The following is a 56,616-nucleotide window of genomic DNA, read 5'->3' on the forward strand; positions in this document are numbered from 1 at the left end:
TGGGCTCTCACCCGCACTCAAAAGAGTAAATCACTCACAAACTCAATCATCTCTGATTGAGCTGAGCGATCAATCCTTTCGAGGAACTCAAGAGCGCGTCGTCCCGTCGCCGGCAGCGCCGTCGCTCTCGATGAGCTGGGTTATAGGCCTGAGCCCTCCAACCGTCAACCTAAAAACGACAAAAAAACGCAAAAACATAACCAACCTATGTGCAAAACATAACCAACCCGCAGAAATCTGCCAAATCTCCAGCCTGGGGAAAGAACCATGGGCCATAGGATAACTCACAGAGCCTATAGGTAATGTCGATCAAAACGCACAAAATGCGAATGATTTAAGAACCTTACGCAAGGAGAAGCTAAATCCTCCAGCTCAATCAAGTTCCGCAAATACACTTATAGAGTGTAGTTATATTTAGCACACTCCAAAGTAGCTAGTCGCGTTATATCCCCGTCCAAACTTACTTCAACGTGGAAGGTGCACAGATGGATATTACGTCGACCTCAAACTCAGTCAGTGGTGCTTTTGGTGTTCCTCCCCTCACTGATGGCGCAGCCGTACAAGGCGGCATTGCAGATGGGGCATTTCTTAGCGCTGAGAGTGTCAGTCGGTCGGGGAAACCGGCAGATGATCAACTGCGGCCCTCCTCTTCTCATAAACAGAGCTTTGCTCAAGTTGGTGAAACATCCGAACTTCAGAGTGTGAAGAGCCGGGTTGAAGAGCGCCGGGATGCTAAGCGGGAACTCATCAGTGACCTAATTGATCTGATTGAAACCGGACACGGCGGTTCCAGAGCTTGATGGCAGGTGCGTTTGAAAGAACGACTGAGAAACTCAACGTGTTGATGATCAAGATCGAAGAGTCTCCAGCACTCAAAGATATTGTCAAAACCGGAAAGGGCTTCAAATCTGCTCCCGACGGGTTGATCAACGTCCTTTCCCGCCGGGACAATATGCATTCCTTCCTGAAGGCTCACACTGCACGCGATATGTACAGTGAGAACTTTTGCCTTCAGTCGATGGTTTCTGATCTGAAGTCCTGGACCGGAAAAGTCATCGACACACAAAAACACAGCTTTGATCGGGCTACGGCTGCGGATCTCCACCAGCGTCTGGATGCTTCAACGGATGTGGGGGCAGCTGAATATGCCAAGAACCCTGCCAGCCGTGCGCCGGAAACACCGGAGGAAGCGGTTCAATATCTTTTCTTTGCTGTTGGTTTGTTCGGCAACGATAAGGAAGCGTGGACTGACTACGCCAAGGAGCCTTTGCAGGACACCTTCCCTACCATTCAAAACCTGAGCTTTGAGCGGGCCCAAGCTGTGTTTGAGCGTAAGTCAGCAGCTGGTGATTATGCATAGGGCGATGAGAAGGTAAAACGACATGGCAGACCAGTTTAACTCCATGCTGGCCCAACTTGGTGAGAAATGGGGCCTTTCTCTCCGTCTGGATCAGCAAAACGCCGCAAAGCTCACCGACCGACACGGCACTGTTTGGCAGCTTGAGTATTATCCTGAGACAGGTTCCTTCACTTTTTCCGGTGTGATTGATTGCCAGATCCATTCTGAAGAGGATTACTCCTTCTGGCTTGGCCTCAACCGGGAGCGGGACCTGATGGGGTACTCTTATATAAGCGTGGAGGATGGGCTAGTGCATCTGGAATGCACTTTGCCAGCTGACGTTCTGGATGCGCAACAGCTTGGGAACTTGCTTGAGAATATGAGTGGGTTGATGGTTGAGCTGGTGGATTATGGGGCGAAGGGTACTTTGGCGAGGTCTGTGCCTTTACAGAAAAGCTCTGGTCATACGGATGGGGCTCTTATGTTTCTTGAGGTTTAAGGCATTGTATTGAGTGAAAGCCATTCTGCTTCTCACAGTTCAAGCAACCTTTGAGACCACTTCCTTTATATAGGATCTGTCGTTTGCGTTGGTTTGCGTTGAACCGCGTTTTTCTGCGTTGTTATGTTGTTCTGAAGCAGATGCAGAGTGGTTTGGTGCGATTTGAGAGCCGCTGTTCGTGCCTTATAGAGAAGAGCCTTTTCTTGCCATCCAACGCGAACTCACTCCCCTTTTATGAATTCTTATCCCCGCGACTGACAAATCTATCCCCGTTTCTGCCTCAGTCTTTGTAGGCCCGGAGTATTTCCGCTGTTCAGAGTCAGGTTTGGAAAGGCGGTTATGGCGCATTGTCATCATTGAGTTTGTGTGCTCCCTTCGCTTCGGGAGATTTTAATCACGGAAAAAAGAATGATTTTCAAAGCTTTGAAAGAAATGAATACCTCTGTTCTGGGGTTTGGTTGCTGGGCTGTGGGCGGCACCTGGAACGATACTGAGGATCAAACCTCCATCCGAACTATGCAGACTGCTGTGGAGCTGGGCATCAACTTCTTTGATGTTGCTCCGGTTTATGGACTTGGCCATGCAGAGACGCTTTTGGGAAAAGCGCTTGAGACCACCGCGCGTGAGCAGGTTTACATTGCCACCAAATGCGGGCTGGTTTGGAATAACCCGGAAAAAGCCGTCAAAAACAACCTGACCAAAGCCTCTATTATTGAAGAGGTGGATCAGTCTCTGGTTCGTTTGCAGACAGATTACATTGACCTTTTGCAGTGCCATTGGCCTGACCCAAACACGCCGCTGGAAGAAACAGCTGAAGGGCTGCGTGCAGTGGTGGAGAGCGGGAAGGTTCGTCATTTAGGCGTCTCCAACTTCTCATTGGAGATGACGCAGGAGCTGATGCAGCATTGTGAGCTGGCGACTTACCAAGGGCTTTACAATCTGCTGGAGCCGAACGCCACGCATTATCATAATATTCCGCTGAGCTACCGCAGCCGCGATGAGATCATTCCACTTTGTGAAAAGCACGATCTTAAATACCTGCCGTATAGCCCGCTGATGCAGGGGTTGCTGACGGGTACATTCAAGCCGAGCGGTAATTTTGATGAGAAAGATGACCGGGCGAACAATCCGAAACTCAACTCACCGCTACTAGAACAATATCTGGGCTGTGCCGATGAGTTGAAAGCTTATGCGGAAACAGCAGGCATGCCGCTGGCGCATCTGGCTATGGGTTGGTTAATGGCACAGGATGCTGTTGGGCCAATCATCACCGGCGCTATCAGGAATGGCAGGTGAAAGAGAACATCGCCGTTACTGAGCGAACCTATGATGCAGCCCTACTGAAGGGTGCAGAAGACATCGTGGCGAAGTGGTCACTGGCATAAAACAGCAAAACCCAGCTCCTGCAGCTGGGTTTTCTTTTTCTGCTCTCTGTAGCAGAAGGCCAGACTCTCTCATTACATCAGAACGTCGCCGACACCGTCAGAAATGCGGTTTTGGAATAATGAAATTGCAACCTGAGAGATGTGGGATAGGAACCTTTTATATCTGGCGTTGCTTTTGCACGATCAGGCAAGGTTGAAAAAGCTATCCCCAGCCATACGTAGTTTTACGCTTGTGTGCAATGCATCTAAATTTGTAGGTTTCGCGCACATCAAGTGGTGTCTATCACTTCACCATCAGCGTCGGCCTTCTGACATGGCCTGATCACTTTCGCTGTTTGGCGCCACTATCCATCTGTGCTTCCGCCATGGGAGCAACCGCGTTGCCAGCTTCGCCCCTTCGTTTGGGCCTTTTATTTCTGGCAGTGATCATGGACTCGCCCTTGAGTTTTCGCGGCAGATGGCAAACAAGCGGATTTTGGCTCTTGGTTGAGCTACTCAATCCATGCAACGCGCGCATTCGGTGCTGCACGTGTGGATGTCTGCCAATAAAACAGGACCAGTATGACTGATCAAACCTGCGCAGATCTCATCCCGGCCCCGGAAGGGCCGTCTAATCTTATTGATACAGACTACGAAGTTGGACAGGACAATATTACACCACGAATCGCTGGTGTTCCGTTTGACGTTCACAACGTGGTTTTCACTATCTCCAGTATTGCGATTGCAATTTTTGTTGCGATTACTCTGCTCTACAAAGACGCTATTGGTCCGGTCTTCACCGATCTTCGTGTGTGGCTGACTTCTAGCTTTGACTGGTTTTTCCTAATTGCCGGCAATATTTTCGTGTTGCTTTGCCTTTTCCTGATTGTCTCTCCACTCGGGAAGGTACGGATCGGCGGCAGAGATGCAAAACCAGATTACAGCTACTCAGAATGGTTCTCCATGCTGTTTGCAGCTGGCATGGGCATTGGCCTTGTGTTCTACGGCGTTGCTGAGCCAATCGGGCATTACTCTTCCATCACCTCTGGCAGCAGCTGGGCGCCTTTGGGCGGTGAAGCGCTGAACGGTGCGGAAGCAGAACGCCTTGCGATGGCTGCAACCATCTTCCACTGGGGTCTGCACCCGTGGGCGACTTACGCTGTGATCGCTCTTGGTCTGGCGCTGTTTGCCTACAACAAGGGCCTGCCACTGACCATCCGCTCCATCTTCTACCCTATTCTGGGTGAGCGCGTTTGGGGCTGGCCGGGTCACGTGATCGACATTCTGGCTGTGTTTGCGACCCTGTTTGGTCTGGCGACGTCTCTGGGTATTGGCGCTGAGCAGGCAAATGCTGGTTTGCAGCATCTGTTTGGCATGGAAAGCACCACAACCTCCAAGGTTCTGTTGATCATCGCGATCTCTGCTATTGCGCTATGTTCCGTTGTTCTGGGTCTGGATAAGGGCATCAAGCACCTTTCCACCTTCAACGTCATCACTGCTGCTTTGCTGCTGGGCTTTGTTCTGCTGGCTGGTCCTACTCTGGATATTCTGCAGAAGCTGTTCTGGAATCTGGAAGCTTATCTGGAATACCTGCCTGCGCTTTCCAACCCGGTTGGCCGCGTGGATGACAACTTCCGCCAGGGTTGGACAACCTTCTACTGGGCCTGGTGGTTCTCCTGGGCACCGTTTGTGGGCATGTTCATTGCGCGCATCAGCCGTGGTCGTTCTGTGCGTGAGTTCATGATCTGCGTGCTGGTTATTCCAAGCGTTGTGACTACCCTCTGGATGACTGCCTTCGGTGGCACCGCGATTGAGCTGGAAGCAACCACGACCCTTGGCAAGATTGCAGGTGCGGCAACTGAAATTCAGCTGTTTGAACTGCTGAGCAACCTGCCGCTGGCTGAGATCACCTCTGTTCTGGGCGTTGTTCTGATCATCACTTTCTTTGTCACCAGCTCCGACTCCGGTTCTCTGGTGATCGACACCATCACTGCAGGTGGCAAGGTGAATGCACCGGTTCAGCAGCGCATTTTCTGGGCGTCTCTGGTTGGTCTTGTGGCGATTGCACTGCTGCTGGGCGGCGGTCTTTCCAGCCTGCAGGCTATGACCGTTTCCACCGGCTTCCCGTTTGCGATTGTCCTGCTGGGCGCATGTTTCGCGATCGTCAAAGGTCTGCGCAGCGAACCGAAGTAAGGCAGAGTTACATAAAGCATTCGAAAAGCGGCGGAGTAATCTCTGCCGCTTTTTTCGTTTGAGCGATCACCTGTGCGGAACGCTCTTAGGCCTCGCTACATCAGTGGATGGTTGCGGCCAGCTTTTTAGCAGCGGCGCGCATGTTGGATGGGAGGGGGATGTAGCCGGAGGAGATGGCGGCGCCTCTTGCTTGTCCACTTAAGACGAACTCGGCGAACTCACGCACTGCAGTGCCGGTTTTCTCGTCAGGGTAGACATCTTCCGTTACCAGCCAGAAGAATGAGATGATAGGGTAGGCACTCGGAGATTCCGGATTGTGGATCTCATCGATGGACAGCGGCTCTCCGCTGCGGCTGATTTCCTCGATGGCGGCTTCACCTGCATTCAGAGAAGGGGCTATAAAATTGCCCTTCTGATTTTCGACCAATGCCATAGGGATGCCGAGTGTGCTGCCAAAGGCGGAAGGTGCGTAACCGATGGAGCCGTTGATCTCCGTGAGCTTGGTCACAACCTCAGAGGAGCTGGGGACGAGGATGGTGTCTTTCGGGAAGGTTTCCAGCGGCCAGATGCCAGCAGTTTTACCGGCCCACGCATTTTCTGCGGAGTAGAGGTGTCTGGAGAGTGCCAAGTTCGCGCCACTGGCATCACTGCGGCCAATGATGGTGATCTTCAGTTTCGGCAGGCGCAGGTCCGGGTTCACCATGCGGATTTCGCGGTGGTTCCAGAACTGGATGGAGCCGTCGAAGATGCCAGACAAGGCATTACGGGTGAGTTTGAGGTGCCCTACCCCTTCGATGTTGTAGAGAATGCCAAGCATGCCTGCTGTGATTGGGATTTCCAGCAGTTTGTCTTCAATGGCGACAGGCTCATCCGCTGCGTCTACATCCAGATCCTGTTCCAGAATAGCTTCCAGAGGTGCACTGGAGACGGCGAAGTCCACCTTGCCCGATTGCAGGGCCAGCACACCGGCGCCACTGCCGATGGGGTCGTATCTGACTTCGATGTCCGGATTGGAGGTTTTGAAGAGCCGCAATGTCTCGTTGAACAGGACGTCCGGATACATGGAGCCGGCGCCGCTGAGCTCTTCGTGGGGTTCTGCCTGAGCGTAGCTGTCCTGCGCGTATGAAGACTTAATCAGAAAACCGGTTGCCAAAAGTGAAAGAAACGATGCAGCTAAAATCTGAACGCACAGTTTTGGAGAGATCCGGTTGAGCATGGCACATCTTTCTCGGAGATTTTCCAATATGTAGACGCTGTCCTGCGTCATTTTTCTGCTGGCAGGGGCAAGTTGATCTGCCAGTCCAATGTTCCTCATAGCTTAGATTTTATAAAGGCTTTCTCTTTGCCAGCTGCGGTATTCTTTGAAAACTTTAGGGATGCTCTCAGCCGATTGGTTTTGCTTGATCTTAGGGAGAGATTTACTTCACTGAGGCATGGTCTGGGCAAGCAGCGAACGTACCCAGACGAAGGTGCGGAGGATGGCCAAGAACAAGAAGCCACTCCAGTGGAGCAGTAAGGCAGATACAGCAGCACATGAGCACAACAAACAGGTGCTGAAGCGGGTGCGCCATCAACTGCGCGCGGACGACACCAGCCCGCTGGTGAAGCGGCTGAAGAAGTGGTCCCCCACAGACCTTCTGCAATTGCTGACCGCCCTGCCCTTGCCTGAAGCGCGTAAGCTGTTTGCGCTGCTGCCCATTCGCCCCTCCACCAAGATTTTGGCTGAGCTTTATCCGGACTTTCGGGCGGAACTGCTTAAGGATGGGACCACGGCGCGGCTGGTGGAGATCCTCAACACCATGAAGGAGAACGATCTGGCGGATACTCTGGATGAATTTCCGCAGAGCCTTTTGGATATTGTGGTGCCGCAGCTGGATGCGCGGGCGGAGATTGAGGAGCGGATACGACATGGAGAGGACACTGCTGGACGCTTGATGAGCCGCAAATTTGTGGCTTTCAATCAAGATTACACAGCCGAGAAGGCCATTGCAGCGATCAAGAGCCAGTATGATCTGGTGGGCCGGTTCCGCACCGTGTTTGTGGTGGATGCCAAGCACCGGCTGGTGGGGCGGCTGGATGTGACACGCCTTTTGACGCTCGAGCCCAAGGCTCGCATTGGTGATGTGATGGATGCCAATGTGCTGGCGGTTTCTGCGGAGATGGATCAGGAGGATGTGCTGCGCAAAGCAGCCAAGCGGCAGATTTCCTCTATGCCGGTGATTGACAGTGATGGCAAGCTGATTGGCCGGATCACCACTGAACAGATGAACCAGATTGTGCGTGAAGAGCTTTCGGAAGACCTGATGCTGATGGGGGGTGTTTCACCAGAAGCACGCCCGACGGACTCTGTGCGCCGGATCATCAAAGGCCGGTTGCCCTGGCTGATGACGGGACTGATCGGCTCTGCTGTGGCCGCGCTGGTGGTTGGGTCTTTTGAGGATGAGTTGGAGAAAGCGGCTATTCTGGCGGCGTTTATTCCCGTGATCATGTCCATGGCGGGCAACTCTGGCCTGCAGGCCTCTGCAGTTGCGGTTCAGGGCATTGCGACGGGGTCTATCTGGACGGGCAGCACGCTGTTCCGGCTCTGGAAGGAGTTCTGCGGGGCGATTTCCAACGGGTTTATTGCGGGTAGCGTACTCACGGTGCTGATCAGCATCGGGGCCATTTTGTTTGAGATCCACGATCCGGTATGGCTCGCACTGACGGCGGCGCTCTCGCTGGTCATCGTCACCACAGTTGCCGCTATGGTGGGGGCAACTGTGCCGGTAATACTGGACAAGATCGGCATTGATCCTGCAGCAGCAACCGGCGTTTTCATCACCACCAGCAATGACGTGCTGGGCGTGCTGGTCTACTTCACCACCGCCAGTTTTCTTTATTTGTAGTCGACTTGTGCCCTGTACAGAATCTCTGCCGTGGGAGCAGGTTCAGTTACCTTCTCGCTGAGGCATTCCTGCGGGAAAATCAGCCGAAAGCGGACATTTGCGCCATTCTGCCTTGGGTTCACAGAAGATCTAGCTGACGAGCACCATGCTGATTGCACAACTTTAAATATATATATAAAAATAACTATCTTATTATTAGGGGTGAGAATCGTTTATGAAACTGAAGCTTATATCAACTCTCTTGGTGGTTGCAGCTGTCACGGGCTGTGCTGGACCTCAGGGAAAACTAATAACACCGACTGCCAATGGTTATGATAAAATAGTTTTCCAAAAAACCGCCCGCTTTAAGGTAGCCCCTGCTATACAATATACTATCATTGCAGGAAGTGAATTCATCCAAGATCGAACTATGAAAGATGTTCCAGTTTATTGCGGTCAGGTGACACGCGGCTCAGTTCTATTAGCTACAGACGCAGGAACTCAAATAGTTGGAGATTGTTTTATTTATGAAGATCACGACGCGATAACAGTCAATCCGATGCGGCTTTATCACGGTACACGAAAACTCCCGCAAGGCACGATTAAGCTCGTAAAGGCCAAACGTTAGCATCTCAAGAGTTATGGCCTCGCATGACGTGTGGGTGGATCTGGATTGAAGAAAGTTCCAACGCCATAATCAGGCTCTGGTTTACTCTCAGTGAACAGCCCGCATAAAGATCGATTTATGAGTAAGAGGGACTTTATGGAACAGGAACAGAGCTTCAGTCATAGTGAGGGGGAGAGTGGTGCGTTTGAGGCGCGGGGGTTGCGGAGTTATTTTGAGTATCGCGACCTTGGCGTGGCGGATGCGACCAAAGGGGCTGTGGTTGCGCATGTGATTAAAGCGCGGGAGGGCACAATGCGACGGGCCAGTGGCATGTGCATGATTGCTCCTTTCAGTTTTATTATGTGCTGAAAGGCTGGGCGCGGTTTGAGTATGAGGGGCATGGCATTCGCACGGTAAGGCCAGGCGATTGTGTGGTGCAACCCGCTGGCATTCGCCACCGGGAGATTGAGCATTCCGAAGATTTTGAGCTGATTGAGGTCGTCTCACCTGCCAACTTTGGCACCCGTGCGGAAGACGAAGAGGTAGAGGCTACCGAGGCCTGACAGCAAAACCGGGGCTAAAGCAGGTCGCGTTTTAGCTGAAACGCGACCTGCTTTAGCTTTTGTTTTTGCGTATCTTTGTCTGAAAACCGGGGAGCACTTTTCAGAGATACACTTTAGAGGCCCCGGCGTTTCTTCATAAACTTAGCGCTGCGCTGCTGCTGGTTTTGCACGGCGTGGTCTGCCGCTCTGAGCGCGGTTTTGGCTGCGGTTCTGGCCGTTTTTCTGGCCCGGACGGCGTTTGCGTTTGGCTTGCCGCGGCCACGACCTGCATTGGGCTTTGCGCCTGCTGGTCTTGCACCATTTTCGCCTGCTTTGCCCTGGGCGGAACGGCCTGCGCCACCGGCTGAGCGGTTTGCGCCGCCACCGCCATTGCGACGGCGATTGTTTTGCGGGCGTTTGTGGCGCTTGAGGCGTTGTGGTTCTGCGGTTGGGTCGAATGTTGACACGTCACCGGATGCGCCGTCCCAATCACTGTCACCAGATGGGATTTTGCGGCCAATCAGGCGCTCGATGTCGCGCAGATATGGCTGTTCGGTTGCATCGCACAGGGAGACGGCAACGCCGCTTTTGCCTGCGCGGGCGGTGCGGCCAATACGGTGCACGTAGGCTTCCGGCACGTTTGGCAGCTCGTAGTTGACCACGTGGCTGACGCCATCAATATCAATGCCGCGGGCCGCGATATCCGTTGCCACGAGGATTTTGATGCGGCCATTCTTGAAGCCATCCAGCGACTTTTCGCGGTTACGCTGGCTCTTGTTGCCGTGGATCGCAGCTGAGCTGAGGCCTGCTTTTTCCAGATGACCGCTGACACGGTCTGCCCCGCGCTTGGTGCGGGTGAAGACAATGGCGCGCTCAATGTCATCTTCAGAGAGGATGTCCAGCAGAGCGGCACGTTTTGAGCTGGAGTTGAGGAAGCGCACGGACTGGTCGATCTTCTCAATCGGACGGGACACCGGCGCGACCGAAATCTCATGCGGGTTGTTCAGGAACTCTTTGGCCAGATTGCGGATCTGGATTGGCATGGTGGCAGAGAGCAGCACTGTCTGGCGTACTTTTGGCAGTTTGCCAAGAATACGGCGGATGGCTGGCGCAAAACCAAGGTCCAGCATCTGGTCGGCTTCGTCCAGAACAACCGTTGTTGTGGCGTCCAGCTTAATGCCGCCGGTGCTCATGTGGTCTTCCAGACGGCCCGGGGTCGCGATCACAATGTCCAGACCTTTGGACAGGGCGCGCAGCTGTGGGCCGGGCTTCACACCACCAAAAATCACGGCAACAGACGGGCCGATGAACTGGCCGTAGGTGCGCACGCTTTCGGCGATCTGGGAGGCCAGCTCGCGGGTGGGTGCCAGAATGAGCGCGCGGCAGGTGTGCGGCGCTGGTTTCTTGCGGTCTTCTGCCAGACGGGTGAGCAGTGGCAGCACGAAGGCGGCGGTTTTGCCGGTGCCTGTTTGTGCGATGCCGAGGATGTCCTCGCCCTCTTTCATCAGCGGGATCACTTCGCGCTGGATTGGGGTTGGAGCCTCGTAGCCCTCTTCTTTTACGGCGCGCAGGATCGGTTCTGCGAGGCCAGCTTCGTCAAAATTCTTCACTCTCGTACTTCCAAGATGTGCGGAGCACGCGCCCTGATTTGGGATCAGGCGCTTGCTCATAATATGAGTGCCAGCATGATCCCCGCAGACAAGCGTCTACGTGGCCAGACCGGCTAAATTTGAGATCCATGGAGTTTGAGAGGTGACTTGGAAAGCGACCTAGAAACGCTGCGGACCACGGTGCATGCCCGTGTTACATCCCACTCGAGCAGGCTGCCCTTCTTGTTCTTCTAAGGCAGCAGGGTAGCGCCCACAGCATTAGCCCGATGAACGCGTTGGCTGAGGAGATATAGGGAAAGCAGCGGGAATGCAAGGGGGGGAACATGCCAAGCGCCCCGCACTGTCGTCATCCCGCACGTGATGCGGGACCCAGAATGGTCATCAACACCCTTGCACCAAATCCAGATACAGATCACGCCATGTTGGATTAAGTGTTTCAATGAGATTCAGTTTCCATGCTCGCCTCCAACGTTTCAGCTTTTTCTCACGAGCAATCGCATCGCCAATGCGCTCAAATTCCTCAAAATAAACCAGCTGAGAAACATCGTAACGAGCCGTAAACGAGGTCGCCGTCTTCTCTTTGTGCTCATGAATTCGGCGTGACAGATTGTTGGTAACACCCGTGTAGAGCGTCCCGTTCCTCTGACTTGCAGTGATGTAAACGTAATAAGGCATGCCGTAGTTTGCAGATACGTATGCGTCCTGCAAACTGCATGATGTGGCTAGGGTTTTATCAATGGTGAGTTCCAGCTGGGTCCCGCATCAAGTGCGGGATGACGGCGTTGGGTGCTTTAAGGCCTGCCCAACCGCCCCTCGCCGTCATGCCGGACGAGCGAAGCGAAGATCCGGTATCCAGGGCAATGCGGCAGACACAAAGTGTCCGTGTTGCGCTTCATTCGAACAAGCCGCCCTGCTGGCGATAATGATGGCAACGGGGTGAAAGTGAGAAAAGCCGAGCTCCCTCCCCGCCGTCATCCCGCGCTCGACGCGGGATCTAGAGAAAGTGCTCTCCCCCATTTCGCTACAAATCATCTGATACATCCCTTAAACCAAGAGTTCGCTCTACCTCTCTTGGGAAATCACGCTCAATAGATCCAATCAATGCATAGACAAGAGGCATCGCAAAGTCGCCTTTATAGGGAGATTGCATTTTCATCCATTGTGATGGGAAGTATCGGACAAGCATACCTAGGATATAGGCCCCCAAATAGAGCTTTAAAAACTCAGATAGCTTGTCACCATTAGGGAAGTTAGAAACAACCTTTGAAGTTGCTGTGTTATAGTGTGAACTCTCAAGGAGTACCTTGGGGAAGTCAACTTCCTCCATTCGACCTTTAATCAGGCACCTTGGTTCTGTTTCATTCCGTTTCAGGTTAATCTCATTCGCGCGAGAAGAGTACCAAGGTGGAATATGAGCGCTTGCAGAATCCATAGCAACCTCACCGCTATTAAGCAGTGTAGCTGTAGTCCAACACCATTGGGCTTCATGACCTTCCATAAGAGCATAATCATCGCAAGTTGCTGAAAGCCGAGCGACTAAATCCCCAAGGGTTATCACACTTTCATCATTTGCAAACTTTACATTGCCAAGTGGACGGTTCAGATATCCAACCCCATGAACATTAAGAGTTTGTACCTTGAACATCTCTTGATGAACAACCGTATCAACACATTCTTTAAACGTGCCACCATGCGCCTTTATCCCAAGATCAAGAATAGACATTTTGCTTTTCTCAGAAAAAACGTCTTTCCAATTAGCTGGTTGTATTCCGTGGGAGGGCTTTAATTGTTCTTCTGTTTTATTGGCATCAAGAGCAAGGATTATGCCTCGCACATAAGACAGGACGCCATAATACAGCAGCAAGGGACTAACAATCTCATCTGCTTGTGAAGCCGCTTTAAAGTATTGTTCACCTTGTTTAATGGCTGAAAGTATTTGATTGATATGCCCGTCGGCAGGCCGTTTAGTGTTATGCTTCTTGCAATACCATTTCTTCAAATAATCAAAGTTCTGGAAGTAAGTAATGTAATGCCCAACCGGTCTGCTCATAACTAAAACCTAACATATGCAAAGGCAATTCAGTTTCTATATCGATAGGCTAGGAAACAAAGCTTGAGATCGATCCTTTACATCGCTAGGTGCATCGTAATCGACTGATTTTGCCCATAAATTCACCCTATGACTATCATATAAAACATGCAACCTGAAGTAGATTATATCTCCTTATTATGGTTATGGATTCCGGCTCGGGGCCGGGATGACGGCGGAGGGGGCTCCATTGCCGTCATCCCGGACGAGCGGAGCGGTGATCCGGGATCTAGTGCGGGGTGAGAGGTTTGTGTTTGGGGCTCTGGGTCCCGCATCAAGTGCGGGATGACGGAGAGAGTGGTGTGTTGGGGCTGCGTATCCTTGGGGCAACACCTCCGCCTACTTCTGCAACTTTTCGTTGACAGGTGGAGCGTTCCATTCCACATTCATATGTGAGGCGTCGAAACCTCTTTGTCAGCGGTAACCGCTCCCGTAACTAGCGGATTTTTTGTGCCTTTTTTCTGGGGCGCAAACCCTTTGCTATGAGCGGGAGGGCGGTGAATACAATACCTCCCTCGGGAGGGAATAAACTCGCCTGTCTGACTCAGGTTTCGAACCTCCCGCTCGCCAGCGGGCCGTCGAAAGCTCAATGTCGTGCGGTTCATTCAACAGCCAAGTCAGAAAGGCTTTGATTATGGACGACACTGCATGCGCCTGTGGCGCCACAAATACTCTTCAAAATGAAATTGACGAAGTGAACGTTGCTGTTTCTGATCTTCAGAACCTTGTTTACGTTCAGCATTTGGTGCTGAGCGAGCGGATGAAGAACAGCAGCGAGCGTGATGCTTTGATCACCTTGCACTATGCACTCTCTGACCGCCTAGAGGCACTTGATAAGACCTGCGGAATTTTGACTGATGCGTTGTTCGGCACCTTCTCCCCTAGAGAGGATTCCGGCAGCGCGACACGCAGCGTCGCCTCTCCAACACCGGTCAACACCAATATTGTGTCTCTTGATTAGATCACTGTGATCGGCACTCCAAGGGCCGGTCTCTACCTACTTGCACAGCCCTTCATGAGTGTCCTGCTGGTCTGCGGCCGGGCGCCTTGTGCCCGCAGGCCAGCGTTTTTGTGTGTTTGATTGGGGGATGGCTTGTGCCTGCGCGCTGGATTTAGGGGGGGTATGGATCCCGGCTCGGGGGCCGGGATGACACCGGAATAGGCGCCTTTGTCGTCATGCCGGACGGAGCGGAGTGGAGATCCGGTATCCAGAAGAGAGGTTATGATTTGAGGCTCTGGGGTCCGCATCGCGCTGTGCTTGTGTGGGATGACGGTGGGGCGAAAGGGGCTTCCAAAAACTTATGCCCCTTCTGCTGCGTGGCTGCATACTGAAAGGCAGGTTCATGCAAACGGGTGGTTTGGGGGAACGTCCCTCAGGCTGGTGTGAGCCGGGCGGGGCTACTGCGAGAGGTAACGTATCTTGCAGCAGGTCCGTGGAGGTTCCCCTTTCACCAACAGTGTTGAGGGATAGCGGATGTCCGGTCAGGCCAGAGGGCACCAGCACTGGTGTCACTTCTCTGCGAGAAGTGTCATTCACAGTGTCTTTTGGAGTTTGGCCTTAGCCTCCTACAAAAACGCCCGAGCAAGGCGACATGCCAATGCCGAAGAAACTTATTTACTCATAGTGCGCAGGCGTTGTCTGCCGCCTTGCCCATCCCGGTTTTCGGGAGATTTCAGCCTCACCACTGCATGGAATGCCATGCGGTGCTGTTCGTGTTTGTGCAGTTTGGTTTTCTCTTCCACGACAAACGAGCCCGATGCGCTTCTGGCTGGCGTTGTGCCTTCCCGCTGGCTTCAGGGGGTATGGATCCCGGCGCGGGGCCGGGATGACACCGGGGGTGATCTGCCCTCAATGCGTGGAAGAGAGGTTCTGGTGTGGGGCTCCGGGTCCCGCATCAAGTGCGGGATGACGGTGGGGGTTAGGCTCAGATCTTGCGAGAGCCCAGAGACTGGCAGAAGCGGAGCAAATATCCGTCAGGGTCTGCGACCACAAACTGGCGATTGCCGACCTTACCATCGTTCTTGCGATACCACTTGTCTTCCGGCTCCAGAAAGAGTGCGATATCGGCCTGCTTTAGCTTACGCACCATTGGCTCGATGGTGTCCACTTCAATCTGAACGTTCAACCCCTTACCGAATGGATAGGATTGCGGAGCATGGCCGTTGTCAAACGTGCGACCTATGCCAATCTGGTCGAGCATGATCTCTGCACCGCCGAGGCTCAGGTAGCAAAAGCCCTCCTCGGGCCGCTCATAGAGGCAGTCAAAGCCAAGCATATCGCAGTAGAAGCGCTTGGATGCGAGCCAGTCGGAGACGGCAAACTCCGGCACCAGTGGGTTACTCATGCTGGCACGAGGCCCAGAAGGTTTGGCAGGGTTGTCATGGATTGGAAGGGGTGGGCGCCGAAGAGGGGTGTTGGGGTTGGCATGTTTTCCGGCGAGTAGACAAAGCTGCGCATGCCTGCGTTGGCGGCGGCTTCGAGGCCGGTGGCGCTGTCCTCAATCACCACGCAGTGCTGCGGGCTGATACCTGCCATTTTCGCACCATGGAGGAACAAGTCTGGTGCGGGTTTGGGCACGCCGACATCCGTTGCGGTGAAGACGTTGTCGCCGAAGAACGGCAGCAGGCCCGTGACTTCCAGTGACAAGCGGACTGTTTTTGGGTGGCCGTTGGAGCCGACGCAGATGGGAATACCGGCGTCAACCAGCTGCTCTACCACTTGCTTCACGCCTTCAACGGGCTGAGCTTCCTGCCCCATCGCAACGTTGGCTTGCTCGTGAAAGTCCTGTGTCCAGGTTTCTGGCGCGGTCAGGCCCTGCTCCGTGAGGTAGTCGTTCACATCACGGCTGGTTTTGCCGACGAACATCTCCCAACACTGCTGAAAGGACAGCGGTGCGCCAAATGACTGCATCATCTGGTGCAGGATGCGGATGTAGATCTTCTCTGAATCCACGAGCACGCCATCACAATCAAAAATCACCAGTTTTGGAGGAGAGGATAACTGAAGCACTAAACTATTCCCAAAGCTAAAACGCGAGGGTAACTGCAGGTTGAACGCGAGGCAAGTGTGGTTTGAGCGAGAGAGGTGTACGTTTGTCACCTCCCCTGCTTTCGTTTGCTCTAGCCCGCCACTTTGCGCATGAGGGCTTCGATGGGGCCGCGTTTGAAAAAGCGGCTCCAGATGAGGGCGTAGATGACGGCTAAGGCGCAGAAGATGCCAGAGGCGAGGAAGGCACTCTGGGTTGTCTGGCCGCCGAGCAAGCCGAGTTCGTCCATCACGCCCATGCCCAGCAGGATGTGGGCGAGATAGAGCGTCAACGTCTGGCGGCCTGCAGGGTTGAGCACGGCCAGCACGCCAATGCTTTTCAGCAGTGGAGCTGCGCGCAGGCACAGGCCGACCACCATGGAGGCGACGGACATTCCGGCGATCAGATAGAACGGCATGGGCGGGATCGGGTTGGTGGTGACCAGATCCACCAGTTCCGGGTCCACCATGCCAAGAGTGGCTGCAGGTAGGCGCTGACAGCGTTCACCAGCAGGAAGGCCATAAGCCCGCCAAGCATGAGGGCGTCCTGCGTTCTGGCGGAGGAAAGAGCCCAGCGGCTGAGCATCACGCCGTAGAGCAGGAATGCAAGCCACGGGATGACAGGGTGCCAGCCGTTGAAGAACAAGTTGCGGACGAAGCCGACCGGGGTCCAGAACTCAGGATAGGAAAGATCCGTCCAGTTCCAGCCTGCCTCGTAGTCCAGCGAGAGAACCATCAGCACAGCCGTGGTTGCCAAGCCAGCAATGACCCAGCCCAGCGCCCGATTGCTCAAGGGCAGCAGCAGCGCACCGAAGAGGAAGTAGAACGCGTAATAATGCAGGATATCCGCATCAAAGATGAGCATGTTGAGCAGACCCAGCACAAGCAGGAAAGCAGCGCGTTTGAACGTGGTGAAGATGGTGAGATTGATCTCTCCCTTCAGCCCCGCAAGGCCAAGCCCGATGCCTGCCAGCACCACAAAGGTGGCCGCGGCCCGGCCTTCCAGCCCGTAGATGATGGCGCCAAGGACGCCCCCAGCCCCTTCCGCCCCCATAACGATGGAGAAGTTGACGATCACCATCCCTACAAAAGCGATGAACCTGGCGAGGTCCAGTCCTTCCAGACGCCCGATTTTTGTATCTGCAGCCATCACGTTTTCACCCTGCCTTACGTGTGTTTATGCTGTCTGCCCTGCGCTTATGCCCCTGCCAGTGCTGTGCCTTTGACCTTCTTTGTTATGCCGCCAAAGAGGGTTTGGATGGCGAGGGCGCTGGCGTCGTTGGTGGCGATGTTGCCTGCCTTTGCGGTACTTGCCGCGGCATACAAAACAGCGTCCAGAGAAGCGATGATCCAGCTGTTTGGGATGAAGGAGAGAATGTCGCCTTCTGCCTTTGCGCGATCAATTAAGTCACAGAGTTCCTGATCGTGGCGCTTGATTTCTCTCGCGATTTCAGGATCATCCCACACGTCGGGATTCTTCCAGAGGAAGTGACAGGAATCTGCATAAGGCACCAGAGCGCCTACAATGGCTTTGAGCTGTTCAAACGCTTTGCGCTTGCCTTTTACGGCTGAGTAGCAGGCTTCATCCATCTGCTCCAAAGCGCGGAGAGCCACGTCACGCAGCAATTCCTCACGGGTGCCAATGACACGGTGGAGAGTAACGCGTTTGACGCCTGCGGCTTCTGCAATATCTGCCAAGGAAGCCCGTGGCTGCATGTTGAGCACGCGCACGGCTGCTTCCAGCAGCTTATCTTTAGTGGTGTTGTTCAATGGTATTGACATGATACGTATATGTATCATTTAATACACAACTGTCAATAAAGGTCCTGTAATTTTTCGCAGGAAATAAGAAGGTTCGAAGCCCATGACTGATATCAATACAATGGATATTTAATGAGTATTATCAAAAGATTGTCCCACGCTTGCGTTGTGGCACTGCCTCTTTTTGCCGGGGCGTTGTTCAGCATGCCTGCCCATGCTGAACATTGGGTTCCCTGGGCGTTTTCGTGGGATCGCAACGAAGCAACACATCAACATGTCAGCCTGAACAGGGGCTGAAGAAGATTAAAACCACATCTCTCTGGAGCCCTGAAGGGGAGCTTCTGGTGGTGCGGCTGGTGAAATCCAAAAGCTTTTTGAAGATGGTAGAGATGTTCGAAAAGGAGATCTCAGAGAAAAGCAATCCGGAGCTCATCTCGCGATATGGCATGCTGCTGACTTATGGTGCTTACATGTCTGATGATGAAGACGACATGGTTGAGCTGGCGACAGCGGCGGATGAGTATTATGATCTGGCGCTGCAAAAGGATAACACCTGCTGGGGTGGATGGCTTGGCAAAGCAACGCTCTACGGCTTTTCCGAGGAGCGGGATCTGGAGGCTTCTTCCATCAAGATCCTGAAGTCTATGATTGAGGCGCAGCAGAAGACCAAGTCCAACTGGCATCATGTGTACCCCTATCTTGTGCTGGGGGCGATTTATGAGCGGAAGCGGGACTTTCTGACAGCCAGAGAAATCTGGACGGAAGGTCTGCGGCACTTCCCGAACAATGAAGCGCTGCATTCCAAGATGGCGGATTAAACCATTTGTGCTGGCGAGGCGTGTTCTTGCCAGCCTTTCTCTATTTCTTCTTCAACGCCTTGATGAAGGAATGCGCTGTTATTCCATGCAGAATGACACTGAGGCCGATGGTGGTGACCGCGGTTGAGGCAATCACAGAACTGCCCGGCAGGTTAGCGTCCAGCACCACGATGGCGAACACAATGCTTGCCAAACCGCGCGGACCGAACCATCCAATGAACAGCTTCTCTTTTGTGCTTAAGGGCTCGCCTCTCAGCACCAGATAGACCGGCAGAATTCTGACCAGCGTCAGACTGAGAATGGAGTAGGCGAGGATTTCCCAGGTGAACTCATGCAGGACAGAGCCAATGATAGCGGCACCGAAGATGAGCCATGTCATGAGGGAGAGCGAGTCCCCTATTCCCTCAGCAGAGTCCAGCAGCTGCTCTTTGTAGGGTTTCTCCAGCCATCCGAAGACGATGCCGCCCACAAAGGCCGCGATGAACCCGCTTCCCCCTGCTAGCTGGGCAACGGAGAAGCAGCAGATGGCGAGGGCCACTACAGTCACCTGCTCCCACGTTTTGGATTGCTCTTTGCTCTGGAAGGAGTAGTCGATAATCTGTCCGGCCAGCGTGGCGATCCCTATCCCGACAAGCACACCTAGTCCAATCTGTTCGGCGAGAAGCTGGGCAGCCATTTTGTTCAGGTGGGTGATCAGGGATGGGTCGGCTGCGATTGGCAGAAGTGAAAACACGATGGGCACACAGATCCCATCATTGAGCCCGCTTTCTGCATTGAGGGTTCCTCTGATCTTTGCAGGCACCGACGGGTCTGTCACGACGGCTTTGCCCAGAGCTGCATCGGTGGGCGCCAGCAGAGCTGCAAGGATGGCGACTTCGATTATCGGCAATTCGGGCAGCAAAGCCATTCCTGTTCCAATGCCGAAGAGGATTGTGAGGGGCAGGCCGATTAATAAGAGGCGACGTGGGAGATCTATATTGGTTGCAAGAACCTTGAGATTGGCTTTGGCAGCATCCGTGAACAGAACGATGGCAAGGGCCAGCTCTGCCAGTGTCTTTATGGACTCATTGGTCAGTTTGACCTGAAACCACTCCAACCCATCGTTGCCAAGCAGAAAGCCGATGATGCAGAACAGCAATGCTCCGTTGACCGGCTTTTGCTCCAGTCGCCGGCTCATGACGCTGTACAAAAAGACCACTGCAAAGATAACAGTCAGATTCTGATAGGACATTGGGCCGTTTCAGTCTTGCGGCTCCCACCTATCATGCTCAGTGGATCGCCCTCAGGTTATGATGCGCCCTCACTCTAAGAAGATAGTCTTTGCATTGGTTTAAGCAGCTTTGGTCGATTTGCCTGAGCTTCTCAATAGTCTCAGCAGCGTCCACTGAAAACCTGTGTCGCATAATCAATCACAACTGGCTCTCCCTCCGCCCAATGATCTTGCAGGATACTGTTGAGCTCTTTCAGGAAGCCCCCATTGCTTGCCTTGATCGCAGCCTGCACCTTTGAGGAGCTCTTGGCCATTTCGACGAACTCATTCTGGGAGAGCGTGCGGGACCAAGGGAAGCTTTGGACCTGCGTGTCTGCAAAGCCTGCCTGTGCCATCTCCTGAGCATAATCAAACTTGCGGTAATCTCTGGAGTACGTGCTGTTGTGGGTCTCGATCAGCGTCTCGTAGGCATTCATGAACGCACTGCCTTCCAGCTGTCGGTTGTTTTCGATGATGACGAGATGTCCGCCTTTGATGAGAAGGCGCTGTACTTCCTGATAAAACCTTGGTCGGTCGAACCATTGAGCGGCTTGGGCGACAGTGATCAGGTGGAAGGCATTGTCCTGAAACGGCAGTTGTTCCGCATGGGATTGATGCCAGGAGATTGCGCAGTCTACATCCTGCTCCTTTGCCTGAGAGAGCATGTCTTCATTCACATCACAGCCCGTAAGCTTGCTTTGAGGCGCGAGTTCCAGAAGCTGGCGGGTTAAGATGCCTGTACCACAGCCAACATCCAGCAGGCTCCCCTGCTCTGCTCCTTTGGAGGCTACCAGCAGATCAACGATCCGATCCAGTGCCTTTTGCGGGTAGCGTGGACGGGCTTGATCATAAATCTTCTGCAAGCCCGAAAATGCGTGTTCGCTGGTAATCGTCATGGGGATACCTTAAAATGGATACATAGGTATACAATGTGAGATACTGCTATGAGATTGAGAAGTCAATGAAGGTGATAGGGTTGGCCTCTGGCCTCACAACAACTATGTGAGCTTTGACGTAAACTCACTTGTTCATCGCGCTGCTGGCGGGATAGGTTTCTTTCATGAAAACAACAAATGATATCATTGATGGTGTACCGGTTATCGAGAAGCTCAGTGTTGATGAGCTTGGGACTGGTAAGCATCGTTTCTTCTTTAAAGCGACAACCGACTCCCTGGGCAATTACCACCGTGTGCCGGTGATCGTGATTAAAGGATCTGAGCCGGGGAAGAAGCTTTTCATTCAGTCGACCCTGCATGGGGATGAGGTTCAGGGTGTTGATGTGATCCACCAGCTGTTGCCGCATCTTGATCCGGCGACGCTAAAGGGAACAGTCGTTATGGTGCCGGGCGCGAACCTCCGGGTATGCAGTTGGCCTCCCGCTATTATCCTTCCCAGAACGAGACGCAGACGTTTACGAACCTCAACCGGATGATGCCGGGCGATGCAACAAGCTCCAATGCAGGCAGCCGTTTTGCGCATGCGCTGTGGCATAATCTTTACATGGACAATGCGGATATCTTTCTAGATCTGCACACGGATTCCACCGGAACGGCCTTTCCGTTCTTCATGTTTGCTGACTTCCGCAGCGCAGATGTTTGCCGTCTGGCAGCGCTTCAGCCAGCGGATCAGATTTTGGAAGATGACGGCATTGACGGTTCGGTTGAAACTGAGCTGGTTCGTGCTGGCATTCCATCGCTCACTGTCGAACTGGGCTGCGCCAATGTGTTTGATCCGGACATGACCCGCCGCGGTGTACAGGGCATCCTGAACACCATGGTGGACTACAAGATGATTGCAGGCAAAGTCGATCTGCTCGGCATTGAGACTTATGTGGGCAATGAAGAGGTGTCTGTCATCGCAGATCAGGGTGGCTTTGCACGTGTGTTGGTTAAACTCAATCAAGATGTGACCAAGGGCCAACCAGTCGCGACCATGACCAATGCCTTCGGTGATGTTGTGGCAGAGTACTCCGCACCTTGTGATGGCCGCGTGCTTTCCGTGTGCACTACGCCTTTGCGCGAGCCAGGCGCGACTATCATGCAGGTTCTACGCCGCATTTAAGATTAGCCGAGAGCAGGCTGTTTGGTTTGGCCTGCTCTCGGCCCTCATTCACACATACTTCTTGGCACCGACAACACATCCTACAACAACCACGGTGGCTGCGATCATCATGGACGAGATGCTTTCCTGAAGCAGGAGAGCGGCGAGCATGAGGCCGAAGAAGGGTTGCAGGAGCATGAGCTGACCGACACCGGCAGCTCCACCAATAGCCAGCCCGCGATACCAGAAGATGAAGCCAACCATCATGGAAAATATGGAGACGTAGGCCAGTCCGACCCATGCTTTGGAGGTTATCGGCGGAAACTCTGCAGGCAGGCTCGTGATGGATGCGATTAGCATCACCGGCAGGGCCAGCACGAGCGCCCAGGAGATGACCTGCCATCCGCCCAGTTTTCTGGAGAGCGTTGCGCCTTCAGCATAGCCTAGTCCGCATACGATGATTGCGCCGAACATGTAGAGCGAGCCAAGCAGGGAACCCTCACCGTTTTGCAAAAGAGCGAAGGTGGCAACGGCAAGGCTGCCCACACCGGAAAACACCCAGAACAGCGGCTTTGGTCGTTCCCCTCCCCGCACCACCGCGAAGATTGCAGTTGAGAGTGGCAGAAGACCCATCAGGACGAGCGACTGTGCTGCTGTCATTTGCTGTAGGGCCAGTGACGACAGCAGCGGGAAACCTATCACGACACCGAGTGCCACAACAGCCAGAGATGTGAGATCCTGCCGTTTTGGGAGTGGTTGGCGCATTAGCCCCAGAAACCCGGCTGCAAGAAGCGCGGCGATGACTGCACGTGTGCTGGTCAGGAAAAATGGCTCAAAACCGCCAACTGCAACGCGTGTTGCAGGCAGCGAACCGCTGAAAATGATAACACCGAGCAGGCCGTTTCCCCACCCGGCAGAGCTACGCTGTGCCAGTGATGCTTGCATGAGATCCCTCCGTTTTTTGCTTTTTTACTGAGGAGGGGCTAGGCACAACAGCCACAAAACAATACAATTACAGCAAACTGTACTGCTACAATCATCGATACAGCAGGTGAGATGTAAAATGAGTTATGGGCAGCAAACACAACGTGTCATGCAGGCGGTGCGCAGCAAGATCAGCAGTCGTGCTCTGGAGCCGGGCGAAAAACTGCCCAGTATTCGTGGCTTCGCCTCGACCATGAATGTCTCGCCTTCGACGGTGGTGGAAGCGTATGACCGGCTTGCTGCGGAAGGCATCATCTTCGCGCGCAAAGGTTCCGGGTTTTATGTTTCGCCCAAAACGCAGCCCTTCTCGGTTGCCGAGATTGGGCCGCTTCTGGACCGTGAGATCGATCCATTCTGGGTTTCCCGGCAGTCACTGGATACCGGCATGGATATGCTCAAGCCCGGATGTGGCTGGATGCCGGCAGACTGGATGCCGAATGCCTCGCTGCGCAAAGCTATCCGTAATCTGAGCAAGGCGGATGATCATCTGCTTTCAGATTATGCCAGCACACGCGGAGCAGCTAATCTGCGCCGCCTGCAAGCCCGCCAGTTTGCTGCTGAAGGTATTGAGGTTGATCCCAACCAGATCTTGCTGACAGGCTCTGCGACTCAATCCATCGATCTGGTGTGTCGCCTGCTGCTACGCCCCGGTGACAAGGTGCTGGTGAGTGATCCGTGTTACTTCAATTTTCAGGCGATCCTGAAGGCACATCAGGCTGATATTGTGAGCATTCCCTGCACCAGAACTGGCGTGGACTTTGACGAGTTTGAGCAAGCGATTATCGAGCATAAGCCGCGGTTTTATATCTCCAATTCCTCCCTGCACAACCCAACGGGCGTTACCCTTTCTCCGCAGTCTGCGCATAAGATTCTGACAATTGCCTCGCGGCATGATCTCATCCTTGTTGAAGATGATGTGTTTGCTGAGTTCCTGCCAGAGACCACACCTCGCCTGACGGCTCTTGGAGGGTTTGATCGTGTCATCCGTCTGGGCAGCTTCTCCAAGACGCTCTCTGCCTCCGTGCGTTGTGGTTACATCGCAGCAAGACCTGACTGGATTGAGGCGCTGATTGATCTGCAGGTCGCAACCAGCTTCGGCGGCCCAAGTCCTATTGCGACTGAACTGATCCATTCCTGCCTGAGTGATGGTTCTTATCGCAAGCACATGGAAGCCCTTCGCCGCCGCCTTGCCAAAACACGGCGCGAAGTTTCCGCCAACCTAGCCGAACTGGGTATCCAGACCTGGCTGATGCCGGAGGGCGGATTTTATCTTTGGTGCTCCCTGCCCGAAGGCATTGATTCAGCTGACCTAGCCCGAGCAGCCCTGCAGGAAAACATGGTGCTCGCCCCCGGCGACGTCTTCAGCCCAACCCAATCCATGGGCCAGTTCATGCGCTTCAACGTCAGCCAAATGGGCAACCCCATCACCTACGAAATCCTCGCAGACGTGATGTGTAATCTTTGATGGTGCTCTCAGCCCTGCGCAAGAGGCTCCAAGGTCCCTTTGTAGGATACGATATGACCGACAAATGGAGCTGAGATCTCGACATCGAACGAAAAACGGCCATCTTTTTCTTCTTCAAAGGTATTTCCACGTGGCAGCAGAAAGCCCGGCATAGGGATTGAGTAGAGTGACCAGCGACGCGGAATAAAGCGCAGTTTTCCCTCTTCCAAGACAAGTGCCAAAGCGACTTTCACGGGTCCAAACTGCTCAACCATCAGGTGACTGTTTTTGCCTGATCCCGCTTTTAGAGATGACTTGAATGTCTTGCCATCAAAAGTTCTAATCCAATCCTGCCCACCTTCTGCTGGCAACTGAGTAACGCTCACTGTTGCTGCTTTTGTGGCTTGAGGAAAACCGAACATCCTCCCAATCAAACTTGCAAAAAATCCCCTGCTCCGACGAACTTCAGCTTGCCCTTGCCAAGTTTGCTCACACTCCACGCTATGAAACGCCTTGAGAGAAGAAGGAAGAAGATCAAACGCAGAGCCAAGGACCTGCCTAAACGGTGTTTTCTCATCTTGCGACTGACGAAAGCCCATGGTTATCGGCCTTTCTTCAAAAAGCCGAGCATAGTCACTCAGCTCCAGCTCTTTGGTAGCTGATCTCGCACCAATCTTGGGTTTATCGCCAGCAAGCACTTTGCGAATAACAGCTTCGATCGCCATGGATGGGATATATGGGCCATCATCTCCCTCTGCGAGCATGTGCCACGACTTTTCTGTAGGTTTCCCATCCGCTGAGCCGTGTACATGGATAAACATGCCGCCACGATGTTCACCGTGTTTGAGCAAGTTCAGAACCCAGTAGAAAAGCGGTGACAGTGGCTCAAATGAAGGAAGTTTCAGAGCTGCCCGCGCATGCGCTATCCAGTTCAACATTCTATGCAAAATCTCTGGGATTGGGCCGGCCCCATCCAAATCGACTGCATTGTTGGATGTTCCGGTGGCAGTACTTGAAGATCAGGTACATCCACGAGCGAAAAATGAGTATTTCTTAAAGGGAGCTTTCCTGGGACGGAGATGGTGTAGCGTAGTGTCTCTGCCAAGCCGATTGCTTGGTGCCGTTTGCCATCACGAAACAGGGTGATGGGAGACCCAGCATACCCGACTACAGCGCGCATGACATTGAGGCCAACACCAGCGTATGGAGAAGGTGCAATGCCACCTGTAACTCTATGGATCTCCATGGACTTTGAAAGCTCCCGGAGAACGCTGGCGGTCAACACGGGAAAGCTGCTCACTCCTGAAATCACAAAGATCCCGGCAGCTTTCGCCTGTTCATCGAACTTAGAAACACCAAAAACAAAGTCTGCGGCATCTGCAAAGTCTAGATAGTTCACTTTCGCCGACAAACAGGCTTCAATCGTCGCATATTTCTCACTTCCATAAGCCTGAAAAGGACCAGAAGCGTCGATAACAACATCGGGCTGGACTATCGGAAGCTGAGCTCCAATTTCAGCGCGGTCCAAACCTAGCGGTGTAAGGGTCGCATTACCGCTGTGTGTTTTGCAAAACTCTTCCGCTTTCTTTTGATTTCGACCGCAAATGACAACTTCAAGATCTTCAATATCCAAGAGCAGCTCAGTTAGGCGGCCACCAAACACGCCGTAGCCACCCAGCAATAAAATTTTCAAAGTAATAGCCTTTTTCTTAGTTCCGGATCTTGCGTGGAACACAAATCAGTCTGCCGAAAAATTTGTAACGATTGCGGGCAACCACGCCATACATCCTGTCTCGCAATGGCTTTGGCAAGATCATCAAGATACGGAGCGCTTTCCATATTCCTCCGAGGCGTTCTCCAACATGCAGCAATGCATCAAGTGATGTGTATGCCGTTCCATTTTCCAGATATAGCCACGACGACGGATTGGCCGGATCAAGACCATAATGAGATGCTAGTGCCTCTCCCAACTTGGACTGTAGCGGAATAATCCGGAACTCCTGATTTCGGTCGTTCCTTACTATCCAGGCAGCACCTTTAGCGCAAAGGCCACAGCTGGCATCCATAACAGATACGGGCCCTTGATCAGGGAAAGGCGGGATACTTGCATCATCCCGGTAAGAAAACTGGCGCTGCTTTATTTCCATAGTGAAAACCTAGCATCATACCGACATCAATGATAATGAAAAACCCCGGAGCTAAGCTCCGGGGTTGGTGGTTTGGTTACTCAACGGGTTCGAGGTTGAACAGGGTGGTGTTGAGTTGGGGTCGCAGGGGGTGGTTGGCTGCGAGGTGGAGGTGGATGGTGGTGGCGTGTTTGGGTGGCCTCTTCAGTTGAAGAGGTGTTCCATTGTCACCCGTGAGATTGTCTTGTTTGGCGAGGGTTTTGAGGGTGTTTCTTGAGATACTGAGTTCCTGGGCGAGCAGTCTGTCCAGACGGAGGCTGACGGGCAGGTCCAGGTTCAGGGTGATTTCAAGGTTTGCCCATTCCCCGGCTTCGCCTTCCACAATATGCTTGTGAATCGCGATTGCTGTTTCTCCTTCACTTGGAGCTGCAACAGCAGGCAAGCCTGTCCGGTCAAATGCGAGTTTGCGGATTTGATGCGGGCAATTGATTTGCAGGGCTTCCATCAGGTCAGGTGCGATTTGCTTGCGGGCGCGGCGTTCAAAGATTGGCCGGTTCCACGTGGCATCGCAGGCTTCACACTTGTAGATGAGCCAGGCATCCAGCTTGGTGCCGTTAGCGTTCAGGCGGAACTTGCCTGATGGCTTGAAAGGCTTGAGGACACCGCAGGTCTTACAAGGAATGACTGGGCGTGGTGGGTTTTCTGGTTGAAGTGTCCAGACGCATTTAAGCGATTTCGACATGCTTTAAGATTTCCACTTGTCAAAAAGCGGATGCGCAGCATGACGCCGTTACAGCACACGGTAAGGCTAAGGATTATATAGAAAGCAGCGCGCAAAAAAGCGCATGGATAGTGCCAGAAATCACGAGGCCAAACCGGTCTCATGCCACCATCCGCGCAACAGAAAGCGCGCCGCAAAAGGATATCTCTTGCGGAACAATGATAGACTAAAAGAGACCGGTGATTACATAGGCAAAATTGATTTCTCGCGTTGTTCAACTAGGCGAACAGCCCTAGCAAAACACACCCATCAGTTGAAGAGGTTTTGAACGCGGCGGAAACTTACTATGACTGCCTGTTGCTTTGCCGCAACTTTTACTCAGGGTTGAGTAAGGGGCCTTCAGAGGCTGACATGCAAAAACCCCGGAGCTCCGCCCCGGGGTCTTTTTTCGAGCCGCAATGTGTGCTTACGGGAATTAAGCTTTGGCTTTAGTCGCCTTCTTTGCTTTTTCCTCTGCAAGAACAACCACATCCTCCGCGCGGCCCTCTACATAGACGCGACCGTAGTAACCATCGAGAAGGAGTTGTTTGATCTCATCGATCAGTGGGTAGCGTGGGTTTGCTCCGGTGCACTGATCATCAAACGCTTCTACTGCGACTTCGTCGAGCTTTGCCATGAACTGCTCTTCAGTGATGCCCAGGTCTTTGAAGCCTGCTGGGATCTCAAGAGCTTTCTTGACGCTTTCTACCCAAGCCACCAGCTTTTCAACCTTTGCATCGCGATCGTCACCAGGAGTGGTCAGACCGAGGTGGTCTGCGATATCACCGTAGCGGCATTTCGCTTGCGGACGGTCGTACTGAGAGAACGCAGTCTGCTTGGTTGGGTTGTCGTTTGCGTTGTAGCGGATCACGTTAGAGATCAGCATCGCATTTGCCAAACCATGCGGCACGTGGAAGGCAGCGCCTACCTTGTGAGCGATAGAGTGGCAGACACCCAGGAAGGAGTTCGCGAAGGCAACACCAGCGATTGTTGCGCCGTTGTGAACTTTCTCACGAGCTACTGGGGATTCTGCGCCCTTCTCGTAGCTTTCAACCAGGTTCTCTTTCAGAAGCTTCAGAGCCTGCAGGGCCTGACCGTCAGAATATTCGTTGGCCAGAACAGAGACGTAAGCTTCTGTAGCGTGGGTGATGGCGTCGATACCACCGAATGCGGTGAGAGACTTCGGCATGTTCATGACAAGGTTCGCATCAACGATTGCCATGTTTGGTGTCAGCTCGTAGTCCGCAATTGGGTATTTCACGCCGGTTTCATCGTCGGTTACCACTGCGAATGGAGTAACTTCAGAACCAGTACCAGAAGTGGTTGGGATCGCGACCATCATGGCCTTTTCACCCATTTTCGGGAACTTGTAGATACGCTTGCGGATGTCCATGAAGCGCAGTGCAAGATCAGCGAAGTCTACTTCAGGATGCTCGTACATGACCCACATGATCTTCGCGGCATCCATTGGAGAACCACCACCCAGAGCGACAATCACGTCTGGCTTGAAGGTCCGGCACAGTTCTGCACCCTTGCGAACGATAGACAGGGTTGGGTCTGCTTCCACTTCGTAGAAGACGTCGGTTTCCATGCCCATGCTCTTCAGGACACGAACGGTTTCATCAGTGTAGCCGTTCTTGAAGAGGAAGCCGTCGGTTACGATCAGCGCACGTTTTTTGCCTTCAAGGTCACCCAGTGCGATTGGCAGACAACCGCGACGGAAGTAGATGGATTCAGGCAGTTTGTGCCACAACATGTTTTCTGCTCGCTTCGCAACGGTCTTCTTATTGATCAGGTGCTTCGGACCAACGTTTTCACTGATGGAGTTACCACCAAGAGCCGCAGCCCAGGGTCAGAGATGGAGCGAGAGAGAAGTTGTAAAGGTCACCAATGCCACCGTGAGATGCTGGGGAGTTGACCAGAATACGCGCGGTTTTCATGCGACGGCCAAACTCTTTGACGCGATCTTCGCAGCGGTCCTGATCTGTATAGAATACAGAGGTGTGACCGATACCGCCCATGGCAACCAGCTTCTCAGCAATGTCACAAGCTGCATCAAAATCTTTGGCTTTGTACATTGCCAGAGTTGGAGACAGCTTCTCGTGAGCGAATGCTTCAGCTTCGCTTGCTTCTGTCACTTCACCAATCAGGATCTTGGTGTCGGCAGGAACTTTCACGCCAGCCATTTCAGCAATTTTTGGAGCAGGCTGACCAACGATTGCTGCGTTGAGCGCACCGTTCTTCAGCAGAACATCCTTCACAGCCTGAAGCTCTTTGCCTTTCAGGATGTAACCTTTGTGGGTTGAGAAGCGTTCTTTCACCTGTTCGTAGATGTCCTCTACAACGATGACAGATTGCTCGGATGCACAGATAACGCCGTTGTCGAAGGTTTTAGACATCAGCACAGATGCGACCATACGTTTTACGTCTGCAAACTCGTCTACGACCACAGGTGTGTTACCCGCACCCACGCCGATTGCCGGCTTACCAGAAGAATAAGCAGCCTTCACCATGCCCGGACCACCGGTCGCGAGGATGAGGTTGATTTCTTCATGGGTCATCAGGCATTGGAGAGTTCAACAGTTGGAACGTCAATCCAGCCGATGATGTCTTTTGGAGCGCCTGCTTTGATTGCAGCCTCAAGGACGATGCGTGCGGCCTCATTGGTTGCAAGCTTGGCGCGTGGGTGCGGGCTAAAGATAATGCCGTTGCGGGTCTTCAAAGAGATGAGTGCTTTAAAGATCGCGGTAGAAGTTGGGTTTGTTGTTGGAACGATACCGCAGATGATGCCTGTCGGTTCTGCAATGGTGATTGTTCCGAAAGTTTCATCTTCAGACAGGATACCGCAGGTCTGCTCATCCTTGTACTTATTATAGATGTACTCAGATGCGAACTGGTTTTTGATAACCTTGTCTTCCATGACGCCCATACCGGTTTCTTCAACCGCCATGCGGGAGAGTGGGATGCGGGCATCGGCAGCAGCCAGTGCTGCTGCGCGGAAGATCTTATCTACCTGTTCCTGAGTGTATGTTGCGTAGATTTGTTGTGCTTTTTTAACCCGAGCAACAAGGGCGTCTAATTCTTCGCGATTAGTGACAGGCATTTTCTTCTCCGTAGGCAAGAACCGAAGCAGAAACGTGACAGACTATCGGTATTTGTCACAAAACAGTTCAGGGGAGGAAGCTGCTCTTCTGTTTCGACACGGATATTATTGGGTCACATTCTACTTTAGGCGCATGACATAAGTCAAAAATCAGAGATATATGAATAGGATGTCATAAAACTCAGCTGCTGGAAGGCCACTTTTACGATTGATTTTGTGATGAGGCGCTAACTTGTCATTTATTGCATAGCATTGCATACAGTTTCAGACACCTTAAACTGTGATATTCTATTTTCATTTCAGATAGTTAAGTAGAGACGCAAAGGCACCTTTGGAGATACATTTCAGCGTCATTGACTTTTAGGACAAGTCAGCTGACCTAAACTGCGACAAAGTCGCATACTGCCAATATTTTACCGGTAATTTCACCTAGTGCTTGTGAATAGTGCGCTCCGGATGCAGAAAACACGAAGATACACGTATGTAATGTGACTCATTTTTACAAATTCAGTGAGTCTGGCGTGTAGTTACGGATTACAGATCCCAGAACGGGCAGGATGCGGTGAAGGTGTTGTACTCACCACCGATGGGATGCCTTAACTCCAGCGTTTGAGCATGAAGATGCAGGCGCTCAGAGAAGGATAGCGCCTCGCCTTCCGCATAGAAGCGATCACCCACGATTGGATGCCCTAACTCCAGCATATGCACACGCAGCTGGTGGGAGCGCCCGGTGACCGGCATGAGCTTGACCAGGGTTGTATGCTCTTCGCGGTTGATGACTTCCCACTTGGTGAGAGCAGAGCGGCCCAGTTCATGATCGACCATCTGCTTAGGACGGTTTGGCCAATCACAGCGAAGAGGTAGGTCAACCTCCCCCTCATCATCCTCAGGTGTCCCCATACACGTGCAATATAGGTTTTGCGTGTCATGCGCTTTTCGAACTGGAGGCCCACATGGCGGTGTGCATCCTTGTTCATAGCCATGACCAGCAAGCCGGAGGTGTCCATGTCCAGTCGGTGGATGGTGGTCGCTGTTGGGTAGATCGACTGCGCGCGGGTTTCCAGACAATCCTTATGCTCTTCCGCACGACCCGGTACACTGAGTAGCCCGCTAGGCTTGTTAAGCACCAGCAGTTGCTCATCCTGATGGACAACATCAAGGAATGGCTCCATGGGCGGCGTGTATATAAAAGGGGCGCTAGGACTGTTCATGAGGCGCTTATAGCGGCTTGCCTGCAAACGTCAACGCATGTCCTTCCGTCTATGTTGCGCTGCCTGAGAGCTGCCCCATATATCGTGCAGTATTCTATATTGATGAGGTTCCTATGATTGGCAATTTTCTTTCTGAGTTTGAGAAGGTCACTGATTACTGGTCACCGCGCGTTGTAGCGCAGGTGAACGATCAGTACGTCAAAGTCGCGAAGATCAAAGGAGATCTCACCTGGCATAAACACGATGATGAGGATGAGCTGTTCTACGTCGTGCAAGGTAGCGTCACTATTGAGTATGAAGGTGAAGCGGTGACACTCAACAAAGGTGACTTCCACGTGGTGCCAAAGGGAAAGATGCATAATCCTGTTGCAGAAGAAGAATGCTGGATTGTGCTGGTAGAACCAGTCGCAACAAAGCACACTGGTGACGTGGTGACAGAGAAGACAAAATCACTGGAAGATCAGTTGGCGTGACGCCCCTACTAAGGCAGCATGGGTAATCTGGAATAAGCGGAATCTGATCTCTTTACATTGAAGGCATGCTGGATTACGCTTACGTTAACAAGATGCCTGATGCGTAATACGTAGCGCGCTATGTAGACACTTTAGGCATCTGCCTGACTTTCGCAAACACTGTAATTTAGCAGATGGAGGGAACAAATATGAGCATGGAAGCAATTTTGAATGACCTGAAAGGCCGCGTTGAGTCCAGCGACTTTGACAGCTCAATCAAGTTTGACTGCGGTGACGAAGGTATTCTTGTGATTGATGGTAACTCCATCTCCACAGACAACCAGGACGTAGATTGCACAATCGGCGTTTCCTTCGAAGACCTGCAGTCCCTGATCGCTGGCGATCTGGACCCAACTGCTGCATTCATGCAGGGCAAGTTCACCATTGATGGTGACATGAGCGTTGCAATGAAACTGAGCCAGCTGATCTAACAGCAGCTGCGACGAGATTGCGCATTCGGGCCGCGTGCCCGGATGCCTCCATAGACGAAAGTCTACAAAGCTTCTTGCACTCTTTGCTCGAAAAGCTGCTGCAGAAACATCGCCCAGTGCTCGATGTAGGCCTGCTTATCTTCCTCTCTCATAAACAGACCATCCGACGTGATCAGACCCGTCATCATCTGACGTGATGCTGTAATGAGCGTGCGCGCTGTTGCCTGACTGATCTGATCACTCTCAAAGATTGCCAGAATTCGATCATCAGTGACTTTTGCGAAGTTGTCGAAGGTGGGTTTGATGCGGCGGCGCAGCGTATCTTCTGTTCGCGCTGCAACAAGAATTTCCATCATGGTGAGGTACTCAGGAGAGTTCGCCTGATTCGTCCACCATTTGATAGTTAGCTCAGAAATTCTGCTTTTATCCTCACCGATTTCGTTCAACCACTCCAAAGTTAGCCGAACTGATTTCGCGAGCAATCTTTCCAGAACGAAGACCATCAGATCTTCTTTAGTCGGGAAATGATGCTGCAGCGCACCCTGCGAAAATCTCGTCTTTTCCGTAATTTTCTTAATAGATGCACGGTGATAGCCAAATTCGTGCAAACAGCTGATAGCGGCAAGGAGGATCTCCTTACGCATACGATCACTCTTCTCTGCCTGAGTAGATTTTCGCGTTTCGCCGGTATCTTGAAAAATATTTTTCATAGTGCCTCACATCAACGCTTGTAAAAAAACCATATGCATGTATTTTTTTCAAGAGATACGACGAAACACGTAGTGCATAGTTTAGGGAGGAGAAATTATGTATCGGGAGCGTCAGTCCACTGTTGGAACCCTAAGGGAGAAGGTTTCCATGCACACTGTTATTATTGGTGATCCACATCCGGCATTTTCCAGAGCACTTGCGAGCATCTACTCAAATGAGTGCCACGGCGTAAATGTACTTGTGACGAAGAGCTTTTCCGAGTTGCAGACTTGGGTAGAACTTCACCCTTCCGCAGTGGTACTTGTGAACCCTCGGATGAAGGGGGCACCTGGTCTCAGCACAGCATCTACGCTTCTGGAGACCTATGAGATTTCCAGCCTTGTTATGTTGCTTGAGCAGGATAACCCGGGCCTTTCCGAATACTTCATCGCTCGCGGCGCAACCGCAGCAGTGCCTAAAACTGCTGACTTCTCAGTGTTCAAGGCTGTTTTGACCGGTGGCACCGTTGAAGTGACAACTGAATCAGAAGACGCGCAGAACGCGTTTGGCATCGACTTCTATGAAGGTCTTGCGAACCTGACACGTCGTCAGGCCACCATTTTGACCTATCTGAAAGAAGGCAAGCTGAACAAGCAGATCGCGCATGAGCTCGGCATCTCCGAAGCGACCGTGAAGCATCACGTTTCTGCGCTGCTGAGCACTCTGGCTTCTATTCCCGCTCTCAGCTGGTGGCCATGATCAACGAGCTTGGCATCAACGTGGATTATCGTGGTGGCAACCGTAAAGCGGCCCGCGCGAAGACCAACTCACGTCGTGTGGCCAATGGCTACAAGATTGCCGGTGCCGGCGCTGGTGTGACACCTGCTTCCGCACTGCAGCCGACATATGTTGCGGCTCCTTAAGCCAAACTGACACACCCTGTGGCGAGAATGTCGCTCCCTCGTCACAGTGTATTCTCCTTCCTTTTGCGGGCGTTACAGCAACGACAAGTCCAACAGTTGATGTTGCTGTAGCGCTCTTGCCACAGCAAGCAGATTGTTTCTTCAGATTGACTGTTTGCGCTCTACACGCACTTGCCGTTACGTCAATTTTTCCTCATTATTGATTTTGCAGGCTCCCAAAGCCGGGCTTCAATCTTTAAGAGGACTAGGAAACTGTGCAGCCAAGCGATTTTGCCAGTTTGAGCGACCTTGAGGTCATTTGGAGCGATCACGGCGGAACCTGTCCGATCCCCACACGCACCCTTGTTGCTTCCGATTTGCTGTTGAGCATCGGCCCTTCACCTGACAGAGAGTTTGATCAGACGTTCCAGCGCATCTCCGGCGCACTTGTGCTTGCTATGGAGATCCGCTGTACAACGGTGGTCTGCGGATTGTTGATGAGGTTGCTGAGCCAGAGCAAAGCCAGTTGAGCCTTGTGTTTTCCTCCAAACACCAGGGGCATTTCAACACGGTCAGCCATGAAGCCTTCTACAACAATGAGAACGCGCTTTATGTGCCGTTCCGCAATCTCAGCGAAGTGCATCCTGAAGATGATATTGAAAGCCTGTTCGGAGACTATTCGCCGGGTATCTTCCTCAGATATGTGGTGAGTGAGCGTACGCGGTCATTCCCGGATATGCTGGCACGGCTTGCGGAGAGAGCGACTGGGCTACAGGTTTGCAGCAAAAACCGGTCTTTGCTTTTCTCCAGCCTGTCAGAGCTTCGGCGTAAGTTGCCGAGTGATCTTATTCTAGTCGATGGAAGTGGGTTTGGCGGACAGCCAGCTTCACGGCAGCAAAAGAAGCCCCTGCTCTACACGACCAACTGGATTTCCCGAGAACTGATTGAACCGTCCGAGCTGCATCATACTGAGAGTGAGGTGCCAAGTTTGTTTGATCTTAGGCGCCGGTTCTCACTCAGCTCCTGAGGAGTCTTCCGACTTTTCCTGACAAGACGCGCAGGTGCCTTTGATCTCGATGGAGGTTGATTTGGCATCAAAGCCGTTTGCGCTGGCCCAGCCGCTCAGGATTTCAGCCACATCATTATCCGCGAATTCCAGAGCTTTGCCGCAGGTTTCACAGATGGCAAAGCCAACCATCTCGACTGCGTGGCAAGCAGGGTGCGCACAGGCAACAAAGGCATTCATACTTTCAAGGCGATGCACCAAGCCAAGGCCGATTAGTTTGTCGAGAGCACGATAGACCTGCAATGGTGCGCGAAGTCCCTCAGTCCGGAGCTGGTCCAGAATAGAATATGCGCTCATCGGTGCATCTGAAGCACACAGCAGATCCAGAACCAGACGCTGATTTTTCGTGAGCTTCACTTCTGCAGTTGCCATTGCCACTTCTTTCACCCTATTGCCCTCGCTCCTTTCCCAATACCCCGTTTAGGAGGCGAGATGCAAACAATGATAGCAGAAATAAACACAGGCTGGCCATGACGATAGACGGACCTGAAGCGCTGTCGAACTGCAATGAGCCTTCCAGCCCCAAAACAACACTTGCAACACCGATGACTGAGGAAGCAACAGCCATCTGCTCTGGCGTTCTCGCGAACCAACGTGCAGTCGCAGCTGGGATGATCAGCAGAGCGGTGATGAGCAGAACACCGACAATCTTCATCGCGATGGCAATGATGGCGGCCATCATGACCATGAAGATGAGCTGCGTCAGGTCTGGATTGAAACCTTCTGCCTCTGCCAGTTCACGGTTGACTGTTGAAGCCAGCAAAGGGCGCCAGAGGAAGTACATCAGGCCAAGGATGACTGCTGCGCATGCGTAAATGGCGATCACATCTTCATTGCCAACAGCGAGAATGTCTCCGAAGAGCAGCGAGAGCAGATCAAACCGCACGTGGCTCATAAAGGCGATCAGCACCATACCGAGCGCCAGAGCGGAGTGGGAAAGCAACCCCAGCAGCGCATCAGTTGAGAGCGAACCTCGCTTTTGCAGGATGAGCAGGCACAAGGAAACCGTGACCGTGACGGCGAGCACACCGAGCATGAGGTTAATGTTCAAAAGGAATGCCAGCGCAACACCCAACAATGCGGAATGGGACATGGTATCGCCAAAGTAGGCCATACGACGCCAAACAACGAAACAACCAAGCGGGCCTGCAACCAAGGCCAGACCAATGCCTGCGAGCATGGCTCTGAGAATAAAGTCATCCATGATTGCAGCAGTCTCCGGAGTTCCCCTTAGACGGAACAATTGTGCCGTCAGCCTTGTGGCTGTGGTCGTGATGATGGTGGTAGATCGCCAAAGACTGGGAGGCCGGATCACCAAACAGCTGCTTGTACGCATCTGAGGCGGCAACTTGTTCCGGCGCGCCGCTACAACATACATGGCCGTTGAGGCAAACCACCGTATCCGTCTGCGCCATAACCACATGCAGATCGTGAGAGATGAGCAGAATACCGCAATTCAGCTCCTCACGGATTTTGAGGATCAGGTTATAAAGTGCGATTTCACCGGAGTAGTCCACGCCCTGCACAGGTTCATCTAGCACCAGAAGGTCTGGTGCGCGTAGGATTGCACGGGCGAGCAACGCTCTTTGGTATTCCCCACCAGACAACTGCTGCACATTGGAATCTATGAGATGAGAGATGCCCGTCTTTTCCAGCACCGCATCGATTTCACCCTTCGACGGTTTGGCTGTCAGGCTCATCAATCGGCGGACGGTGAGCGGCATGGTCCAGTCGATTGCAAGCTTTTGCGGGACGTAACCGACCTTGAGGTTCGGCTTGCGTTTGATTGATCCGGCATCAGCTTTCAGCACGCCCAGTGCCGTTTTTGCAGTTGTGCTTTTGCCAGCACCGTTTGGCCCGATGAGCGTAACGATCTCGCCGGACTTCACATTTAATGAGACGTTCTGAATCAACCAGCGACCTTGCCGTTTGATCCCAACTCCATCCATTTCAATCAATTGCACGATAGGCACCTCAACTCGTCGCGGGCAGCACCACGAAAGGGATGGCATTTATATGTTACGTAATAATATAACACAAATAAAATATTCGTTGATTTCACAATGGCACAAAAAAGCCGGAGCAATGCCCCGGCTTATATGATGTTTGATTGCTGAAAGTTTGCTTATGCTGGCTCGCGCATTGCGCGGACTGCTGTTTCCACGCCGCGCAGTTCGGCCAAGCCACGCAGGCGGCCAACTGCTGGATAGCCCGGTGCGGACTTCATCTGCAGGTCTGACAGCATCGCGTGGCCGTGATCCGGGCGGAATGGGATCAGGTCATCTGAACCTGCTGCTTTTCTGCGCTCTTCTTCATCCACCAAAGCAGAGATCACGCCAACCATGTCAACGTCACCTGTCAGGTGATCAGCCTCATGGAAGGAAAGCGGGTTCTCCTCGCGCTTGGTTGCGCGCAGATGCACGAAGTGGATACGGTCGGCGTAGCGCTTCACGATGCCTACAAGATCATTATCAGCCCGAACACCCAAAGAGCCAGTGCAGAATGTAAAGCCGTTTTCAGGAACATCGACTGCTTTCGAAATATACTCGTAGTCAGATTCAGTGGAACACACGCGTGGCAGGCCAAGCAGTGGACGTGGCGGGTCGTCCGGGTGGATGGCCATAACAGCGCCAGCTTCAGCACATACCGGAATGACTTCCTTGAGGAACAACGCGAGGTGCTCTCTCAGCTTGTCCGCATCGACGCCCTCATAGCGTTCCAGATGAGCGCGGATATCTGCTGTGGTGTAGGATTCTTCCGAACCTGGCAGGCCTGCGAGGATGGTTTTGACAAGACCGTCCTTATCTTCCTGCGTCATTCCTTCATACGCGGCAGTTGCGCGAGCGAGTTCTTCCTTTGAGTACTCATCCTTTGCATTTGGACGCTCAAGGATGAAGATATCGAAGGCAGTAAAGATGTCTGCATCAAAGCGCAGGCATGTGGCACCTGTTTCCAGCTCATACGCCAGATCGGTGCGGGTCCAGTCCAGAACGGGCATGAAGTTGTAGCAGATCTTGGTGATGCCGCAGGTCACCAGATTGCGGATGGATTGCTTATAAGTCTCAATGTACTTTTGAAAGTCACCGGTGCGCGTTTTGATGTGCTCGTGGACCGGGATACTTTCAACAACAGACCAGACGAGACCCGCAGCTTCGATCTCATCTTTGCGCTTTTGAATTTCTTCAACTGGCCATACTTCGCCATTCGGGATGTGATGGAGAGCGGTGACAATGCCCGTTGCCCCTGCTTGCCGAACATCTGCGAGAGTGACCGGATCGTGTGGGCCATACCAGCGCCAAGTCTGTTCCATGTTTAGCTCTTTGCTTTTCAAATTTTGGGGCCGGAGCCCGGTTAACATTTCATGTCGGTTATTTTTTGAGATCGTTCACCGCAGCCAGCGGGTCCGTATCAAACAGGTACGCATCAAATGACGGATCATCGACGTCAGAAAGTTCCAGCAGTGTCATTCGCACATTCTCAAGGTGCTGCCACATGGCTTGCCGGGCCATTTGCGGATCACGGCACTGCAACGCTGTGAGGATTGCCTGGTGATCGTCCAGCCACTTCTTCTGATAGCCTCTGTCAAAAATGCGCTGGTGCAGCTGCTCCCACATGCGGGAGCGTTTGCGAAGCGTCCAGAGGTGCTCAACAGACTCTGTCAGGACCGAGTTCTGGCTCGCCTGAGCAACCAGACGGTGGAACTCTTCATCCGCCTTATGGCTTCCTGAACCGGACTCGATTTCATCCCGTTCTTTGGCCAGTGTTTCACGCATCTGGATGATGTCGCTTTGGTCGCCATTGTTGCGGCAAAGGCTGCGATGTTGCTTTCGAGAAGCTGGCGGGCTTGCAGCAGTTCAAATGGACCGATATCCGTTTCCAACGCGCTGTCCGGAGTGACATCCCCCGGAAGACGGAGAACATAAGTGCCAGACCCTTTGCGCACATCCACGAGCCCCTGCACTTCGAGCATGATCATGGCATCTCTGACCAATGACCGGCTCACGCCCAGATCCTCAGAAATCTTGCGCTCTGTGGGGAGCTTGTCACCAATGGCAAAGGCACCATTCGCCAAATCGCGAACCAGCTCTTCTGCCACATCCTGATAACGTCTTCTGTTCGGGTCTAATGTCATGGTGCAATCCAGATCAGTTTTTCGCTTTCAGCTCTGCATAAAAATCTGCAAGAAGTTTGAAGGCTGTTTTCTTTGTTTTCTTGTCTGAGGCTATCAGGCCTTTGCGGTTCCAGCCCTGCTGGAACATGTTTTGTCGGCGTTCCACACGGAAATCATAGAGAATCCATGGCGAGATGCCCTTCACGAATTCTCGCTGGCGCAAGGTGGCAATCTGCTTGCGATAGACCTCGGCCATGTAACTCTCGCTGAAGAAGCCCTTTTCCAACTTGCCTTCACCGATGTAACCATCTGCGCCAGTTTCGGAGATAACAACGGGCTTACCGGGGTCGGAGTTGTCGAGGAAGTCGATCAAATCGTCAAAGTTCTCTTCATACCAGCCGTAGTACTCGTTGATACCGATCACGTTGATGTGCTGGATCAGGCGATCTTCAATGCGGTTCTTGGTGTGGTTTACGAGGCAAGCGGCTGAGGTCAGGCGCGTAGGTCCATATCTCTCGCGGTATCCACCAGATGCTTCATGAAGGAGAGACGTTCGTCTGTATCCGGGTTTTCGTTCCCAACAGACCAGATGACGACGGAGGCCCTGTTGCGGTCTCGCTTGATCAGCTCCTGAAGCTGGTTGCTGGCGTCTTTAAGGGTATCCGGGTTCTTGAAGTCGATTGCCCAGTAGACCGGAATCTCTTCCCAAAGCAGAATGCCTTCGCGGTCTGCCATTTTGGCGGCACGTTCGTCGTGCGGGTAATGGGCGAAGCGCATGAAATTGCAGTTCAGTTCTTTGGCATGCTGGAAGCGTTGCTCCAGATCTTCATCACGCAGCACTTTGCCGGTGAACTCATCATCTTCATGGACAGAAATACCGCGGAAGAAAATCGGTTTTCCGTTCAGGAGAATATCCGTGCCGATTTGCTCAATCTGGCGGAACCCGATCTGATCTTCAATGCGATCTGCACTGAGTGTTGCAGATACGCTGTAGAGGCGAGGGTTTTCTGGTGACCAGAGTTCTGGCTTTGCTGGAATGGTCAGCTTGCCGAAACCATCCTGATCGATAGGGACTTCGACTTTGATGCCCAGCTCTGCCAGCTCAACAATTACAGGTGTCTTATCTGGCCCATTCACTTGTAACTCAACCGCGATTTTGTCGTAGGAGCTATCGGGAACCAGATAGACGAAGAAATCTGAAATGAGTGTCTTTGGGGTTCTGTAGAGTTCTACATCTCTGTAGATGCCACCGTAATTGAACCAATCGGTGTTGCGCATCGGCACACGGTCGAGTGTGCGGGTGTTGTTGACACACAGCATCAACCAATTACGGCCCTGCTTCGCTTGCTTGGTGAGCTCAACATTGAATGGGGTGGAGCCACCATAGTGGTTGCCGAGGAACTCTCCGTTGAGGAACACCTTACAATCATACTGAGCGGCCCCTACTCTCAGGAACAAGCGCTCATCATCAGGCTGCTCGTCCAGATCCAGCGGGCGCGTGTACCACGCGCTGCCTTCAAAGAAGTACCACTTATCTTTGAGCATGGACCAGCAAGATGGGACCGGAACGGTTTCACCTACATATGGGTCGTAGTCGTACGGTTCTGTTTTTTCTTCTGGAGCTTCTGGAGTGAACGAGAACCACTTTTGGCGCAGGCCTGTGTCCAGAAGGTCGACACAGAAGTTCCATTCTCCGTTCAGCGACTCAGATTTACGACCGCCAGTGAAAATCAAGGTGCTGCTGTTCAGATTCTGCGTGTTGAAGGGGTCGTCATAGTCCTCATCATGCAGGCAAGCCAGGCCGTTGTCGGCACCTTCCATCCGCTCAAGCATCACTGATCCTCATTGACCAATACCGGTTTCGTCGTTCTTGGGACATCAGTCCAAGTTGGTCGACCTATTTATGCATCCTCCAGATGACAGGGAACTTTTGCTTTTGAATTGCAACCCTCACCAACAGGACACCCTTCCACTCATTGAGCTGCGAATGCTCCTTCTGATGGTCAGCAAATCATCTGCCGCTACTCTCAACCTACTGTATTCAATAGATTAAACACCTGACTGAGAGCTTTTTCCCACTTCCTCCGGGTTTGCACTTGCCTTTCAGAAATCTACCAGTGGTTGGTACTTGGGTAACCTCTTCATCTTTCTTAAGAATCAAGAGGCCAGCGCCAAACCGGCGGTTTTGTTGAAAGGTGAAGAAAGGAGATCAACCAAACCTCTCTCCACACATGCCACATTTCTACAAAACTGCGACATTGTCAAACCATTTTATCATATTGGTTGACCAATAATCAAAAATCAGCAATTAATTAGGAGAGAGGTAATTTAATTGGATTCATTGGATATCCGTAGATCTGCAGATCTCCAGCTGAAACCCTCTCACGAATTCAATAGTTCCTGAACAACCCCTCAGGAGAAATTGGTCGCCCACTGCAGATTCTTTCTGCATACTAAGCCCGCGCCCTCACCTAGATTAGGGAATTAAAATGCAAGCGCTGACCAAAATAGTTAACACGATCCTGAAGGCCGTCACCGTGTCGGTTTTTGTGGTGCTCGTGGTGTGTGTGGTTTGGCAGGTTTTCTCGAGATACGTTCTTGGAACTCCAAGCACCGTGACCGATGAACTCGCTCGTTTCATGTTTATGTGGATCGGCCTGATTGGTGCGGCCTATACGCTCGGAATGCGAAGACACCTGGCCATTGATCTGCTGACCGGCTCTTTGACCGGCAAACGGAAACTGCTTTCAGATTACTTCATCGTTCTGGCGATCGCCTTCTTCTCAGGTGTTGTCATGCTTTATGGCGGCGGGCAACTGGTTATGAAGACGCTCGCCAATGGGCAAGTCTCTCCCGCTCTCCGCATTCCAATGGGCTACATCTACGCAGCCATCCCGTTCTCTGGCGGCATCATGCTGTTCTACTGCGTTGAGTTCTTCCTTGGTCTTGTTAACGGCACAGGTACAGGTCCAAACGACCAGATGCCTGACGCTGCTGATACTGCTGCTAAATAAGAGTAAGTCTGATGGAATTTTTAAGTAGTGAGCTTCAAAGCGGTCTTATTCTGTTCGGTGTATTTGGTGTTCTGGTTACCCTTGGGGTGCCGATCTCCTTTGCCATCGGGCTGGCAGCAACGGCGACAATCACCTTTCTGATCTCTTTTGATCAAGCACTCTTTGTTGTTTCGCAGAAGATGGCGAGTGGCCTAGACAGCTTCACGCTGCTGGCGATCCCGTTCTTCATCCTTGCTGGTAACATCATGAACTCCGGCGGCATCGCACGGCGTTTGATTGAGCTGGCAAAGATCGTGGGTGGCCGGTTGCCGGGTGCTCTGGCACACGTCAATGTGCTGGCGAATATGCTGTTTGGCTCCATTTCCGGTTCTGCTGTGGCTTCTGCTGCTGCAATCGGCGGCATCATGTCTCCGCTTCAACGCAAAGAAGGATATGATCCAGCCTTCTCTGCAGCTGTAAACGCGGCTTCCTGCCCAACTGGCATGCTGATCCCACCTTCTTCCACCCTGATCGTTTACTCTCTGATTTCCGGTGGCACCTCGGTCGCAACGCTGTTCGTTGCTGGCTATCTGCCGGGTATTCTGATGGGTCTTGGTGTGATGGTTGTGGCTGGTATCGTTGCGACGAAACGCGGTTATCCATTGATCCCGCTGCCAAGCTTCAAAGAGATCATCTTCAAGATTGCAGATGCATTCCTGCCATTGTTGCTCATCTTCATCATCATGGGCGGCATTATCGGCGGTGTATTCACCGCAACCGAGGCTTCTGCTGTGGCAGTGGTTTACACTCTACTGCTCGCCGTTGGTATCTACCGCGAAGTGAAGATCACTGATCTGCCAACCATCATCCTTGAGAGCGCGATCACCAGTTCCATTGTACTGCTGTTGATTGGTTGTTCCATAGGCATGTCCTGGGCGATGACCTTCTCTGACATTCCGTATGCGATTGGTGAAGCACTGGCGAACGTCTCTGAAAATCCGTTCATTATCATGCTTGTGATCAACATCTGCTTGCTGGTGATTGGGACTTTCATGGACATGACGCCTGCCCTGCTGATCTTCACTCCAATCTTCCTGCCTGTTGCGACTGAGCTTGGAATGGATCCTGTGCACTTTGGCATCATGATGACTTACAACCTGTGCATCGGCATCATCACACCGCCAGTGGGTAGTGCGCTGTTCATCAGCTGCTCCGTGGGCAAGGTGGCTATTCAGGATCTGATCAAACCAATGCTACCGTTCTATGCAGCGGTGATCTCCATCCTGATGCTCGTGACCTTCATTCCTGAAATCAGCCTGTTCCTGCCACGCGTCATTCTTGGCTATGGCGGATAACAGACAGAAACCAAGCAACCATAACAACAACCCAATAACTGGTTGAAGTATAATGAAAACGCTTCGTAAGTGGTCCTATATCGAGACCGAACAGAACCGAATTGATCTACTTGTGGATGACAAGCACCTGCTCTCTCTGTTCGTTCTTGAAGACAAGCTTGTTCGGGTTCTTTTACGCAAGAATGGAGAGTTTAGACAAGGACGGACCTGGTCCATCACACCGGCTGAAACACCAATGCCGTTTGAAGGTCGGTCCCGTCTTTCTGTTGAAGGGTTCTCTCTTCCAGAGTTCAAGCAGGAGCTTACGGAGGATGCATTGGTTCTGGAGACGCGGGCTTTGCGCGTCTCCGTGAAAACACCGCTTCAGATTATCTGGGAGGCGAAGAGCGAGGACGGGTCTTATCAGGTCATTGCCTGCGAGCGTCCAACAGGCGCTTACATGGTGGGTGTGAAGGACAACAAGAACTCACACTTCTTCAATCAACCTGCGGATGATCGGATTTATGGACTGGGCGAAAAAGCTGGCAACCTTTTGCGTAATGGCCGTCGCTATGAAATGCGCAATCTGGATGCAATGGGCTATGATGCAGAGACCACTGATCCGCTTTACAAGCATTTGCCATTTACTTTGACCCGTACCGGCTCTGGTATTTCCTATGGCGTGTTCTACGATAATCTGGCGAGTTGCTGGTTCGATCTGGGAAACGAGATCGACAATTACCATCGGCCTTACAGATCATATCGGGCTGAAGATGGCGATCTGGATTACTATTTCATGCTCGGCCCTTCCCTGCTGGAGGTGACCAAAACGCAAGTCTGGCTGACGGGCAAGCACATCTTCCCACCTAAGTGGAGCCTCGGGTATTCCGGGTCTACCATGTACTACACCGATGCAGACAATGCGCAGGAGCAGTTGGAGGGCTTTGTAGACCTGATCAAGGAACACGCCATTCCATGCGACAGTTTTCAGCTTTCATCCGGTTACACATCCATCGGCACGAAACGTTATGTGTTCAATTGGAACTATGAGAAATGTCCTGATCCCAAGGCTATGACTTCTAAGTTTCTGGATGCGGGCGTACATCTGGCAGCCAACATCAAGCCGTGCCTATTGCAGGACCACCCGATGTATGAGGATGTAGCTGCGAAGGGTCTGTTTATTCGAGACAGTAAAGCCAATCAGCCTGAGAGGTCGTTGTTCTGGGATGATGAAGGCTCTCACCTCGACTTTACTAATCCGGAGACTGTCAGCTGGTGGAAGGCGAATGTCACTCAGCAGTTGCTTGAGCGAGGGATTGGTTCAACCTGGAACGACAACAACGAGTATGAGATCTGGGATTTCTCAGCTCGGTGTCAGGGGTTTGGTGAAGAAATCGAAGTTGGGCTTATCCGACCACTGCATTCCTTCCTCATGATGCGCGCATCCTTTGAGGCGCAGGTTGAGTATGCGCCCGAGGAACGCCCTTACCTCATCTCCCGCAGTGGCTGCCCTGGCTTGCAGCGCTATGTTCAGACCTGGACAGGCGACAACCGGACGGGTTGGAACAACCTGAAATACAACATCCGCATGGGCCTCGGGCTTTCCATGTCTGGCATCTACAATGTTGGTCATGATGTTGGTGGGTTCTCCGGGCCTCGCCCTGATCCAGAGCTGTTTGTTCGTTGGGTTCAGAATGGTGTGATGCATCCGCGCTTTACGATCCATTCTTGGAATGATGATGCCACTGTCAATGAAGCCTGGATGTATCCGGAAGTGACGCCGCTCATTCGCAATGCGATCCAACTGCGTCAGTATCTGATGCCGTATTTCTACACCATGCTACACGACATGCATGTGATGGACGAGCCGCTGCTTCGCCCGACATTCCTTGATCACGAAGGGGATGAGCGCACCTTTGCAGAGACTGATGACTATCTGCTTGGCAGGGATCTGCTGATTGCATCCGTGGTTGAGCAAGGCGCGACAACGCGTGAGGTTTATCTGCCGGATAATGGCGATGGATGGTATGAGTTCGATACAGGCGCGTATCACAAGGGCGGACAGACGATCGTTGTTGATGCTCCCTTGGAACGCCTGCCACTGTTTGTACGGGCTGGCACTGTTCTGCCGCTCGCCAATGCAACGGCAAAGAACACCACAGAGTGTGATCTGAACGCACTGGCGATCTTCCCATTCCAGGGCACAGGAAAGCGTGAGCTGGCTGTATTTGAGGATGATGGCATCAGTCATAAATGGCTGGAAGGTGAGCACAGCACCTTGCACATGGTTCTCTCCAGCACTTCCGATGAGCAAACCTTAACTCTGTGTCGCAGTGGCTCCCTCAAGACTGATGGACGAGACATCTCCGTCTTCATCAAAGGCCGCTCTCCAAATGGGCTGGTTCCGATTGTGGTCGTGAACGGACAGCCGATTTCAAACGACACCCACACTTTCTTCCTCAATGAGCTTTGATAAGGCCCACCTTCTATGACTTTTGAATTTCAAAAACTCGATCTCAATGCACTTCCTAGTGATGTTTCGGTGCCGTCTTATGTCCGCGGATCATTGAAACCACGCGTTGCTCATATTGGTTTTGGCGCCTTCGCCCGTGCGCATGTTGCTATGCATCTGCATGAGACACTTGCTGCCGGTGGTGGTGATTGGGGCATGCGCGTGATCGAACTGTTCGGCACCTCCGATCTGTTTGATAAACTGGAGGAGAACGATCACCTCTACACACTGGTTGAGACCGCTGATGAAGGAACGAACACTCGTCTGCTTGGTGCGGTGTGTGAAACGCAGCATCTGGCGCGTGACGGCGTTGAGGCACTGATCAATGGTTTGGCTGAAGAACAGCTCAAAGTCATTTCACTGACAGTCACTGAAAAGGGTTACTGCGTTAAAAACGGGAAGCTGGATCTGGACAATGCAATGATCCAGCAGGACCTCTCTTCCCCTTCTGCTCCAAAGACTGCGATTGGGTTGATTGTTGCGGGTCTGGCAAAGCGTCGGGCACTTGGAAATGGCCCGATCACCGTCATGTCCTGCGATAACCTGCCTCACAACGGTGTCCTTTGCGGTATTGCTGTTCGCGCGTTTGCTGCGAAGCAGGATGCAGAGCTGGCGGCGTGGATTGAGGAGAATGTCTCCTTCCCTTCCACCATGGTGGACCGCATTGTTCCAGCGCTGACGGACGAGTCCCGCGAGCTGATCCGTGAAAGCCTTGGCGGACAGGTTGATCTGAATGGCATCGTTTGTGAGCCGTTCCGTCAATGGGTTATTGAAGACAACTTCAAAGCAGGTCGGCCTCAATGGGAGCTTGCTGGAGCACAACTGGTTGCTGATGTGGAGCCATTTGAAGAAATGAAGCTTCGCACGCTCAACGGCTCTCACTCCTTCCTCGCCTATCTTGGCTTCCTCGCTGGCAAAGAGACTATCGCGGATTGTGCGGCTGATCCTGTGTTTTACGCTGAAGCGCGCAAGCTGATGGTGGATGAGCAACTGCCAACACTGGACGTGCCGGGAGATGTTGATCTGGTGGCTTATGCGGACTCATTGCTGAAGCGCTATTCCAACTCCAAACTAAAACACCGCACCTGGCAGATTGCAGCCGATGGCACACAGAAAATGCCGCAGCGCTGGCTGAACTCGGTTAAGTTCCATCTGGCCAATGGCGGTGACTATCGTCATCTGGTGCTCGGGATTGGGGGATGGATGAACTACATCCGCGCGGATCGCAATGGCGAAAGCTATGAGGTGATTGATCCGCTTAAAGAGAAGCTTGCCGCAATCGTTGCCAATGATGGTACTGACGAGACAACCTACGTCGATACTCTGCTTGCGTTGGATTCTGTGTTCCCATCTGAACTTGTTGCTAACGATGAGTTCAAGAAGGCAGTTCACAACGCCTATCGTGCAGTGGCAGAAAAAGGTGCCGCGCAGGCCGTAGCAGATTTGGCAGATTAGATTTCCCGGAGTTTTGCCTGGCACTAGCCGGGCGAGCACTCACTTTCAGGGAGAGATCAAAGGGTCGCTCCCACCACTTTCAGGGCAGAAAACGATGCAGCCATTTCTTGGACCCGACTTCCTCCTCGAGACAGAAGCCGCACAACGACTTTACCACGACTACGCAGCAGAGATGCCGATCGTGGACTATCACAACCACCTGTGTCCGCAGACCATTGCTGAAGATCGCCGTTTTGATGATATTGGCCGCGTATGGCTGGAAGGCGATCATTACAAGTGGCGCGCGATGCGGTGGGCCGGTATCAACGAGAGCCTGATTACTGGCAAAGACACCAGCTTCAAAGAAAAATTCCTTGCCTACGCTTCCGTAATGCCGAAGTTCCTTGGGAACCCACTGTACCATTGGACGCATCTGGAGATGTATCGCTACTTCGGGCTGGAAGGCGTGATCCTCTCTGACAAATCGGCTGAAACTGTTTGGGAGGTTTGCAACGCGAAACTGGCGACCAAACAGTTCTCTGCACGCGGTCTGCTGCAAATGCAGAACGTGAAGATGCTGGGCACCACTGATGATCCTTGTGATGATCTGCATTGGCACAAGATGATCGCTCAAGATCCAACCTCAACCATGGTTGTGCGCCCAACCTTCCGTCCAGACCCAGCCTTCAAGATCGATAAGCCGACATTTGGCGACTACATCATGAAGCTCAGCAGGCGCGTTGGTTTCCATATCGACAAGTATGAGCGCCTTCTGGAAGCGCTCAGCATGCGGTTGGATCATTTTGGGCGCCACGGTTGTCGTGCCGCTGACCACGGTCTGGATTCCATGCTGTTTTGCCCAGTTCCACCTGTTGCGGAGTTAGATCGCATCTTTAAGGAAGGGCAAAGCGGCGCGACACTGAGCGTTGATGATGTGACGGCTTTCCAGTCAGCGGTTCAGGTGTTCCTTGGCAAGGAGTATGCGAAGCGCGGTTGGGTGATGCAGATGCACATTGGCGCAACACGAAACAACCGCAGTCGCATGTTTAAAGCACTAGGGCCTGACGTGGGCTGTGACGGTATCGATGACCGCGAGCTTGCAAACCCGTTGAACCAGTTCCTTGATACACTGGATCGTGAAAAAGCACTGCCACGCACCGTGCTTTACTCTCTTGATCCAACGAAGAACGAAGTCGTTGTGACGACTGCTGGGAACTTCCAGGATGGTTCTGTGGGCGGTAAGGTTCAGGCCGGAACAGGCTGGTGGCACAACGATCAGCTGGACGGTATGGAACGCCAAATGACACAATTAGCGCAGATGGGATTGCTTTCTCAGTTCCTCGGCATGTTGACAGACAGCAGATCGTTCCTATCTTTCCCACGACACGAGTATTTCCGTCGCTTGCTTTGCAAGATCGTTGGAGAGTGGATGGATAAAGGCCATATTCCGGGTGATTTTGAGCTAGCGGGAGGCATGATCAGGGACATTTGCTACAACAATGCAGCAAACTGGTTCCTTGATGAAAGTAGGTAGGCTTTAGCCCCTGCTTTATCCCTTGGAAGCCCCTTGGACCATGCCTCTGGACCAAGGGGTTTCTGACATCAGAAGCTACATTAAGCGTCGTGCTTATAGATATTTTCCAGCGCGTCTGCGTGGTTGTTCAGTACCTTAGCGCGACGGATCTTGAGGGTTGGTGTCAGCTCACCTGTCTGGATCGAGAAGCCGTCCGGCAAAATTTCAAACTTGCGGATACGTTCTACACGTGAGTGGCGTGCATTCACTTTGTTGATGCCTGCCTGAATGACACTGCGCAGCTGATCAGATTTCAGAACATCTTCCGGTTTGATGTTGTTTTCTGTCGCAAACCGCTGTGCCATCACGCCATCGATTGTAATCAGAGCGCTCAGGAAGGTCTGGTTATTTCCTGCAACAACAGCATATTCCACCATCGGCAGTTCCATGAGATCTTGCTCCAGCAATGCCGGAGAGATGTTCTTACCGCCTGAGGTAATGATGATCTCTTTTTTGCGGCCCGTGATGAACAGGTAGCCGTCTTTATCGAGATAACCGATATCACCGCTGTAGAGCCAACCGTCGCGCAGCGCCTCATCAGTGGATGCCGGGTCATGCGCATAGCCGGAGAAGTTTGTGCCTGCTTTACATAGGATCTCACCATCTGCTGCGATCTTGATTGTGACGCCTTCCATCGGTTTGCCGACAGAGCCCAGACGTTGAACCAATGATATTGATGGTCGCGCCACCACAGTTTTCTGACTGGCCATAGACCTCACGGATCACGATGTCCAAACCGGTGAAGGCTTCCAAGACACGCTTAGAGACTGGTGCTCCCCCACTCACAAACATGCGCATCTTGTCGAGGCCGATTTTGTGCTTGATCTTGTCGAGCACAAGGCGGTTGGCGACCTTCTTTTTGAGGTTAAGCATCAAGCCAGCAGATTTGCCGTTGAGGGTCTGGCCGTACCAATCCTTACTGGTTTGCAGCGACCATTGGATGAGCTTTCCCTTGAAACCCTTTTCCTTGTTTAGCTGTTTCTCGACCTTCTCATGGATCTTTTCGAAAATCCGAGGAACACCGAAGGTTACAGTCGGACGGACTTCCGGCAGATGTTCGCCAAGGCTGGTGACGGACTTAGCGTAATAGACGGGATAGCCAGTGTCGCATGCCTGAATGATGGTGCCACACTGTTCTGCAATGTGGGCCATTGGCAGATAGGAGATATAGCGATCTGCCGGGGTCGGCTTGAAAGCCAGGTTCAGCGCATCAGATTCCGCACGGATTGCACGGTGGCTGATTTGTACCGCTTTCGGTAGGCCAGTTGTACCAGAGGTGTAAATCTGGAGTGCGATGTCTTCTGCTGCAATATCGCTGAGACGCTGGTCCAGCTCTGCATCCAGTCCCGGGCTGTTTTCACCCAGAGACATGAAGCTTGCCCAGGTGTACTGGTCTGGGTTTTCTACGCGTCCATCCAGACGGATTACTTTGCGCAAATGGCGCATGTTCTCTGACTGCTCACCAATGCCTTTCAGCTGGGCCTTGGTTTCAGCAAGCAGGATGCGGCCTTGAGAGTGACGCAGGATGTAGTTGATTTCCGGTGCAGCTGCTGTCCAGTAAATGCCTGTAGGAACAGCCCCAATCATCATGGCAGCGACGTCCATGATCGTCCACTCAGGACGGTTGTAGCTCAGAATACAAACAGCATCACCGGGATTCACACCCAGCGCGAGAAGTGCCTTTGCAGCATTGCGCACTTGCTCACCATATTCGGTCCAGCTCGTTGCGTCCCATCCAGTTTCACCGCGCACGAAATATGCCGGTTTGTCGGCAAGGCGTTCGACGGATTCCATAAATGCTTTTGGAATGGATTTAAACGCGTCTTGAGCTTGTGTTTGAGCAACGGGCTGGGCCTGCGAACTCATGCTATTCTCTCTATTTTTATTGTTTCCAGAGCTTTACATCCTCTGAATTTGCTGGTGTCAAATACAGATACTAAGAATACCCACCAAACCCACAAGAACTACAGGTATTTTCTCTTATTTTCTTCTCTCTGGTTCATGAGCAGCGAATATTCATTTTTGATTTGACAGAGATTTTACTGAATCACTGATATATCTAATTTGAGAAATACTTTAATGCTTCTTAGAGGCATTAAAGATTATTGAGTTCATGATAGATCGTTGGGGATGCTTCTGATTTAGTCAGGCTGAATCTACAATTTAGCCGTAAACCGATCTAATAGATCTCTTATGGTAAGAGGGATTGAATTCTCGCAGTCGGGCAAGTTCGTTTATGCAACAGTTTAGTGTTACACGCGGTCTCACACTTCCAGATCCTGTTCGCATCAGTCGCTATAAGCGTCTGCCGGAGCTTGGCCCTGCCCTGCTGTTCTTCAGTGGCGGAAGTGCGCTTAATCCCACTGCCCGTGCTCTCAAGCAATACACGCATAACTCGATCCACCTGATGACGCCATTTGACAGTGGTGGGAGTTCTGCTGTTCTTCGCCATGCGTTTGGTATGCCTGCTATTGGTGATCTGCGTTCACGATTGATCGCACTGGCGGACGAGAGTGTGCTTGGTCAATCTGAGATCTATCGCCTCTTCACTCACCGCTTCCCAAAGACTGCCGCACTTGATGAGTTGCATGGCGAACTGGTGGATCTTTTGGAAGGGCATGATCAGCTCATTGCGCGGGTGCCCAATCCTATGCGTCGCCTCATTCGGCACCAGCTGGCATTCTTTCATGATGCGATGCCGTCTGATTTTGATCTGCGTGGGGCAAGCATTGGCAACCTGATCCTTGCTGGCGGATATCTGAACAACAACCAGAAACTTGATCCAATCATCTTTCTGTTCTCCAAGCTGGTGAACACGCTCGGCACAGTGCTGGCGACAGTAGACGCACGCTTGCATCTTGCTGTGGAACTGGATTCTGGCGAGATCATCGTCGGGCAGCACAATATGACTGGCAAGGAGACCGCTCCGATTGCCAGCAAGATCAAGCGGACTTATCTGACGCGTTCTTTAGCTGGCGGTGATCCGGTGGAGATTGAGGTGTCGCCGAAAAAGCAGCATCTCATCGAGACTGCAGACATGATTTGCTATCCGCCAGGCAGCTTTCACAGCAGCCTGATTGCGAACCTGCTACCTAAGGGCGTGGGCAAGTCCATTGCTCGCAGCCCAAACCCGAAGGTTTACGTGCCCAACCTTGGCAATGATCCTGAGCAGTTTGGGATGAGCCCGAATGAGACAGTGGATGCGCTGCTAAAGCACCTACGTGCAGATGCAGGGGAAGACACTCCGACAGATAAGCTGCTCAACTTTGTGGTCACGGATGAGAGGCATGCCGCCGAGTTTGACTGGGCGGAGCTGGAAGCGCAGGGAATATCGCTGATTGGGGCTGATCTGACGAGTACCCATTCGGTTCCTTATTACGATCCGGAAAAACTAGTTTGCATGCTATTGAGTTTTCTCTGAGCGCGTTTTGCAAGGCTTAACCTACTGCAATACAGAGTTCTAAGGATTAGCCACGCAACATCCAATGTTAGCGGATAGTTTGCAATGTCTTGCGCAGCCCTATCAAGGGTTGATATTTACATTTCTAATAGATCACACCAAATAACTTTATATACTTTACTTAAAAACAGACCGACGTAGCGCAATATTTTGTTTGCAACACCCTTTAATCAAGAAACTGAACATTAGTTGACGCAAGTATCTACATAGATATTAGGTAGCGGCAGCATGATTACATTCGACAAATAACTAAGCGGAAAAACAAAATGTCGAAGTTCAAGTTTCCTACCGCGTTTACAATTCTATTTGCTCTCATCATTCTCTTGCAATTGCAACCTGGTTCGTTCCCGCAGGCAAGTACGATCGTGTCATTAATCCCGTGCTTGATAAGGAAGTTCCGGTTCCCGGTACCTATCATCTGGTGGAAGCCAATCCGCAAGGTCCGGTTGAAGTTTTCATGGCACCTATTGCCGGACTGTATGACCCGGTTTCCTACACCGCGAATGCGATTGATGTGGCTGTCTTTGTTCTTGTGATTGGCGGCTTCCTGATGGTGGTCACACGGACTGGGGCGATTGATGCAGGCATTGCCAAGATCATGACGGGACTGAAGGGACGAGAGAACCTTATGATCCCCATATTGATGGCTTTCTTCGCAGCTGGGGGCACGATTTATGGGATGGCGGAGGAAAGTCTGGCATTCTATGCCTCATCATTCCGGTGATGATCCGAGCCGGTTATGACTCGATGACCGGCGTTGCCGTGATCATGCTTGGGGCCGGTATCGGGACACTTGGGTCAACCATCAACCCATTCGCAACAGTGATTGCCTCTAACGCAGCGGGTGTGCCGTTTACCGATGGTATTGGCCTACGTTTCCTCATCCTCATCGTTGGATGGCTGGTCTGTGTCGCCTGGGTGATGCGGTATGCCGCCAAGGTGAAAGCAGATCATTCCACTTCCCTTGTAGCCGAGATGAAGGAAGATAACGAAAAGCACTTCCTGCAAGGCGTTTCTACCGACGACATTCCCGACTTTACCGCAAAGCATGGTTGGATCATGGCAATCTTTGTCATCACCTTTGGTCTGTTGATTTATGGTGTTGCGGTGCTTGGTTGGTGGATGGGTGAGATGGCCGCCCTGTTCCTCGCTGCTTCGATCCTCGTAGGTATTGTCGCGCGGCAGGGTGAGCATGAGTTCGTTGACAACTTCCTGGATGGCGCACGTGATTTACTTGGTGTTGCGCTGATCATCGGCGTGGCCCGCGGTATCGTGGTGGTGATGGATGCAGGGTCCATTACAGATACGATCCTTTACTGGTCTGAGCAGGCTGTCAGCGGCCTCAGCAAGGTTGCCTTCATCAACGTGATGTTCTGGCTGGAGCTGGTGCTCTCGTTCTTTGTACCGTCCTCTTCCGGTCTGGCAGTGCTTTCCATGCCCATCATGGCGCCCCTCGCAGGCTTCTCCAACGTGGGAGCTGAGTATGTGGTCACAGCCTTCCAGTCTGCCAGCGGTCTTCTGAACCTGTTCAACCCAACCTTTGCCGTTGTGATGGGTGGCCTGGCGATTGGACGCGTGCCTTACGACAAGTGGCTCAGGTTCGCCATTCCGCTCGTGATCATCCTGTTCATCCTGATCTCACTGGCACTGTCATTGGCCGTTTAGAACGACGGCTTGCCGGAGGCGAGCATCCACTAGCTCGCCTCGACGACACAACACACCTCTGAGCCAAACAACGAGATAGCCATCTCGCAAAAACATAAGAATTCTGGAACGGAGTCTGCAACATGACTGAATTTGGTGTTCATTCGGAAGTTGGCAAACTGAAAGAGTGATGGTTTGTCGCCCCGGGCTCGCGCATATGCGCCTTACTCCCGGCAACTGTCAGGAACTGTTGTTTGATGATGTGATCTGGGTTCGCGAGGCACAAAAGCACCACTACGACTTCTGCCTCAGAATGGAAGAACGCGGCGTGAATGTGTTGGAGATGCATAATCTCCTCAAAGAAACGCTCGAAGATCCTGAAGCTCGCAAGTGGGTTCTGGAGCGTCGCATAACCCACAACCGCGTTGGTTATGGCATGGCCGAGGATTTGAGGGCTTGGCTCTATGAGCAGCACGAGAAGTTTCTTGCTGACCATCTGATCGGCGGTATTGCACGCGGAGAGTTAGGCTTCAAACCAACCGGGGTGTTTGGTAGCTATCTGGATGTGAATGATTTCGTCATTCCACCTTTGCCCAACACGTTGTTCACTCGTGATACGACCTGCTGGATCTACAATGGCGTGACACTGAACCAATGTTCTGGCAGGCTCGGCAGAATGAAACTCTTCTGACCACTGCGATCTACAAGTTCCATCCTCACTTCAAAGGCAAGGTGAATTTCTGGTGGGGTGATCCCGATGAGAACTTCCATGAATCTACCGTAGAAGGCGGTGATGTGATGCCCATCGGCAATGGTGTTGTTTTGATCGGTATGGGTGAACGCACGACACCGCAGGCTGTGGGTCAGGTGGCTCGGGCTCTCTTCCGTAACCATGCAGCTACCCGCGTCATTGCCTGTCAGATGCCAAAGAGCCGTGCAGCGATGCATCTGGATACGGTGTTCACTCTTCTGGACCGCGATAAAGCGACAGCCTTCTCGGGTGTGTGCGATGAGATCATCTGCTTCTCCATCCGCCCAGGCGATAAGCCAGAGAACGTTGATTACCGGCAGGATGAAGGTCATCTGTTCGATGTCGTCGCCAATGCGCTTGGCATTCAGAAGCTGCATGTGGTGACAACAGGTGGCAACGCTTATGACCAAGAACGCGAGCAATGGATGATGGCAACAACGTTGTCTGCATCGAGCCCGGCGTTGTGGTTGGTTATCGCCGGAACACCTACACAAACTCCAAGCTTCAAAGAGCCGGTGTGGAAGTGATCGCCATTGATGGTTCAGAGTTGGGTCGCGGTCGCGGTGGTGGCCACTGCATGACCTGTCCGACCATTCGAGAACCCGTGGACTTCTAGAGTTTTTCAATCTCCGTTGAACAATAAAAACATCCAAGAGATGGAGCGTAAGGAAAATGGCTTTCAATCTGAAAGGTCGCAGTTACCTCAAGCTAAAGGACTTCAGCCAGCGCGAAGTGCTTTACATGCTGGATCTTGCCCGTGATCTCAAGCGAGCCAAATACTCCGGAACTGAACGGCAGACCCTCGTTGGCAAAAACATCTGCCTGATCTTTGAAAAAACCTCCACCCGAACCCGCTGTGCGTTTGAAGTTGCCGCGCATGATCAGGGCGCGCACGTCACCTACCTTGATCCATCGGGTTCGCAGATCGGGCATAAGGAATCCATGAAGGACACTGCCCGGGTTCTGGGCCGTATGTTTGATGCGATCGAGTTTCGCGGTTCTGGCCAAAAGGCTGTTGAGACACTGGCAGACTATGCTGGTGTACCTGTCTACAACGGTTTGACCGACGACTGGCACCCAACGCAGATGCTGGCAGATATGCTGACGATGACCGAGCATACATCCAAGTCTCTGCATGAAATCTCATTTGCGTACATGGGCGATGCCCGCAACAACATGGGCAACTCCCTGCTGATGCTTGGCGCCCTGTGTGGCTGTGATGTGCGTATTATCGCTCCGAAAGAGCTGTATCCTGAGCCACATGTTGTGAAGGCTGCTGAAGCGAATGCTAAGCGATATGGTGCACGCATCACCATCACAGATGATCCAAAAGCTGGTACTGAAGGCGTCGACTTCATCCATACCGATGTTTGGGTTTCCATGGGTGAGCCGCCGGATGTTTGGGAAAGCCGGATCAAGTTGCTCCGCGATTATCAGGTCAACAAGGCTCTGATTGAAGGCACCGGTAACGCCAACACCTTCTTCATGCATTGCCTGCCAGCGTTCCACAATCGCGAGACCAAGGTTGGTGAAGAGATCTTCCAGAAGTTCGGAATCTCGGAAATGGAAGTGACT

General features: G+C 52.4%; 56 protein-coding genes and 4 pseudogenes (1 of these 60 only partly in view). 29 read left to right on the top strand and 31 right to left on the bottom strand.

What is annotated here, in order from left to right:
- From JCM12308_RS30320 to JCM12308_RS18005, 6 genes are all read left to right on the top strand, one after another.
- Positions 1-283: hypothetical protein (locus JCM12308_RS30320; protein ID WP_208978708.1), on the top strand; the 283-nt coding region annotated here is incomplete at its 5' end.
- A 202-nt stretch (positions 284-485) separates the two neighbouring features.
- Positions 486-800: a hypothetical protein gene (locus JCM12308_RS17980; protein ID WP_054784657.1), complete on the top strand. Its 315-nt coding sequence runs from the start codon at positions 486-488 to the stop codon at positions 798-800.
- The gene (locus JCM12308_RS17985) at positions 800-1,360 is read left to right on the top strand and encodes a hypothetical protein (protein WP_054784658.1); all 561 of its coding nucleotides are present in this window, start codon (positions 800-802) and stop codon (positions 1,358-1,360) included. Before JCM12308_RS17980 ends, JCM12308_RS17985 begins: the two co-directional genes overlap by 1 nt.
- A gap of 22 nt (positions 1,361-1,382) precedes the next feature.
- The gene (locus JCM12308_RS17990) at positions 1,383-1,838 is read left to right on the top strand and encodes a type III secretion system chaperone (RefSeq protein WP_054784659.1); all 456 of its coding nucleotides are present in this window, start codon (positions 1,383-1,385) and stop codon (positions 1,836-1,838) included.
- 432 nt (positions 1,839-2,270) lie between these two features.
- Positions 2,271-3,134, top strand: coding sequence for an aldo/keto reductase (locus tag JCM12308_RS17995; RefSeq protein WP_208978709.1), 864 nt, complete (start codon positions 2,271-2,273; stop codon positions 3,132-3,134).
- A 650-nt stretch (positions 3,135-3,784) separates the two neighbouring features.
- Complete coding sequence (locus JCM12308_RS18005; RefSeq protein ID WP_008552725.1) at positions 3,785-5,395, top strand: BCCT family transporter; 1,611 nt, start codon at positions 3,785-3,787, stop codon at positions 5,393-5,395.
- 100 nt (positions 5,396-5,495) lie between these two features.
- Here JCM12308_RS18005 and JCM12308_RS18010 read toward each other — a convergent pair whose 3' ends face one another.
- Positions 5,496-6,611 carry an extracellular solute-binding protein gene (locus tag JCM12308_RS18010; RefSeq protein ID WP_208609104.1) on the bottom strand — a complete coding sequence of 372 codons (1,116 nt, stop codon included), beginning with the start codon at positions 6,609-6,611 and terminating at the stop codon, positions 5,496-5,498.
- 262 nt (positions 6,612-6,873) lie between these two features.
- On the opposite strand from JCM12308_RS18010, the gene mgtE reads away from it, so the two are divergent.
- The 4 genes from mgtE to JCM12308_RS31650 all read left to right on the top strand — a co-directional run bounded on the left by mgtE (position 6,874) and on the right by JCM12308_RS31650 (position 9,429).
- Positions 6,874-8,280: a magnesium transporter gene (gene mgtE, locus JCM12308_RS18015; RefSeq protein WP_054784712.1), complete on the top strand. Its 1,407-nt coding sequence runs from the start codon at positions 6,874-6,876 to the stop codon at positions 8,278-8,280.
- A 214-nt stretch (positions 8,281-8,494) separates the two neighbouring features.
- Positions 8,495-8,887 carry a hypothetical protein gene (locus tag JCM12308_RS18020; protein WP_054784662.1) on the top strand — a complete coding sequence of 131 codons (393 nt, stop codon included), beginning with the start codon at positions 8,495-8,497 and terminating at the stop codon, positions 8,885-8,887.
- 135 nt (positions 8,888-9,022) lie between these two features.
- Positions 9,023-9,235: a cupin domain-containing protein gene (locus JCM12308_RS31645; protein WP_244271943.1), complete on the top strand. Its 213-nt coding sequence runs from the start codon at positions 9,023-9,025 to the stop codon at positions 9,233-9,235.
- A complete protein-coding gene (locus tag JCM12308_RS31650; RefSeq protein ID WP_244271944.1) occupies positions 9,229-9,429 on the top strand; it encodes a cupin domain-containing protein in 201 nt (66 codons plus the stop codon). Before JCM12308_RS31645 ends, JCM12308_RS31650 begins: the two co-directional genes overlap by 7 nt.
- Before the next feature lie 113 nt (positions 9,430-9,542).
- On the opposite strand, the gene JCM12308_RS18030 is transcribed toward JCM12308_RS31650, so the two are convergent.
- From JCM12308_RS18030 to JCM12308_RS18040, 3 genes are all read right to left on the bottom strand, one after another.
- On the bottom strand, positions 9,543-11,018 hold the full coding sequence (locus JCM12308_RS18030) for a DEAD/DEAH box helicase (protein ID WP_208978710.1): 1,476 nt from the start codon (positions 11,016-11,018) through the stop codon (positions 9,543-9,545).
- 381 nt (positions 11,019-11,399) lie between these two features.
- Positions 11,400-11,693: a GIY-YIG nuclease family protein gene (locus tag JCM12308_RS18035; RefSeq protein ID WP_054784663.1), complete on the bottom strand. Its 294-nt coding sequence runs from the start codon at positions 11,691-11,693 to the stop codon at positions 11,400-11,402.
- A gap of 346 nt (positions 11,694-12,039) precedes the next feature.
- The gene (locus JCM12308_RS18040) at positions 12,040-13,068 is read right to left on the bottom strand and encodes a YaaC family protein (RefSeq protein WP_054784664.1); all 1,029 of its coding nucleotides are present in this window, start codon (positions 13,066-13,068) and stop codon (positions 12,040-12,042) included.
- A gap of 673 nt (positions 13,069-13,741) precedes the next feature.
- On the opposite strand from JCM12308_RS18040, the gene JCM12308_RS18045 reads away from it, so the two are divergent.
- Positions 13,742-14,068, top strand: coding sequence for a hypothetical protein (locus JCM12308_RS18045; protein ID WP_054784665.1), 327 nt, complete (start codon positions 13,742-13,744; stop codon positions 14,066-14,068).
- 964 nt (positions 14,069-15,032) lie between these two features.
- Here the strand turns inward: JCM12308_RS18045 and JCM12308_RS18050 are convergent.
- The 5 genes from JCM12308_RS18050 to JCM12308_RS18065 all read right to left on the bottom strand — a co-directional run bounded on the left by JCM12308_RS18050 (position 15,033) and on the right by JCM12308_RS18065 (position 17,914).
- Complete coding sequence (locus JCM12308_RS18050) at positions 15,033-15,452, bottom strand: bleomycin resistance protein (RefSeq protein WP_054784666.1); 420 nt, start codon at positions 15,450-15,452, stop codon at positions 15,033-15,035.
- Positions 15,449-16,117, bottom strand: coding sequence for an HAD family hydrolase (locus tag JCM12308_RS18055; protein WP_054784667.1), 669 nt, complete (start codon positions 16,115-16,117; stop codon positions 15,449-15,451). Before JCM12308_RS18055 ends, JCM12308_RS18050 begins: the two co-directional genes overlap by 4 nt.
- Before the next feature lie 110 nt (positions 16,118-16,227).
- Positions 16,228-16,602 carry a DUF418 domain-containing protein gene (locus JCM12308_RS30325; protein ID WP_208978711.1) on the bottom strand — a complete coding sequence of 125 codons (375 nt, stop codon included), beginning with the start codon at positions 16,600-16,602 and terminating at the stop codon, positions 16,228-16,230.
- A complete protein-coding gene (locus tag JCM12308_RS18060) occupies positions 16,536-17,282 on the bottom strand; it encodes a heparan-alpha-glucosaminide N-acetyltransferase domain-containing protein (protein WP_208978712.1) in 747 nt (248 codons plus the stop codon). The genes JCM12308_RS30325 and JCM12308_RS18060 overlap by 67 nt, the downstream gene beginning before the upstream one ends.
- Positions 17,283-17,329: 47 nt before the next feature.
- Entirely contained in the window at positions 17,330-17,914 is a 585-nt protein-coding gene (locus tag JCM12308_RS18065; RefSeq protein WP_208978713.1) for a TetR/AcrR family transcriptional regulator, read from the bottom strand.
- A gap of 224 nt (positions 17,915-18,138) precedes the next feature.
- Between JCM12308_RS18065 and JCM12308_RS18070 the strand changes: the two genes are divergently transcribed.
- Positions 18,139-18,711 carry a tetratricopeptide repeat protein gene (locus tag JCM12308_RS18070; protein ID WP_208978714.1) on the top strand — a complete coding sequence of 191 codons (573 nt, stop codon included), beginning with the start codon at positions 18,139-18,141 and terminating at the stop codon, positions 18,709-18,711.
- Between the two features lie 40 nt (positions 18,712-18,751).
- On the opposite strand, the gene JCM12308_RS18075 is transcribed toward JCM12308_RS18070, so the two are convergent.
- On the bottom strand, positions 18,752-19,942 hold the full coding sequence (locus JCM12308_RS18075; RefSeq protein WP_054784669.1) for a cation:proton antiporter: 1,191 nt from the start codon (positions 19,940-19,942) through the stop codon (positions 18,752-18,754).
- A gap of 140 nt (positions 19,943-20,082) precedes the next feature.
- Positions 20,083-20,856 (bottom strand): class I SAM-dependent methyltransferase, encoded by a 774-nt coding sequence (locus tag JCM12308_RS18080; RefSeq protein WP_054784670.1) that lies wholly within the window; start codon positions 20,854-20,856, stop codon positions 20,083-20,085.
- 164 nt (positions 20,857-21,020) lie between these two features.
- On the opposite strand from JCM12308_RS18080, the pseudogene JCM12308_RS18085 reads away from it, so the two are divergent.
- A pseudogene (locus JCM12308_RS18085) lies at positions 21,021-22,021 on the top strand (succinylglutamate desuccinylase/aspartoacylase family protein).
- A gap of 48 nt (positions 22,022-22,069) precedes the next feature.
- On the opposite strand, the gene JCM12308_RS18090 reads toward JCM12308_RS18085, so the two are convergent.
- Positions 22,070-22,945 (bottom strand): DMT family transporter, encoded by an 876-nt coding sequence (locus JCM12308_RS18090; RefSeq protein ID WP_054784671.1) that lies wholly within the window; start codon positions 22,943-22,945, stop codon positions 22,070-22,072.
- Between the two features lie 118 nt (positions 22,946-23,063).
- Here JCM12308_RS18090 and JCM12308_RS18095 point away from each other — a divergent pair, with 118 nt between their 5' ends.
- Positions 23,064-24,449, top strand: coding sequence for an aminotransferase-like domain-containing protein (locus JCM12308_RS18095; protein ID WP_054784672.1), 1,386 nt, complete (start codon positions 23,064-23,066; stop codon positions 24,447-24,449).
- 8 nt (positions 24,450-24,457) lie between these two features.
- On the opposite strand, the gene JCM12308_RS30335 is transcribed toward JCM12308_RS18095, so the two are convergent.
- The 8 genes and pseudogenes from JCM12308_RS30335 to JCM12308_RS18120 all read right to left on the bottom strand — a co-directional run bounded on the left by JCM12308_RS30335 (position 24,458) and on the right by JCM12308_RS18120 (position 31,589).
- A complete protein-coding gene (locus JCM12308_RS30335) occupies positions 24,458-25,153 on the bottom strand; it encodes a DUF4166 domain-containing protein (RefSeq protein WP_208978717.1) in 696 nt (231 codons plus the stop codon).
- Positions 25,154-25,359: 206 nt separating this feature from the next.
- Positions 25,360-26,163 (bottom strand): saccharopine dehydrogenase NADP-binding domain-containing protein, encoded by an 804-nt coding sequence (locus tag JCM12308_RS30340; protein ID WP_208978718.1) that lies wholly within the window; start codon positions 26,161-26,163, stop codon positions 25,360-25,362.
- On the bottom strand, positions 26,138-26,575 hold the full coding sequence (locus tag JCM12308_RS18105) for a thiol-disulfide oxidoreductase DCC family protein (protein WP_208978719.1): 438 nt from the start codon (positions 26,573-26,575) through the stop codon (positions 26,138-26,140). Before JCM12308_RS18105 ends, JCM12308_RS30340 begins: the two co-directional genes overlap by 26 nt.
- Positions 26,576-26,651: 76 nt before the next feature.
- On the bottom strand, positions 26,652-27,296 hold the full coding sequence (locus JCM12308_RS18110) for a DUF1062 domain-containing protein (RefSeq protein ID WP_054784673.1): 645 nt from the start codon (positions 27,294-27,296) through the stop codon (positions 26,652-26,654).
- 454 nt (positions 27,297-27,750) lie between these two features.
- Entirely contained in the window at positions 27,751-29,070 is a 1,320-nt protein-coding gene (locus JCM12308_RS33250; protein WP_244271945.1) for an iron-containing alcohol dehydrogenase, read from the bottom strand.
- A 70-nt stretch (positions 29,071-29,140) separates the two neighbouring features.
- Complete coding sequence (locus JCM12308_RS33255) at positions 29,141-29,875, bottom strand: aldehyde dehydrogenase family protein (protein WP_280138394.1); 735 nt, start codon at positions 29,873-29,875, stop codon at positions 29,141-29,143.
- On the bottom strand, positions 29,875-30,417 hold the full coding sequence (locus JCM12308_RS33260) for an aldehyde dehydrogenase family protein (protein ID WP_280138395.1): 543 nt from the start codon (positions 30,415-30,417) through the stop codon (positions 29,875-29,877). Before JCM12308_RS33260 ends, JCM12308_RS33255 begins: the two co-directional genes overlap by 1 nt.
- Positions 30,418-30,951: 534 nt before the next feature.
- Positions 30,952-31,589, bottom strand: a pseudogene (locus JCM12308_RS18120) (pseudouridine synthase).
- A 152-nt stretch (positions 31,590-31,741) separates the two neighbouring features.
- On the opposite strand from JCM12308_RS18120, the gene JCM12308_RS18125 reads away from it, so the two are divergent.
- Positions 31,742-32,101, top strand: a complete 360-nt coding sequence (locus tag JCM12308_RS18125) for a cupin domain-containing protein (protein WP_008552749.1) — start codon at positions 31,742-31,744, stop codon at positions 32,099-32,101.
- A 188-nt stretch (positions 32,102-32,289) separates the two neighbouring features.
- On the top strand, positions 32,290-32,571 hold the full coding sequence (locus JCM12308_RS18130; RefSeq protein ID WP_008552794.1) for an SCP2 sterol-binding domain-containing protein: 282 nt from the start codon (positions 32,290-32,292) through the stop codon (positions 32,569-32,571).
- Between the two features lie 62 nt (positions 32,572-32,633).
- Here the strand turns inward: JCM12308_RS18130 and JCM12308_RS18135 are convergent, their stop codons facing one another.
- Positions 32,634-33,281, bottom strand: coding sequence for a TetR/AcrR family transcriptional regulator (locus JCM12308_RS18135; protein WP_008552693.1), 648 nt, complete (start codon positions 33,279-33,281; stop codon positions 32,634-32,636).
- Between the two features lie 97 nt (positions 33,282-33,378).
- Here JCM12308_RS18135 and JCM12308_RS18140 point away from each other — a divergent pair, with 97 nt between their 5' ends.
- The 4 genes from JCM12308_RS18140 to JCM12308_RS18145 all read left to right on the top strand — a co-directional run bounded on the left by JCM12308_RS18140 (position 33,379) and on the right by JCM12308_RS18145 (position 35,190).
- Positions 33,379-34,020, top strand: coding sequence for a response regulator transcription factor (locus JCM12308_RS18140; protein ID WP_208978720.1), 642 nt, complete (start codon positions 33,379-33,381; stop codon positions 34,018-34,020).
- Positions 34,017-34,184 carry a hypothetical protein gene (locus JCM12308_RS30345; protein ID WP_208978721.1) on the top strand — a complete coding sequence of 56 codons (168 nt, stop codon included), beginning with the start codon at positions 34,017-34,019 and terminating at the stop codon, positions 34,182-34,184. The genes JCM12308_RS18140 and JCM12308_RS30345 overlap by 4 nt, the downstream gene beginning before the upstream one ends.
- A gap of 278 nt (positions 34,185-34,462) precedes the next feature.
- On the top strand, positions 34,463-34,693 hold the full coding sequence (locus JCM12308_RS30350; RefSeq protein WP_208978722.1) for a hypothetical protein: 231 nt from the start codon (positions 34,463-34,465) through the stop codon (positions 34,691-34,693).
- 5 nt (positions 34,694-34,698) lie between these two features.
- Positions 34,699-35,190, top strand: a complete 492-nt coding sequence (locus tag JCM12308_RS18145) for a hypothetical protein (protein WP_208978723.1) — start codon at positions 34,699-34,701, stop codon at positions 35,188-35,190.
- Here the strand turns inward: JCM12308_RS18145 and JCM12308_RS18150 are convergent.
- From JCM12308_RS18150 to JCM12308_RS18175, 8 genes are all read right to left on the bottom strand, one after another.
- Complete coding sequence (locus JCM12308_RS18150) at positions 35,176-35,601, bottom strand: Fur family transcriptional regulator (RefSeq protein WP_054784713.1); 426 nt, start codon at positions 35,599-35,601, stop codon at positions 35,176-35,178. The two genes, JCM12308_RS18145 and JCM12308_RS18150, sit on opposite strands and share 15 nt — an antisense overlap.
- A gap of 16 nt (positions 35,602-35,617) precedes the next feature.
- Complete coding sequence (locus tag JCM12308_RS18155) at positions 35,618-36,433, bottom strand: metal ABC transporter permease (protein WP_054784674.1); 816 nt, start codon at positions 36,431-36,433, stop codon at positions 35,618-35,620.
- Positions 36,426-37,193: an ATP-binding cassette domain-containing protein gene (locus JCM12308_RS18160; RefSeq protein WP_054784675.1), complete on the bottom strand. Its 768-nt coding sequence runs from the start codon at positions 37,191-37,193 to the stop codon at positions 36,426-36,428. The genes JCM12308_RS18155 and JCM12308_RS18160 overlap by 8 nt, the downstream gene beginning before the upstream one ends.
- A gap of 161 nt (positions 37,194-37,354) precedes the next feature.
- Positions 37,355-38,539, bottom strand: a complete 1,185-nt coding sequence (gene uxuA, locus JCM12308_RS18165) for a mannonate dehydratase (RefSeq protein ID WP_054784676.1) — start codon at positions 38,537-38,539, stop codon at positions 37,355-37,357.
- A gap of 58 nt (positions 38,540-38,597) precedes the next feature.
- Positions 38,598-39,002 carry an FCD domain-containing protein gene (locus JCM12308_RS30355; protein ID WP_208978724.1) on the bottom strand — a complete coding sequence of 135 codons (405 nt, stop codon included), beginning with the start codon at positions 39,000-39,002 and terminating at the stop codon, positions 38,598-38,600.
- On the bottom strand, positions 38,888-39,361 hold the full coding sequence (locus tag JCM12308_RS30360; protein WP_208978725.1) for a GntR family transcriptional regulator: 474 nt from the start codon (positions 39,359-39,361) through the stop codon (positions 38,888-38,890). The genes JCM12308_RS30355 and JCM12308_RS30360 overlap by 115 nt, the downstream gene beginning before the upstream one ends.
- Before the next feature lie 13 nt (positions 39,362-39,374).
- Positions 39,375-39,764, bottom strand: coding sequence for a hypothetical protein (locus tag JCM12308_RS30365; protein WP_208978726.1), 390 nt, complete (start codon positions 39,762-39,764; stop codon positions 39,375-39,377).
- A 68-nt stretch (positions 39,765-39,832) separates the two neighbouring features.
- A complete protein-coding gene (locus JCM12308_RS18175) occupies positions 39,833-41,173 on the bottom strand; it encodes a glycoside hydrolase family 2 protein (protein ID WP_208978727.1) in 1,341 nt (446 codons plus the stop codon).
- A 656-nt stretch (positions 41,174-41,829) separates the two neighbouring features.
- Between JCM12308_RS18175 and JCM12308_RS18180 the strand changes: the two genes are divergently transcribed.
- The 5 genes from JCM12308_RS18180 to uxaC all read left to right on the top strand — a co-directional run bounded on the left by JCM12308_RS18180 (position 41,830) and on the right by uxaC (position 49,147).
- Entirely contained in the window at positions 41,830-42,354 is a 525-nt protein-coding gene (locus tag JCM12308_RS18180; protein WP_054784677.1) for a TRAP transporter small permease, read from the top strand.
- Between the two features lie 11 nt (positions 42,355-42,365).
- Positions 42,366-43,688: a TRAP transporter large permease gene (locus JCM12308_RS18185; protein ID WP_014284107.1), complete on the top strand. Its 1,323-nt coding sequence runs from the start codon at positions 42,366-42,368 to the stop codon at positions 43,686-43,688.
- A gap of 52 nt (positions 43,689-43,740) precedes the next feature.
- Complete coding sequence (locus tag JCM12308_RS18190) at positions 43,741-46,140, top strand: glycoside hydrolase family 31 protein (protein WP_054784678.1); 2,400 nt, start codon at positions 43,741-43,743, stop codon at positions 46,138-46,140.
- A 15-nt stretch (positions 46,141-46,155) separates the two neighbouring features.
- Positions 46,156-47,634: a mannitol dehydrogenase family protein gene (locus JCM12308_RS18195; protein ID WP_054784679.1), complete on the top strand. Its 1,479-nt coding sequence runs from the start codon at positions 46,156-46,158 to the stop codon at positions 47,632-47,634.
- Between the two features lie 94 nt (positions 47,635-47,728).
- The gene (uxaC, locus tag JCM12308_RS18200) at positions 47,729-49,147 is read left to right on the top strand and encodes a glucuronate isomerase (RefSeq protein WP_054784680.1); all 1,419 of its coding nucleotides are present in this window, start codon (positions 47,729-47,731) and stop codon (positions 49,145-49,147) included.
- Between the two features lie 80 nt (positions 49,148-49,227).
- Here uxaC and JCM12308_RS32415 read toward each other — a convergent pair whose 3' ends face one another.
- Positions 49,228-49,821, bottom strand: a complete 594-nt coding sequence (locus JCM12308_RS32415) for an AMP-binding protein (RefSeq protein ID WP_208978728.1) — start codon at positions 49,819-49,821, stop codon at positions 49,228-49,230.
- Entirely contained in the window at positions 49,784-51,052 is a 1,269-nt protein-coding gene (locus JCM12308_RS32420; RefSeq protein WP_208978729.1) for an AMP-dependent synthetase/ligase, read from the bottom strand. Before JCM12308_RS32420 ends, JCM12308_RS32415 begins: the two co-directional genes overlap by 38 nt.
- A gap of 370 nt (positions 51,053-51,422) precedes the next feature.
- Between JCM12308_RS32420 and JCM12308_RS18210 the strand changes: the two genes are divergently transcribed.
- From JCM12308_RS18210 to argF, 4 genes and pseudogenes are all read left to right on the top strand, one after another.
- Positions 51,423-52,607: a GAK system CofD-like protein gene (locus JCM12308_RS18210; RefSeq protein WP_054784681.1), complete on the top strand. Its 1,185-nt coding sequence runs from the start codon at positions 51,423-51,425 to the stop codon at positions 52,605-52,607.
- Positions 52,608-53,025: 418 nt separating this feature from the next.
- A pseudogene (locus tag JCM12308_RS18215) lies at positions 53,026-54,311 on the top strand (YfcC family protein).
- 122 nt (positions 54,312-54,433) lie between these two features.
- Positions 54,434-55,657, top strand: a pseudogene (arcA, locus tag JCM12308_RS18220) (arginine deiminase).
- Positions 55,658-55,713: 56 nt separating this feature from the next.
- On the top strand, positions 55,714-56,616 hold the 5' portion of the coding sequence (argF, locus tag JCM12308_RS18225; RefSeq protein WP_008552688.1) for an ornithine carbamoyltransferase. 102 nt of this gene lie beyond the right edge of the window; the window shows 903 of its 1,005 coding nt (coding positions 1-903); it begins with the start codon at positions 55,714-55,716; its stop codon lies beyond the right edge, outside the window.

It is taken from the genome of Pseudovibrio denitrificans JCM 12308, assembly GCF_001310815.1.
In the GTDB taxonomy this organism is placed as follows: domain Bacteria; phylum Pseudomonadota; class Alphaproteobacteria; order Rhizobiales; family Stappiaceae; genus Pseudovibrio; species Pseudovibrio denitrificans.

Excerpts from the sequence above, each read along its gene's own strand:
- JCM12308_RS18090 (WP_054784671.1), bottom strand. The coding sequence starts at position 22,945 with ATGCAAGCATCACTGGCACAGCGTAGCTCTGCCGGGTGGGGAAACGGC.
- JCM12308_RS18065 (WP_208978713.1), bottom strand. The coding sequence starts at position 17,914 with ATGTCAATACCATTGAACAACACCACTAAAGATAAGCTGCTGGAAGCA.
- JCM12308_RS18140 (WP_208978720.1), top strand. The coding sequence starts at position 33,379 with ATGTATCGGGAGCGTCAGTCCACTGTTGGAACCCTAAGGGAGAAGGTT.
- JCM12308_RS18060 (WP_208978712.1), bottom strand. The coding sequence starts at position 17,282 with ATGGCTGCAGATACAAAAATCGGGCGTCTGGAAGGACTGGACCTCGCC.
- JCM12308_RS18195 (WP_054784679.1), top strand. The coding sequence starts at position 46,156 with ATGACTTTTGAATTTCAAAAACTCGATCTCAATGCACTTCCTAGTGAT.
- JCM12308_RS31645 (WP_244271943.1), top strand. The coding sequence starts at position 9,023 with ATGGAACAGGAACAGAGCTTCAGTCATAGTGAGGGGGAGAGTGGTGCG.
- JCM12308_RS18045 (WP_054784665.1), top strand. The coding sequence starts at position 13,742 with ATGGACGACACTGCATGCGCCTGTGGCGCCACAAATACTCTTCAAAAT.
- JCM12308_RS33260 (WP_280138395.1), bottom strand. The coding sequence starts at position 30,417 with ATGCCTGTCACTAATCGCGAAGAATTAGACGCCCTTGTTGCTCGGGTT.
- JCM12308_RS33250 (WP_244271945.1), bottom strand. The coding sequence starts at position 29,070 with ATGTTGTGGCACAAACTGCCTGAATCCATCTACTTCCGTCGCGGTTGT.
- JCM12308_RS18185 (WP_014284107.1), top strand. The coding sequence starts at position 42,366 with ATGGAATTTTTAAGTAGTGAGCTTCAAAGCGGTCTTATTCTGTTCGGT.
- JCM12308_RS18050 (WP_054784666.1), bottom strand. The coding sequence starts at position 15,452 with ATGAGTAACCCACTGGTGCCGGAGTTTGCCGTCTCCGACTGGCTCGCA.
- JCM12308_RS18130 (WP_008552794.1), top strand. The coding sequence starts at position 32,290 with ATGAGCATGGAAGCAATTTTGAATGACCTGAAAGGCCGCGTTGAGTCC.
- JCM12308_RS17980 (WP_054784657.1), top strand. The coding sequence starts at position 486 with ATGGATATTACGTCGACCTCAAACTCAGTCAGTGGTGCTTTTGGTGTT.
- JCM12308_RS18175 (WP_208978727.1), bottom strand. The coding sequence starts at position 41,173 with ATGCTTGAGCGGATGGAAGGTGCCGACAACGGCCTGGCTTGCCTGCAT.
- JCM12308_RS18040 (WP_054784664.1), bottom strand. The coding sequence starts at position 13,068 with ATGAGCAGACCGGTTGGGCATTACATTACTTACTTCCAGAACTTTGAT.
- JCM12308_RS18010 (WP_208609104.1), bottom strand. The coding sequence starts at position 6,611 with ATGCTCAACCGGATCTCTCCAAAACTGTGCGTTCAGATTTTAGCTGCA.
- JCM12308_RS18180 (WP_054784677.1), top strand. The coding sequence starts at position 41,830 with ATGCAAGCGCTGACCAAAATAGTTAACACGATCCTGAAGGCCGTCACC.
- mgtE (WP_054784712.1), top strand. The coding sequence starts at position 6,874 with ATGGCCAAGAACAAGAAGCCACTCCAGTGGAGCAGTAAGGCAGATACA.
- JCM12308_RS18210 (WP_054784681.1), top strand. The coding sequence starts at position 51,423 with ATGCAACAGTTTAGTGTTACACGCGGTCTCACACTTCCAGATCCTGTT.
- JCM12308_RS18135 (WP_008552693.1), bottom strand. The coding sequence starts at position 33,281 with ATGAAAAATATTTTTCAAGATACCGGCGAAACGCGAAAATCTACTCAG.
- JCM12308_RS18110 (WP_054784673.1), bottom strand. The coding sequence starts at position 27,296 with ATGTCGAAATCGCTTAAATGCGTCTGGACACTTCAACCAGAAAACCCA.
- uxuA (WP_054784676.1), bottom strand. The coding sequence starts at position 38,539 with ATGGAACAGACTTGGCGCTGGTATGGCCCACACGATCCGGTCACTCTC.
- JCM12308_RS18095 (WP_054784672.1), top strand. The coding sequence starts at position 23,064 with ATGAGTTATGGGCAGCAAACACAACGTGTCATGCAGGCGGTGCGCAGC.
- JCM12308_RS18005 (WP_008552725.1), top strand. The coding sequence starts at position 3,785 with ATGACTGATCAAACCTGCGCAGATCTCATCCCGGCCCCGGAAGGGCCG.
- JCM12308_RS18155 (WP_054784674.1), bottom strand. The coding sequence starts at position 36,433 with ATGGATGACTTTATTCTCAGAGCCATGCTCGCAGGCATTGGTCTGGCC.
- JCM12308_RS18075 (WP_054784669.1), bottom strand. The coding sequence starts at position 19,942 with ATGTCCTATCAGAATCTGACTGTTATCTTTGCAGTGGTCTTTTTGTAC.
- JCM12308_RS17995 (WP_208978709.1), top strand. The coding sequence starts at position 2,271 with ATGAATACCTCTGTTCTGGGGTTTGGTTGCTGGGCTGTGGGCGGCACC.
- JCM12308_RS18035 (WP_054784663.1), bottom strand. The coding sequence starts at position 11,693 with ATGCCTTATTACGTTTACATCACTGCAAGTCAGAGGAACGGGACGCTC.
- JCM12308_RS30335 (WP_208978717.1), bottom strand. The coding sequence starts at position 25,153 with ATGGCGATCGAAGCTGTTATTCGCAAAGTGCTTGCTGGCGATAAACCC.
- JCM12308_RS18080 (WP_054784670.1), bottom strand. The coding sequence starts at position 20,856 with ATGACGATTACCAGCGAACACGCATTTTCGGGCTTGCAGAAGATTTAT.
- JCM12308_RS30355 (WP_208978724.1), bottom strand. The coding sequence starts at position 39,002 with ATGCGTGAAACACTGGCCAAAGAACGGGATGAAATCGAGTCCGGTTCA.
- JCM12308_RS18020 (WP_054784662.1), top strand. The coding sequence starts at position 8,495 with ATGAAACTGAAGCTTATATCAACTCTCTTGGTGGTTGCAGCTGTCACG.
- JCM12308_RS30325 (WP_208978711.1), bottom strand. The coding sequence starts at position 16,602 with ATGGTGGACCCGGAACTGGTGGATCTGGTCACCACCAACCCGATCCCG.
- JCM12308_RS33255 (WP_280138394.1), bottom strand. The coding sequence starts at position 29,875 with ATGACCCATGAAGAAATCAACCTCATCCTCGCGACCGGTGGTCCGGGC.
- JCM12308_RS18105 (WP_208978719.1), bottom strand. The coding sequence starts at position 26,575 with ATGGAAATAAAGCAGCGCCAGTTTTCTTACCGGGATGATGCAAGTATC.
- JCM12308_RS18150 (WP_054784713.1), bottom strand. The coding sequence starts at position 35,601 with ATGGCAACTGCAGAAGTGAAGCTCACGAAAAATCAGCGTCTGGTTCTG.
- JCM12308_RS32420 (WP_208978729.1), bottom strand. The coding sequence starts at position 51,052 with ATGAGTTCGCAGGCCCAGCCCGTTGCTCAAACACAAGCTCAAGACGCG.
- JCM12308_RS18190 (WP_054784678.1), top strand. The coding sequence starts at position 43,741 with ATGAAAACGCTTCGTAAGTGGTCCTATATCGAGACCGAACAGAACCGA.
- uxaC (WP_054784680.1), top strand. The coding sequence starts at position 47,729 with ATGCAGCCATTTCTTGGACCCGACTTCCTCCTCGAGACAGAAGCCGCA.
- JCM12308_RS30345 (WP_208978721.1), top strand. The coding sequence starts at position 34,017 with ATGATCAACGAGCTTGGCATCAACGTGGATTATCGTGGTGGCAACCGT.
- JCM12308_RS18125 (WP_008552749.1), top strand. The coding sequence starts at position 31,742 with ATGATTGGCAATTTTCTTTCTGAGTTTGAGAAGGTCACTGATTACTGG.
- JCM12308_RS30360 (WP_208978725.1), bottom strand. The coding sequence starts at position 39,361 with ATGACATTAGACCCGAACAGAAGACGTTATCAGGATGTGGCAGAAGAG.
- JCM12308_RS17990 (WP_054784659.1), top strand. The coding sequence starts at position 1,383 with ATGGCAGACCAGTTTAACTCCATGCTGGCCCAACTTGGTGAGAAATGG.
- JCM12308_RS17985 (WP_054784658.1), top strand. The coding sequence starts at position 800 with ATGGCAGGTGCGTTTGAAAGAACGACTGAGAAACTCAACGTGTTGATG.
- JCM12308_RS32415 (WP_208978728.1), bottom strand. The coding sequence starts at position 49,821 with ATGGAAGGCGTCACAATCAAGATCGCAGCAGATGGTGAGATCCTATGT.